Here is a 57671-nt window from a genome sequence, read left to right on the forward strand (position 1 = left end):
TCCGCCCGGGCGAGCGCCTCCCGGCGGCTCGCCGGATCCCCGTAGGCCCCTTGCAATTCCGCCACCGCGCCAGCATAGCGGCGCTGGCGCTCGGCGCCCGCCAGGTACTCCAACAGGGCTTGACGGACCAACTGGGACCGCGTCCGGCCGCTTCGCCGGGCCTCCGCCTCCAACTCGCCCTCCAGGGCCTCGCCCAAGCGCAGACTGATCATCACACCACCTGCAAGTCATATCGTAATGCGTATTGCGGGCGGATTGTACTACTCCCCGCAAGACACGTCAAGCCGGCGCTGGCGGGAGCCTCCTGCACGGCCGCTCATCCGCTCCCGACCTTGCGCCAGGCCGTGGCCGCGTCCCAGTCATCCCGGATCAGTCGCACGAGTTGCCGGTCTGCCCAGGCCCCTGCCGAGGTGGGTGCCACCGTCTTCGGCGGTGCGGAGTTGCGCGCCCCACGGCCGCCCATCCACCCGTTTCCGCTGCGCGAGGACCTGGGCGCCTTGTGGGAAAGCTACCTGGTGGTGGAGCGCCACAAGGGCCTGGATATGGCGGGCCGGCACGTCAATCGCCGGTTCTGGCGCACCCACGACCGGCAGGAGATCGACCTGGTGGAGGAAGAGGGCGGCCGCCTGTCCGGCTGAGAATTCAAGTGGAGCGCCCCGCGCCGTGACAGCGTGCCCAGCGCCTGGCGCATGGGCTATCCCGACGCCGGGCACCAAGTGATCCACCGCGACAACTACCTGCCCTTCATCATCCCGAGCAATTCTGCGGTTTGAGCCAATGGGCTGTCGGGACCAGGTCCGACGGCCCATCGTTGCCATCATCGGCGGGCGGGACGATCAGCGGGACCCAGTTGGATTACGTGGTAAAGCGCGTGGCTGTATCTTGAAACGTCAGGATGCCTTCCCGACAAGACCAGCATCCACCTTCGGTCGCCCGAGGTGGAGGATCGTGCTGTTCCCGGCCACTTGGAAGGCGACCCCATCAAGGGCGCGGGGAACTGGTTCGCCGTCGGCACAATGGTGGCTCGTACCAGCCGGATCATCCTATCTGTTAAGGTCATGAGCGCCACAGCGGAAACTGCACTGGAAAGTTTCCGTGAGGCCTTCGCCCGAATGCCCAGCCGCTCCGCCAGACTCTCACCTATGACCAGGGCAAGGAAATGGCTTGCCATAAGGCGCTGGCCGAGGCCACAGAGCTGAATATCTTCGCTGCAGTTCCGCATAGCCCCTGGCATCGGGCTTCAGACGAGAACAGCCATGGCCTGATCCGCCGGTTCCTCCCCAGGGGCACCGACTTGTCGCAGTACAGCCAGGAGCAATTGGACGCCTTCGAGTCGATGTTCAACACCCTGCAATGAGAAGTCCATGGTTTCAAACATCCATTGAAGGTCTACTCCTCATACGAGAAAGTCATCACCCGAATCCGAAATGCAAGCTACGCCACCGCTGTTGCACTTGCTCCTCGAGGTCGAGGAGCTTTGCCCTAGTTCGAGAAATTGAAATGTGGCATGCTGCCTCAGGGCGCAGGGTGGCCTGCACCGTCCCCCAGATAGCCATAAACCGATGTCCGATCCACCCCCAGCCGCTGCGCCGCCTTGGTCACGTTGCCGCCGCATAGCCGGATGGCGTGTTGCACATAGGCGCGCTGTACCTCGTGGCGAAAAACCTTCAGGTGTCGAATTTCAGCGACAGTGCGTGGAAAATCCGGAACAGCTTCCGGCCACGCTTCGGGTCCGCGGGATGATGACGCAGACGACGTGCCAACCGGAAGCGCCGTGCCCTGCGGCAAGGACGGCGAAGGATGGGTGGGCAGTGGCAGGGCGACCGGAGCCTCGCGCTCCACGTCGTGCACGGTGATCTCCCCGCCGTCGCAGAGGGCCGCCAAGCGGCCCATCAGGTTCCTCAGCTCGCGGATGTTGCCCGGCCAGTCGTGGGTGGCCAGGGCGGTGTGCGAGTTCTCCGCCAGGCGGCGCGCCGGCAGACCGTTCTGGCGGGCTGCCTCCCGCAGGAAATGGTCGGCCAGGAGGGGCAGGTCCTCCGGTCGCTCGCGCAGGGTCGGCAGGACCAGGGGCAACACGTTGAGGCGGTAGAAGAGGTCCTCGCGGAAGTGGCCCCGGCGCACGGCCTCGCCCAGGTCCCGGTGGGTGGCGGCCACCACGCGGGTGCACACCCGTTCCTCCCGCGTGTCGCCCACGCTCCGCACCAGGCCGTCCTCCAGGAAGCGCAACAGGCGCTGCTGGGCGGCGGGGCTCAGCTCCCCCACCTCGTCGAGGAAGAGCGTGCTGCCGGCGGCCTGGCGGATGAGCCCGGCGGCGTCCTGCACGGCACCGGTGAAGGAGCCGCGCTTGTGCCCGAAGAGGTGGCTCTCGATCAGGGTCTCGGGGATGGCGCCGCAATTGACCACCGTCAGCGGGCGTCCGCACCGCTCCGGGGCGCACTCGTGGAGGGCGTGGGCGGCCAGTTCCTTGCCCGTGCCCGTGGCGCCGCTGATGAGGACGGGCATGTCCAGGGGGGCGAAGCGGCGGATCTGGGCCTTGAGGCGGCGCATGGACCGGCTTTGGCCCAGCATGCGCTCCAGGGCGGAGCCGGGGGCGTCGGGCGCGCCGCCGTTTTCGAAGCGGCGCAAGGCCTCCTCCACGGCGGCCAGCAACTCCGCCTCGCCGAAGGAGCCCTTGGAGAGAAAGGCCTGCGCGCCCAGACGGCCGGCCTCGAAGACATTGTCCCGCGTGTCCCGTCCGCTCACCACCAGGGCTGGCAAGCCCGGATCGAAGGCGCGCACGGCGCGCAGGAAGTCCAGCCCTCCCCGGTCCGCCGCCGCCAACTGGATGTCCACCACCAGCAGATCCACCGGCCGGTGGCGCAGCGCCTCCCGCGCCCCCTCCGCCTCGGCGTGGGTCTCCACCCGGTAGCCCGCGCTCTGCAGACTGTCGGCCAGGGAGGCGCGCACCTGCTCCTGGTCTTCAAGAATGAGGATGCGCTCAGCCGCCATGCTGTCCCCCCGTCCTGCCGGGTAGGTCCGGGCATGGCCCGTCCGCCCCGTCCCCACTGACGTCCGCTAGCGCCGGCCAGTCCACCAGGGCCAGCGTGCCGCCCTCCACCACCCTCTCCAGGCGCAGCGCGGCGCCATTCTGGCGCAGCACCTTGCGCGCGAAGAAGAGACCATAGCCATAGCCATCGGGTTTGGTGCTGAAGCCCGGTTCCCAGATCCGCTCGCGCAGCTCGTCGGGGATGCCCGGCCCGCTGTCCTGGATGGCCAGGCGCCAGCCGGGCGAGCCGTCCTCGCGCCGCGTCTCGTGCAGATCCACCACCAGCGGGCCGGCGCGCTCCATGGCTTCCAGCGCATTGGTAAGCAGGCCGCCCAGAGCCAGGGCCAGACCCTCCCCGTCGCCGCGGATCCAGGCCGGCCCGGCCGGCAGGCGGAGGGCAAGATCCACCTGCGGCAGGTGGCTGGCGCCGCAATGGATCAGGGCCTGGGGCACCGTCCCGCGCAGATCCAGGCGCCCTTCCGGCTGCCGCTCACCGGCCAGCCGCATGAACTGGCGCACCAGCTGGTGCATGTGCTCCAGCTCCTCGCGCATGCGCGTCAGCACGCGCTCAAGGCCCGGCGTGCCGCCCGGGTGGACCGCCTCCACCTCGCGGCGCAGCTGGTCCAGCCCCAAGCGCAGCGGCGTCATGGGCGACTTCAGTTCGTGGGTGATCATGCCCGCCAGGCTGCGGAACTTGCGTCCCTCGCTCGCTTCGCGTTCGGAGGTCTCGTCGAACCCGATCCAGACGCTGCCCAGCGGGCGGGGTCCGCGCTCCAGGGGCCGCCGGAACCAGCGCAACCAACGCCCGCCCGTCTCCAGCGTGCGGCTGTCCTCGGGCGCCAGGCCGTCCAGCAGGGCGGCCAGCCGGCGGCGCGTGCCCTCGTCCGCCCACAGGGCGTGGAACTCGCGGTTGGCGTAGAGCACCTTGCCGCGGGAGTCGACCAGGGCCACGGGCTGTGCGTTGTCGTCCACGATGCCGCGCAGGAGGCGTTCCTGGCGGTGGATGCGGACTCCCAGCAGCATGAACAAAGCCAGGAGTCCGCCACCGCCGGCCCACCAGGTAGCAGGTTGCCGACCGAGGCGCCGCCAGACCGGAACCGGCAGCAGGGCGAAGGACTCCAGCCAGTCGTCGTGCAGCACGTGCACGACGAGCCGGCCCATGCCCGGACCCTGGCAGTGCAGCAGCTCGCCCCGGGGCTGGGCCACATGGATGCGTCCGCGCGAGCGCCCATCGCGGCTCAGGATCCAGAGTTCGTCGCGCGGGGCGCGCATGGTCACATGGCCTTCCACCAAGCGGGGCCGGTGGCCATCGGCGGGCAAGGCAAGGGTCCCCGTCACGCGCAGCGGATGGATGCGACAGCGGCTGAGGCGCTCCGCATCCAGCACCAGCACCTCCGGGAACTCGGCGCCAGGCGACGTCCCGCCCCAGTCGGCGGAGATCAGGCCCGGCCAATGGTGCTTCCACAACAAGCGCTGGGTCCAGCCGTCCACCAGGGCCAGGTTGAAGGTGTCCCCCGCCTGGGGGGCGAAACGCATGGAGGTGTGGAGCAGGAGGTGGCGCTTGTCCGGCGCGACCACCACCCCGTAGCTGTTGTGGGCGACGCCCAGGTTCAGGCCCGGGCGGAAGCCGGAGTCGGGATCGAAGGAGAGCAGCCCTCCCCAGCTGTCGTCCAGGCCGCCCAGCCTGTTGCCGTTCCTGGCGATCAGGCCTTCGCTGTAGAGGCGCGGCCGCCCGTGGACGTCCAGGGCCAGGTCCTCCGCCCGGCGGTTCTGGCTGGCGCCACAGGGGAAGAACTGGAAGCCGGGCTCAGACCCGCCCAGATCCGCCATGACCACTCCGCGCCACCCCAGGAAGTGCGCGGTCACAGAGATCAGGGCGCGCTCGCCCGCGGCGGTGGGGACGAAGAGGAAGCAGCTCAGCTCCGGCGCGTTCTGCCAGGAATGCGGATGGGTGGCCGGGGTGAAGAGCGGGTTCTGCCAGTAGATCTGGTAGTCGGATTCATGGGGCCGCCGGCGGCACAGGTTCAGGAAGATGGTGGTGGTGTCGGCCGAGGCCGTGAGCGCCGCCAGCCAGGAGCTGCCGTCGGCGCTGGATGCGGCAAAGAGCTCCGGCAGCAAATGGCGTCCGGCGAGGAAGGGTTGCAGGTTGGGCAGCGGGGTGTCCGGCTGCTGCCGGTTGATCTTGATGGAGGGCGGCAGGGATGAATGTGGGCGCGGGATCACCAGGCGCTCCTGTCGGCCGTCCCCGTCCAGGTCCGCCAGCGTGGCGCAGCCGGCGGTCCCTTCCATCATATAGGAACGGCCCTCCCAGCCCACGCCGGGCGCCAGCCAGAACTCAGCCAGCAGCCCGGCGCCGGCCGCGAAGGACAGCACGGCCAGCAGACCCAGGGCCAGGGTGCGGGGCAGGCTTTCCAGGAAGAAGCGCTGGGGACGCTGGGGCGGCATGGCTCGCTCTGTTTTCATCGATCACAATGCAATCCGCATGCCGGGAGGACACCCTGTCTCACGTCGGTAGGGGCCTTCAGACCAATTGCGTCACTCATGCGAGGGTGCAGCCGCCTTCCCATTGGTCAAGTGCCTGGCACCAACTTGGCACCGACCTGGCACCGGCCTGGCACCAACCTGGCATTGAAAAAGTGACGGGGGCTATTCCTTCACCGGCATGACATGCACGGCCTTCACCAGGAGGGTGACGCGATCGCCCACCTGAAGGGCCAGCTCGTCGACGGACTCGCTGGTGAGGACGGAGGCCATGGCGGCGGGCGCCTCCGCCTCGAACTTGACCAGGGACATGACCTCGCCGCGCGTCACGGAGGTGACCTTGGCGCGAATCTGGTTGCGGGCTCCAGGCTTCATGTGAGTCTCCTTTGCGTTGGGTTGTCCGGGTTCCGCCAGGCCTTGGGTGGCCGGCAGGTCAGGCGCCACGCGGCGCAAACATGATGATGGCCATGCCAGCCAGCGCAACGGCCGCCCCCACAAGATCCCACATGGTGGGGCGCAAACCGTCCACGGCCCACAACCAGAGGAGGGCGACGCCCACGTAGACCCCACCGTAGGCGGCGTAGACGCGTCCCGCCGCCGTGGGGTGCAGGGAGAGCAGCCAGGCGAAGAGGGCCAGGCTGAGGGCCGCCGGCAGCAGCAACCAGGCGCTCCTTCCCTCCCGCAACCAGAGGTAGGGCAGATAGCAGCCGAGAATCTCCGCCACCGCGGTGAGAAGGAAGAGACCGAGAGTCTTCAGGGCCATGACTGGATCCTTGCTCCTTCACCCGCCACCGGGTCAGGCTCCCGGCGCCGTTGGTGGAAGGCCGCGCGCCCCTCCGGCGGGCCCCAGCCAGACAGGAAGCCCAGCTGCTCGTCACAGGCCCAGGCGTGAAGCAGGTCAAGATCCTCCGGCTCCAGGGGCCGCAGCCGCACCCCGTCACATTCCATCATGGCCATCTCCTTTCCCGCGGCGGGTCCGCCCGGCCGGCCGCCGCCTCGGGCGGCCGCGCTCCCTGAACGCGACAGCTCTCATGTGAAGCGGAAAACGAGGGGCAGGATCAGGCACACGATCGCGGCCCAGAGCCCGTAGGCCGGCAGGAAGCCGGTCGCGGCCCGGCGACAGGCGTCGACCCCCGTGCCGCCGCGCACGAAGCCAAGCTGGGCGCGGAAGAGCAGGGCCAAATGGGCCAGGATGAAGAGATTGGCCCCCAGCACGACCACCCGGTTGGGCGTGAAGCCGAAGGAGGCGAGCCTGAACACGATGGCCGAGAGCGCCAGCAGGTCGATCAGGAGCGTCACCGCCAGCAGGGCCAGGTTGATGTGGTCGACCCAGCCCACCGCGTCGTCCCCGCCGCGCTCCGCGGTGGAGAGCAGGGCCATGCCCAGCACCACCACCAGCAGCCCGTTCACCGTGATGAGGAAGGTGCGGTCGACGAAGGGGTTCTGACCGCCCACGAGGGCCGTCACGAGGTAGGTGCAGGTCATGGCGAGGAAGAGCGGCGCGAAGATGCGGGCGAGCATGGAGGCGATCCCGGTGTGACGGTGGAAGACCTTGTCGTAGAGGATGGTCGCGGCCAGGGGCACCGCCGCGGCGCCCACCACCCCGATGTTCCTGGCGTACCACTCCGCGCTGCCCGGCGTGGTCAGCTCGAAGAGCGCGATGGTGATGGCGCTGAAGACGCCGCCGCCCAGCGCGACCAGGCTGCCCAGGATGAGCAGTTCGCCGTTGTAGCGAAGGAAGCGGAGGCGCGCCTCCGTCCCACGCCAGGCCGGGCCGGTGAAGACGAAGCCCAGGAAAACCCAGTAGAGGATCGGCAGGTGGATCAGTGCCATGGCCACCGAGTCGCCGTCGCCGGGCAGCAGGCCGGCCAGGGCGCCGGCCAGCGCGGCCAGCGGCAGGCCGGCCGTCAGCCGGCCCCGCTCGCGCCCCTCCCGCCAGAAGTAGAGCGCCAGGCCAAGGATGACCCACAGGGGCGCAAAGCGCGGGTAGTACCACTCCAAGTCGAGCCAGAAGGCGGGAACGCGCACCAGCAGACCGCCCCCCAGCGCGATGGCGAGGGCCGGGACCAGCTCCCGCAGCCCCGGGGCCTTGGTCTGGCCGGGGGCGAGCCGCGCCTCCCAGACACGCAGGACGATCTCGTCGGGCCGAATGGCGCGCGCCGCAGCCAGGGCGCGGCGGAAGTCCTTGGGCGACTGCCGGTGCAGCGCCTCCAGCGCGGTCGGATCTTCCAATCGATCGAGGATCTGCTCCGCGTCCATGGTTTCCCCGCCTTGATGCGACCCCTGCTTCATTCCGCCCCACCTGCCCCAGGCTCACACCACCACCCGGCCACGGAAGCCCCTGGCCGCGAAGTAGGACTCCGCGCCGTTGTGGTAGACAAAGACGCGCCCATATCGCCGATCGCAGAAAAGGGCGCCCCCCCGGACTCTGATCTCGTCCGGGGTCCTGATCCAGCTTGAGGTCTTCCTGTCAAACTCCCCAAGCTCCTGCAGCGCCCGATAGTGCTGCTCCGTGAGCAGCTCAAGGCCCATGTCCGAGGCCGTTTCCAACGCGCATCCCTTGGGCTTGTTTTCCTTTCGCGCGTCCAGGGCGTCGCGATCATAGCAAAGCGGCGGCGGCCCATGGGGCTTTCCGGCGAGCAATCGCAGAAGACGACCCCGCCGCTCTCCTGGTCCCTTCCCACCACATCCGGCTCCCCGCCCGTGGTCTCCATCCCTTGCAGCACCGCGACTTTTGCGGGATGGGCTTCCAGCCTGGCCAGGACCAGACTCCAGTCCATCCCGCCATGACGAATCATGTGCTGCCGGAAGCGCTCTTCCAGCGTGTTGATCAACTCCTGATGTTGGGCCGCCTTCACTCCTCACTCTCCTTCAACCTGTTGTCCTGGCCGACTTCGCACTTCGTTCAGGGCGGAGCCGCCGGCTCCACGACGATTGTTGTGGAGGCTCGATGACGTTGGCCACGCCCGTGGCGCCAACTGACGGCCCACCCGGATAAGGGCGCGCAAGCCTTCCACCCTGTCATTCCACATGGGATCTCCGGTTCGTGCGGCAGGTCGTGGGCCAAGGTGCCCATTCAGCGAAGGATTGGCAAGCAGAAGATGGCCGGGCACACCAAAGTGGGATCCAGCGGAATAAGCGAATCATCTTCAGTTTCACAACGAGGCTGCCGATGTATGTGGCAGGTCACATGGGCTGACGGTTGCACGTCAAGGGACGCCGCCACCCTGAATCAGACCCCCGGAGGGTTGATGGAGTCCTTGACCAATGTGCTCGGCCTGCGGGCCATCCTGGACGCCCTGCCCGCCTTGGTGCTGGTGGTGGACGAGGATGTGCGTGTATTGGACAACAATCGGGCGGCCACCCAGATCCTGCTCGGTGGGCAGGATTCCCAGCTTGTGGGGCTGCGGCGGGCCGGCGACGCCATGCTCTGCATCCATGCCACCGAGACGCCGGCCGGCTGCGGGCACTCGCCCCATTGCCGCCAATGCGTCATCCGTGGCTCGGTGGGAGAGGCCGCCCGCGGCCGCATCGTGGTGCGTCGCCGGGCGCGCATGGAGCTGCACCGCGCCGACGTGGTCGAGGAGATCTGCGCCCTGGTCACCGCCACGCCGCTCCAGTACATGGACCAGGCGCGCGTCCTGCTCGTCATTGACAACATCAGCGAGCTGACCGACATCCAGTCCTTCCTCCCCATCTGCTCCGTCTGCAAGAAGATCCGGCCGGACGAGCAGACCTGGCTGCCGCTCGAGAGCTACTTCAAGACCTACTGGGACGTGGACTTCTCCCACAGCTACTGCCCGGCCTGCCTGGAGGAGGAGCGGGGCCGCATGCTGGCGGACCATGCCGCGGGTCAATCCTCTCCATGAGGTGGAGGATCCAAGGCCGATCCCGCGCTGATCCCACACCGCGGGAGTCATGCCCAGCCCTTCCACCTGGCCGCCGGGGAGGCCTACTCCTCCGCCTGCGCCATCCAGCGGCGCAGCAGGGCCTGCCCCACTGCCAGGATGGGCGGCCCGATGAAGATGCCGATGAAGCCGAAGGCGGCCACGCCGCCGAAGACCCCCAACACGATGAGCAGGAGCGAATGTCGGCTGCCGCGGCTGATGAGGTAGGGGCGCACCAGGTTGTCGATGCTGCTGATCGCCGCCAGGCCCCACACCGCCAGGAAAAGGGCGCGGCCCCAGGATCCCTCATGCAGTAGCCAGAGGCTGGCCCCGCCCCAGAGCAGGGGCGGCCCGATGGGGATGAAGGAGAGCAGGAAGGTGCCCGAGGCCAGCAGGAAGGCGCCCGGCACGCCGGCGATGAGAAAACCGATGAGGGCGACGAGGGCCTGGGCCAGCGCCGCGCCGAAGAGTCCCTGGACAATGCTGGCCACCGTGCCGTGGGTGGTGTCCAGCAGCTCGCCGCCCAGGGGGCCGGCCAGCTTCTCCAGCCAGGCGCGGAGCTGGGCGGCCAGGACATTGCCATCGCGGTAGAGGAAGAATCCGATGAAGACGGCGAAGCCCATCTGCACCAGGCCGCGTCCCACGGCGCGACCGGCCATGAGCAGCAGATCCCCGGCGGGGTCCAGGAGTCTCCTGGCCATGACAGCCGCTTCCTGGCCGCCGCTGGCCAAGTCCCGCCATTGAGCGTCCAACCAAGGTCCAAAGACGGGTGCCTCCCCCAGCCAAGCCGGTGGCTCAGCGCTGCCGCCGTCCACCAGGCTGCGCATGGTGTCCAGCATGTTGCGCGTGGCGCTCACGGCGGAGGTGACACTGTCCGCCAAGCTGGAGGCCAGCAGCGCGGTGGGGCCAAGGAATAGCACGATCATGAACACCACCATGAGCAGGGCCGCTGGTGTGGAACGACCCCGCAGGAGGCGACGCAGACCCTCGAAGATCGGCCAGCTGGAGGCGCAGGTCACCAGGGCGAAGAGGAAGGCGGGAATGAAGAAACTCAGCACCTGGTAACAGGCGATGATGACCAGCGCGATGCCGGCCAGCTGCAGCAGTTGAAGCAGTCGTTGATCCAGGTTCATCCCTCCTCCCGGGCTGACGGCCCAATCTCCCAAGGAAAGACCGGGTCTGCAACGGCGGCCACTCCCATTCCCCGTCGCGCCCTACCTTGCTGCGGGCGGGCCGGGGTGGTCCGCCGGAGAGGGAGTGGACCATGACCCCTGAAATCGGCACCGTCCTCATCACCGGGGCGAACTCGGGCATCGGGCGCGAGATCGCCTTTCAACTGGCCGCCCGCGGCGCCCGTCTCATCCTGGCCTGCCGTGACGGCGAGGCCGGTGCCCGCGCCGTGGAGGATATCCGCTGGGAGCACGAGCACGCCTCCGTCGAGCTGCGCCAGGTGGACGTGGCCAGCCGCGAGAGCATCCGCACCCTGGCCTTCCGTCTGCGCCGGGAGGGCCGGCCGCTGGACGTGCTGGTCAACAACGCGGGCGTGCACGTGCCGGGCCGCCGTCCCAGCCCGGACGGCGTCGAGCTGACCTTCGCCACCAACGTGCTGGGCTACTTCCTGACCAGCCTCGAACTGCTCGACCTGCTGGAGGCGGGCGCCGAGGGGCGCGGCGGGCGGCCGGCGCGCATCGTCAATGTGGCCTCCACTTTCGCCCTGGCCCCCGACCTGGAGGACCTGCAGTTCGAGCACCACCCCTTCGACGGCAGTCGCGCCTACGCCCAGTCCAAGGCCTGCAACCGCATGTTGACCCGCGCCCTGGCCCGCCGTGTCGTCGCCCGCGGCGTGACCGTGAACGCCATGGCCCCCGGCCTGGTGCAGACCGGGCTCTTCCGCGAAGTGGGTCCGCTGACCCGCCTGGCCCTGCGCGCCGCCGGCCTCTTCCGGGGGCGCACCGTGCAGCAGGGGGCCGACACCGCCGTCTGGCTGGCGACGGATCCCGGCCTCGATGGCGCCACCGGTGGCTTCTACCAGCGGCGGCAGGAAGTCTCCTGCCAGTTCCGCGACGAGGAGCGTGAAGAACGGTTGTGGAGTCTGTGCGAGGAGCTGACGGGGTCCCGGCTTGCCCCGGCATGAAGGGATCAGGGCGCCAGGGTGAGGACAAGGCCGCGCGCGCCGCGGGCGTCGCGCAGCAGCAGGGTGCCTGTCGCGGCGGGGGGCAGCTCCAGCCGGAAGGGTCCGGGACCGGGGCCGGGGGGGCTCCACCCGCCCACCCGCTGCCCCAGCAAATTGAAGCACTCCAGCGGAAAGGCCCCGCCCGCGAACTCAATCCATCGGTGGTGGCCTCCGGGATTGGGCCAGACGCGGAACCCGGCCCGCCAGGCAGCCTCCCACTCCACCCATTGCAGTCCGCCCGCCGCAGCCGTTGACGCATTCACCAGCAGCAGCCAATCAGGCGATTGCACGTGCAAGCGGGCGGAGTCGGCCAAGGCCTCGGGCGCGTCGCCCGCCTCCCGCAGCAGCCAGGCGCCACGCCCCGCCAACCGCAGGACACCGCTGTCCTCGAGGGGCAACGCGCGCCAGGATAGGCCGGGCAGCAGATCCATCCCCGCCGGCACGCCGCCCTCCCTCGTCAGGGCGGGCAGCCCACCGCGCGCCACCGGCGGCATGGCCGCCAGCTCCGGCACGCGCCAAGCCCGACTCTCCGCCCCGTCCCCGGCGCGCAGCAGCTCGCCCAGGGCACCGGCCAGCTCCGTGGCGGGATCCGCCTCCAGGAAATGGAGCGCCAGCGGCCAGCAGCGCTGCAGGGGGCCCGCCAGTTCGAGCGCCAAGCGGCAGGGCCGCCAGCTTCCTTCGCCGTGCAGCAGATACTTGAGCACGGCTCCGGCCCCGTATTCGCGCCAAGCGCCGGTCTGGTCCAGGGGCCGGTGCAGGTCGGCGAGGAGGGCGGGCAGGTAGCGCTCCGACCAATCGTCGTGGTCGGGGAAGACCTGGTCCTCCGCCCACACGGCGCTTGCCTCGTAAAAGGCCAGATCCCGCGTGTCGGCCCCCTGGGCGAACTGCAGGGCGTGGAACAGCTCATGGGCGCAGGTGGCCTCCAGCAACCGGTCGGGATCGCCACCCCAGCGGCTGAAGTCGTGGTCCAGCTGGATCCAGGTCAGACCCACGACCCCGCCATCGCTGAAGGGGAGCGTGGTGGCGCCGGGAATGGGCTGGCGCAGGACAAGGACGGGATAGGCCGGGCGCGGACCCAGGGGGATCTCCCAGACCTCAGGCAGCGCCTGGTAGTGGGCATGGGCCGCCTCCAGCGCCGCCAGGATCCGCGGCACCCGGTCGGGGGCGAGAGCGCTGTCGCCCGTGGAGTTCCAGTGGAGGTGGAAGAAGCCGTCCGCGCTGGCCGTGACATGCTGGAAGTTCTCGTCGATGCGGGCGCCCTTGTCGACGGGCCGGGGCAGGAGGCAAGTCCCGGCCAGGGCCGCGGCGGGAAGGACCAGCAAGGCCAACCCCAGCAGCGGTCTTGGTGGGCGCCACCAGCTCATTCCTGGCCCACTCCTTCCCGCTCGAGGGCGTGCCGCCCATCCCATTCCGCGGGGTAACATCCCAGGTCGACCCAGGTGGCGAAGGAGCTGAAGGGCCAATCGCGGGGGGCGCGGACCTGGCCGTGCTTGACGGGGTCGGCGTGGATGAAGTCCAGGTGTGCCCGCCAATCCTGCTCATCGCGGATGCTGTGCTCCCAGAAACGCCGCTGCCAGATGCCGCGCTCCCCCTTCTTGATGCGCGACGCGTTGAGCACGCCGCCGGGCAGGCCCTCCGAGAAACGGCGCTTGATCCAGAGCCAGCGGGACGAGTAGTCCGTGTCGCCCGGGGGCAGAGTCCACATGGTGTGGAGGTGGTCGGGCAGGACGACGAAGGCGTCCAACTCGAAAGGACGGCGCTGTTGTGTCCAGGCGATGGAGCGCAGCAGGCGCTCGTAAAAGTGAAGGAGAAGGGGGCGGCGGTCCTGCGTCACCACCGTGAAGAAATAGGTCCCGCCCGGGATGCGCCAGCGGCGGTAGTTCACGTCGTGTCCAGCATGGTTGTGCGCCTGGTCGCCATGGTTCTCCATTCGCCTGCTTGGTCCTGGAAGCACGTAGGATGGGCACGGGCGATGAGGTCGGGTTGCTCCGGCGGGAGACGTGCCCATCCTACAAGCGCACCTCCTACTTGAGGAAGGTCACCCGCCGCAGGTGCTGCTCCATCCTTCCCCCCGCATCCGTGCTGACCAGGCGCACCAGATAGACGCCGCTGGCCAGCTGCCCGAAATCGAGGGCAAAGGTGTTGTCCCCGGGCCGCAGCAGGTAGGGTCCGCGACTCATCACCTGCTGTCCCAGGAGATTGTGCACGCGAATCTCCAGCCGCCCCGCCTCCCGTGCCTCGTAGCGGACCTGGGTCACCGGATTGAAGGGATTGGGCGCAATGGCCACCTGGGCCGTCGGCAGAGGTGGTGGGGGTTCGGGCGCTGCCAACCCCGGCAGCAGTTCGGAGACGGGCAGCAGCACCACGTTGTCCACCGCCGCCCCATAGGACCAGGCGCCGCGGAAGCGGAAAGCCAGGCGCAGGCTGTCCGCACCCGCCAGGCGCGACAGGTCGAGGTCGCGGCTGGTCCAGACGGTGGAGCTCGTCGCCTGTCCCGCCAGACGCCAGCCTGTGCCGGCGCTGTCCGCCCACAGCTCCAGACAACCGCCGGCCCGGCTGTCATACACCTGGTCCCAGCCCAGCAGCAGTCCCCGGGCCGGGTCTCCCTCCGCCGTGCGCGAGACGTCCAGCCATGGCGTGATCAGCCAGGCGTCCTGGGTCAGGGGCAGGCCCGCCGGCGTGAAGCGGCCTCGTCCGTCGCTGTTGATGTAGGCGAAACGGCTGCCCAGCGGCACGGTGAAGTTGGCCGAGCTGGCATGGGATCCGAACTGCCAGCCCAGCGGATCGGAGGCGCCCTCGCCCACCACGCTGTCCCAGCCGGCGGCCAGGGTGTCGGACTCGAAGGTCTCGTGAAGGAGCAGGTCCTCCAGGGAGTCCGCCTCCCAGATGGCCGCCGTGAAAGGAATGACCAGGCGGGCCAATTCGCCGGCGTGGTGGAACAGGTCAAGCACGAGGGAGTCGCTGAAGCTGCCCTGATAGCGGATCGTGTCGGCGCCGTCGACCATGACGGGGAAGACGCCGGCGACCGCCCCCAGGCTGTCCTCCGGCGTGACATCAAGCGTGCCGCCCTCGCTCCAGGTGCTCGACATGACGAAGGGCGCCCGCGGCCGGTGGCTGATCGTCACCTCCAGCAGCGAATCCTCGTGCATGTTCCAGAGGCGGAAGGGACGCGTGCGCCGCTCCTCCTGCCGCAGCAGTCCGAAGTCCATCCGCTCGTAGGCCGGTTCGAGCACCCAGTTGCTGAGGGATTGCGTCCAGAAGCCGCTGGCGTCATCCACAAGCAGCACAAAGCGGTTGGGCGACACGCAGCGCACGGCGAAGTACCAGACGCCGCCGTCCTCGGGCTCCACCACGTGCTGGAACTGCTGCCATTCGGTGGGGATGTTCTCCTGGTGGCGGATGAGGGTGAAGTCCCCGCGCCGGGAGGCCAGGATGCCCACCGCCAGCGGCACCGCCGTATGCAGCGAGAGGAACTCCACATTCTCCGGCCAGTCCGGATCCTGGCTGCGATAGTAGATGGTGAAGGTGCGGTTGGCGCTGTCGGCCCTCATGGGCGGCGTGATGAGCCAGTCGTCGCTGGGCGGGCCATCCTCGTTGAAACGCGAGCCGAGGGACCAGGAGCCGCCGCGCGGCCGGTAATGCTGGTCGACGCCGAGGCGCCCCCAGGTGGTGCCGCCGCCGTCCCCGTCCACCACCGTCCAGCCGATGCGCCACGCCTCGCTCTCAAAGCCCTCCACCAGCCGCACGTCCGTGCCGCGGGGTGTTCCCTTGCCCGCCACCTGGGCCCCGGCGGGCGGCAGGGCGAACCAGACCGCCCCCAGCAGCAGAATCGACAGCAGCGCGACAGGTCTTCTCATGGTGTGCATGTCTCCACCAGCAGCGAGCAGTCGAAGACCCGACAACTGTGCGTCAGGGCGCCCACGGACACAAGATCGATGCCGGCCCGGCTGTAGTCCTGGATCGTTCCGGCATGGATGCCGCCACTCACTTCAAGCGGGACTCGTCCGGCGGTCAGCGCCACGGCGGCCGCCAGCCGGTCCGGCGTGAAATTGTCCAGCATGATCAGGTCCGCGCCGGCGGCGAGGGCCTGCTCCAGCTCGGCCAGGTTCTCCACCTCGACTTCGATGGGCGGGCCGGCATGCTCCCCGCCGCGATGCCGGCGCGCCGCCGCCACCGCCGCGGGAATGCCCCCCGCCGCCCGAATGTGGTTCTCCTTGATCAGGTACATGTCGTGCAGGCCCATGCGGTGGTTGTGGCCGCCGCCCGTGCGAACGGCCAGCTTCTCCAGGACCCGCCAGCCGGGAGTCGTCTTGCGCGTGTCCAGCACCCGGGGCCGGCCCCCGGTGAGGGAGGACAACTCCGCCGCGGCCGTGGCGATGCCGGACAAACGCTGCAGGAAGTTGAGGGCCGTCCGCTCGCCGGCCAGGATGGCGTGCAGCGATCCCTCCAGCTCCACGATGCGCTCCCCCGCCGTCACATGATCGCCGTCCGCCTTGCGGGCTTGGCAGGACAGGGGAGAGTCGTCGCGCACCTGGGCGAAGACCTCCGCCACCAGGGGCAGGCCGCAGAGGACGCCCGCTTGGCGGGCCTCGATCCAGGCCCGGCCCAGGACCCCGGCGGGCACGCAGGCGGCACCGGTGATGTCGCCGGGCAGCCAGGGCGGTCCCGTCCGTCCCAGGTCCTCCTCCAGGGCCAACCGGATGAGCGGCGCGGCCGCCGCCAGCATGTCAGTCACGGTCCCTGTCCCTTTCCCCGGCACCTTCATGCCGTTCCAGCTCCTGACGCAGATCCTCCAGCTCGGCCAGGGCCCGGCGGCCGTGGCCCGACGGCTCGCCCTCCCGGCGCAGGATCTCCCGCAAGCTTTGCTCCGCCTGGCCCAGACGACCCATCCCGCGCCAGCAGCGCGTCGCCTCGAAGAGGGCGCTTGCTCCCCAATCCAGACCCCCCGGTCCATCCAGGTGCGGCACCTTCTGGTACTCAAGCGCCGCCCCGGCCGGGTCGTCCTCGGCCTCCGCCACCTCGCCCAACCTAAACTGGATCTCGGCGGCCTCCTCCTCCGATGCCTCCGCCTGCAGGGCGCGCAGGGCGGAGCGTGCCGCGGCCGTCTCGCCGCTCCTTGCCAGCAGACGCGCCTCCTCGACCCGGCGGGCCAGGATGTCAGGCGCGTCGGGGTAGTCAACACGATAACGCTCCAGCGCCCGCCGGTGGGCCGCCGGCCGCTGCAGCCGGCTGGCCAAATCCGCCAGGCGACCCAGGGCCTCGCGGCGATCCCGCCCCTGCGTCCTCTCCACGGCGGCCTCCGCCGCGGCCAGAGCGCCTGCCGTGTCGCCCGCCTCGGCCAGCAGGACAGCCCGCTCGCCAGCGGCCCGACCGGCCACGGGCTGGCCCGCCCAGCGCTTCTCCACCTCGGTGAAGGTCTTGACGGCGCGGCTGGCCTTGCCCTGGGCCTTCTGGGCGAGACCCACCCCCAGGTGCGCGGCCGGGGCCTGCGGCATGCGGCCGAGGTCGGTGACAACCAGCGAAAAGGATTTCTCCGCCTGGGCCCCATCGCCGGTCTCCAGCAATTGCAGTCCGCGGGCCAGGTTGGCGGAGGCCTTGATGCTGTCGCCCATGGCCCGGGGCGCCTGCTTCAGCAGACGCTGGAACTCCACCCGCCCCTGATCCGCTCGTCCGGCCCGGTAGAGGGCGGATACCCACTGGGCGCGCAGACCCAGGTCGGGGGAGGCGGCGGGGGCGAGCGGCTCCAGCTCCACCAGGGCCTCGCCATGACGTCCTTCCTCCACGCACAGCTCCGCCAACAGGCGGCGGGCGGGGCGGGCCGGCGGACAGGTGGCGCAAACCGCGAGCAGTGCCCGACAGGCGCCGCGGGCGTCCTCCGTCCGCTCATCGGCCTGGAAACTGCGGGCCACGCGAAGCAGAAGGCGGGCGGCGACGAGGGAGTCCGGCCCGGCGGCCGCCACCCCGCGCAGCCAGCGGCGGCGGGATTCGGCCCGGTCCCCCAGTGCCTCCAGGCTGAGCGCACTCTCCTCCAGAGCCCCCGCCAGGCCCAGTCGCATGATCGGCAGGGGCGCCGGCCACTGCTCATGTCCCGCAAGGAGACTGTCGCAGATGGCCAGACTGACGGCGGGCCTACCGTCGCGGCGCTCAGCGGCGGCCAGTTCAAGGCGGATGGAATCGGCCGCCGGGTGCCAGGCCCAGTCCCGACCCAGCCGCTCGGCCAGCCTGGCCCGCTGCGTGCCATCGCTGTCCGGCTGGGGCGCCAGCCGGCGGACCGCTACGGCGGCGGCGGCTTCCTCACCATGGCCGTCCAGGACGCCCTGCCACTGCCGGCGCGCCGCGGCCGGATCCCCCAGCGCCTCGTGAGCCGCGGCCCTGGCCAGCAGGTGGACGCCCGCCGGCCGGCGCAGGCTGTCCGTCCAGGCGATGGTCCGCCGGGCGCAGTCGGCCTGGACGCCGCTGTCGCGTCCTTGGGCCGCCAGGGCCTTGCGATAATGATTCCAGTGGAGGACCAGTTCGCCGGCCAGCTCCTCCCGGTCGCTCCGGCCTTCCCGCCGCAGGGTCTCCAACTCCAGGATGCGCGCCCGCAGATCCTCGGGGCCGGGCCGCGCCTGTCGCGCCCAGGCCTCGCGCCGCCGGTCCAGCTCATCCTGCGGCCGACCGGCCCGGCTGGGATCGGGTGAGAGGCGATCCACCTCCTCCCGCAGGGGCGATCCCGGCCAACGGTCGCGGAAGATGCGGGCCAAGTCCTGGGCGCGGCCCCCTTGCCCCAGCGCCAGGGCTGTCTGCAGCCGCAGCAGCCCGCGATGGTCGGCCAGGCGGGGCAAGTCCTCACTGCCCGCCAGCAGTCGCTTTGCCGCCGACGCCAATCCGTGGCGGAGCAGGGCGGCGGCAAGGGGCGTCGCCTCGGGGGCGCCCGGCGGCACCTGGCTCGCCATCTCCGCCAGCCGCTCCCAGGGGAGGGCGCTCATTCCGCTGGCCTCCTGGCAAAGGGCAAGCTGCTCCAGGCTGGTGGCCAGCAGGCGGGATTCCTGTTCATCCAGGCGGGAGCGCGTCATCAGCGACTCCGCCGCCGCGGCCCAGCGCAGGGCGGCACGGCTGGAGTCGCCATCCAGCGCCAGGCACCAACCCAGCCGGGCCTGGACCCAGGCGTCCTGGCGGCGGCCGGCCAGCAGCGTCTCCATCGCTTCGGAGTGCCTCGCCTGGAAGGCGAGGGCGTCCGCCAGCAGCAGACGAAGACTGTCCGTCATAGTGGGCCGGTCAAGCCGGGGATCGGCCATGGCCAGCGCGGCCCGCAGGCCGCGCTCCGCCTCGGGATAGCGGCCCTGATCCAGCCGGCCCATGGCCAGCTCAAGCCAAAGTCCGCCCCGCCAGGGTGTGTCGTCGTAGTCGTCGAGCGGCCGCTGCAAGGTCAGCAGCGCCTCCTCCCGCCGCTGGGCACGGGCGTGAAGAGCCGCCAGCTCGCGCAAGGCCGACCGGTGCAGGGGGCCGGGCGCCGCCTCCCGCACCACGCGCTCCAACAGGTGGCGGGCGGCCTCCTCGCGCCCCTCCTCGAGGAGCAGGACGGCCCAGCGCCGCCTGGCCTCCAGGCCGGCTTCGCTGTCCGGATCCAGCTCCAGGGCTCGCCGCAGCAGATCCTGGCGGGCGGGACGATCGCTGCGGGACAGGTGCTCCTCCGCCCGCAGCAATCCGGTCAAGGCCAGGGGTGAGGCGGGGTAGCGCTCGGCGATGCGCTGCCAGGACGCCTGGGCGTCGCGGGCGCGGCCCAGCCGATGATGGCAATCACCCACGGCCAATTGCGCGGCGGGAGCCAGGGGGGAGTCGCCATGACGCACAAGCAGGCCCTGGAAGGCGGCGAGCGCTTCCGCCGTCCGTCCCTGGGCCAGCCAGGCCTGGCCCTCCATCTGCAGCACCTCGTCGCCCAGGGAGGAGGCGGGGAAGCGGTCGAGGAACTGCCGGCACTGGGCCACGGCCAGATCCGGCCGGTCATCCGCAAGGAAGAGGCGGGCGTGCCTGGCTTCGCGCTGCTCCGCCAGCGAGGCGGCCGCCCACAGCTCGCCGGCGGCCAAGAGCAGCAGGACGGCGAGCAAGAGGCCGCGGGAAGATAGGTGGGGGCGTCGTGTCATGTCCATCCGAATCCGACCCTTGATTCCACTCGTCACCGGCACAAGATGAGGTCCCGCCGCCACTTCTTCACCCGATCAGGCGCAGCCTGGCCAGACGGGCCAGCAGTTTCTTCACCCCCACCGACTCGAAGCGCACGCTCACCCGTGTTTCGCCGCCGAGGCCGGTCAAATGGATGATGACGCCGCGCCCATAGGTCTCGTGCAGCACTGTCGCCCCGGGAAAGAGGTCCTCCGGATCCGCCAGTTCGGCCACCTGGGAGGAGGGATCCCGCACCGGCACGGCCTTGCGGAAGGGACTGTACTGGTTGAGCAAGGCCTCCCGCTCCCGGTCCAGACCCAGGCGCGGACGGCCGGCGCGGCGCCCGCCGGGGGTCGGCGCGGGCCCGGCCGGACGGGCGGGCAGACCATGCTCCTCGGGCTGGTCCAGTTCCAGCTCCCCGCCGGCGAAGCCGGGACGGATGGGCGGCGGGGGGGAGGGCGGAGGCGGAACCGGTCGTCGTTCCGGTCGTCCCGGCACGCCGCGCCCGCCGATGGGACGCAGTTGGCTCTCGCCGTCCCAGCGGGTCTGCTCGTCCCGCCAGCTGAAGCGGCTGGCCGGGGCGGCCAAGCGGCTGCCGGCGGCGGAGCGGTCCACCAGCTCCGCCGGGATGAGATCGAGGAAGGTGCTGGGCAGGGCCCCCCCCGCCTGCCCGTAGCGGCGCCTCATGCGGGCGTGGCAGAGGAAGAGGCGACGCTTGGCCCGGGTGGCGGCCACGTAGAAGAGGCGGCGCTCCTCCTCCAACTGCTCGGGCTCGTCCAAGGCCCCGGCCAGCGGGAAAAGGCCCTCCTCCAGTCCGGTGACGAAGACGACGGGAAACTCCAGGCCCTTGGCGCTGTGCACGGTCATCAGGGTGACGTGGTCCTCCTTGTCGTCCCAGGCGTCCACGTCGGCCACCAGCGCCACCTCTTCGAGAAAGCCGGCCAATCCCAGCTCGCTGTTCTCCTCGTAATGCTGGAGGGCGGCCTGCAGCTCGCGCACGTTCTCGACCCGGGGCTTGCCCTCGGGACCCTCCGCCTCCAGGTGCTCGATGTAGCGCGTCTGTTCCAGCAGCAGTTCGAGCACCTCGCTGGGCTTGCCGCTCTCCTGGAGGGCGCTCAGGTCGCCCAGGAGACGCCCGAACTCGTGCAGACGGGCCGGGGCGCCCCGTCCCAGCTCGTGCAGCAGCTCCGGCCGTTGCAGGCCCGCCACCACCTCCACCCCGGCGGCGGCGCAGATCTGGCGCAGCTGGGCCACGGTGGCTTCGCCAATGCCCCGCCGCGGCGTGTTGATCACCCGCAGCAGGCTCACCATGTCCCGCGGATTGATCAGCAGGCGCAGGTAGGCGAGCAGGTCCTTGATCTCCCGCCGCTCGTAGAAGCGCGTTCCGCCCACGATCTGGTAGCGCAGACCGTGGCGCATGAAGGCCTCCTCCAGGGCGCGGGACTGGGCGTTGGTCCGGTAGAGGATGGCCACGTCGCGGCAGGCGCCGCCCTGTTCGCGGTGCTCCACGATCCGCCGGCAGACGAGGGCCGCCTCCATCGTCTCATCCTCGCCCAGCAGCAGCGCAATGGGCTCGCCCCGCCCGTTCTGCGTCCACAGCTTCTTGGGATGGCGCGAAGCGTTGCGTGACACAACGGCGTGGGCCGCCTCGAGGATGGTCTCGGTGGAGCGGTAGTTCTGCTCCAGCTTGAAGACGCGGGTCTCGGGCCAGGTCCGCTCGAAATCGAGGATGTTGTGCAGGTCGGCGCCCCGCCAGCCGTAGATGGACTGGTCGTCGTCGCCCACCACGCAGATGTTGCGGCTGTGTTGCGCGATGAGGCGGCTGACTTCGAACTGGGCCTGGTTGGTGTCCTGGTACTCGTCGATGAGGAGGAAGCGGAAGCGCTGCTGGTACAGGTCCAGCCGCTCCGGGTGGTCGCGGAAGAGGTCGATGGGCTTGAGCAGCAGGTCGTCGAAGTCCATCGCATTGGCCTTGCGCAGCTGCAGGGCGTATTCCCGGTAGATCTCGCTCAACCGTTCGTGGATGAATCCACTGTCGGAGGCGGCGAAGCTCTCCGGGTCCTGCATTGAGTTCTTGGCGCTGGAGATGACGGAATGCGCCCGCTTGGGATTGAGCTGGCCGCTCTTGAGGGAGAGGCGCTCCATGCAATCCTGCACGACCTTGAGCTGGTCGTCGGCGTCATAGATGGTGAAGTTGCGGCCATAGCCGATGAACTCCGCCTCGCGCCGCAGGATGCGGGCGAAGATGCTGTGGAAGGTGCCCACCCACATGTCCGCCACGCTGCCGCCCACCAGCGCGCCGATCCGCTCCTTCATCTCGCGGGCGGCCTTGTTGGTGAAGGTGAGGGCCAGGATTTCCCAGGGCTTTGCCTGGCGCTGGTCGAGGAGCCAGGCGATGCGGCTGGTGAGCACGCGGGTCTTGCCGCTGCCGGCGCCGGCCAGGATGAGCACCGGGCCCTCCATGGCACGCACGGCGGCCTGCTGGGCGGGATTCAGGTCGGATAGGTTCATCGTGGAGAGTCGTTCCTGCGGCTGGGCCGCGCTTGGTTGATGTCATTGTTTCAGGGCACGATGGCCGTCGCTACCGGCCGGCCGTGGGCCAGGGCGGATGGCCGGAACGGGCCAGGCTGTCCTGCTCCTCCCGCAGGGCAAGCTGGGCGGCCCGCTCCAACTGGCTGGGTTCATCCTCCAGCTCACCTTCCTCCAGCTGCCGGCGCAGGGCGTCCAATATCCGGCGCGCCACCAGGTGATCCTGGTAGGAGCGGGAGAAGGCGTGGCGGCCGTTGCCCAGCGATACGAAGTAGAGATAGTCACAGGCAGCCGGCTGCAGCACAGCTTGGAGCGCCACCCGGCCGGGATTGCCGATGGGTCCCGGCGGCAGACCGGGGTGCAGATAGGTGTTGTAGGGGGAGTCCAGTGAGAGGTCCCGCACATAGAGGCGGCGCCAAGCGGGCAGGAGGAACTGGACGGTGGGGTCGGCCTGCAGCTTCATGCCGATGGCGAGGCGATTCAAGTAGACCGCGGCGATGGTGTCCGCCTCGTCCGCCACCTGGTACTCCGCCTGGACAATAGAAGCCAGCGTGCAAAGGCGGCGCAGGTCCAGGCTGTCCAACGGCCCGGGCGTGGCCAGTCCGTCCAGCACGTGCTGGAAGCGCGCCACCGCCTTGAAGAGGATCGCCCGCTCATCGTCGGCGGTGGAGAAGAAATAGGTGTCGGGGAAGAGGAGGCCGTCCAGGTCGGGAGTGCGCAGCCCCAGCAGGCGGACGAAGGAGGAGTCGCGCGTCAGTTGCATCATGAGCAGGCTGTCCCGGCCCGTCTCGCGGGCCAGCAACCCCACCGCATCGGTTGTGCGGGCGCCTTCCGGGATGCGCACCTTGATCATGGGAACGGAGAAGACCAGCAGCTGGCGCAGCATGGCGGTGGGCGACATGTCGCTGTCCAGGATGAAAGCGCCCACCTGGATGGCACGGTCGCCGCCCAGCAGCCGGGCGGCCAGCAGCAGCCGGCGTGGTTCGTCCAAGAGCCGCAGGCGGTTCAACTCGGCGGCCACTTGGCGCAAGGTCATGCCGGGGACAACCATCACCTTGGCCACGTTTTGCTGCCCCGCCCAGGCTGGGTCGTGGGCCAGCCAGGACCAGAGCCGGACGCCCAGCAGGACCACCACCACCACGATGGCCGTGACCACCAGCACGCGTCGCCTGAGTCGCAGGCGGCCGCGTGAAGGGGCGGGCGCCAGGGCGACGGGCGCGGCCCCTCCCATGGGCTGTCGGGACTCCTCTTCCCATTGCTGGCGCTGTGCGCGGCTGCGGGCGGTGGGCCGGGCATCCGGACGGTCTCCCGGCTGGGGAGCAGTCGACCGCCCGCCCGGGATGGGCTTCCCTTCCTGCTTGCGGGGACCGGACCGATCCCGACGGCGGTCTTTGGCGCCATCCTGGCGCGGCGTGCGGGCCGACCCTTCGCCATCGGCCTGCCGGGCATCACCGGGCCGCAGATGGCGGGCGCGGGCACCCGGCGCGCCACTGGGATCCTGGCCCGCCGGTCTGCCCCGACCCTCCCCCTCGCGATTCGGCCGGCGTCTCCGTGGCCGACGCCGATGGGGTCGCGGGGCCTCGCTGTGCTCGTCTTCGCTCAATAGATCCGCTTGATATTCATGGACTTTGTCGAAACAAAGGTAGCTAAGGCGCTTCTGTCAGTCAAACCAAAATCGTCCCCCTCACCGCGTCTGTCGGTTGGGTGATCGACGGATTGGACGCTGGCTAGAGGTGCGCCAGGGCAACACCAGGGCAACACCAGGGCAACACCAGGGCAACACCAGGGCAACACCAGGGCGACACCAGGGCACAAAAAGAGCCCCGACCAAGTCGGGGCCAAGTCCGGAACGATTCGAGCCGGCGTTGGGGATGCCGACTTGTGGACACCAGACGAAAACCAGGGGGATCGGCTCGCCCGATGCCCAGCCCAACCATTGAAGGAGAAAGTGTGAGAACAGTCAAACGACGCTCCAACATGTGCAAGGGGCGGGCCATTTGCTGCAAGATTTAACATGGAATGTCCATCAAGGGCTTGCTCTTTCCTGACCAGTTGCTCACTTGATAAATGACAAAAAATGTCCGTTTCGATGGACAAATTCTGTCCTTTGTCGCCACGGGCGCATGGGTGCATGTGGACCGATTCTCGTGAAGTGTCGTGTGATGAAGCGATCATGGTGCTCAGCGCAAGGCGCAGGCCCGCAGGCGTTGTGGGGCTACGTCAAGGGGCTGCAACGATGCGATGAGCGCCAGGCTCGCTTCCCGAAGGGGTTGCATCACGTCCCACTTCGCATATCATTCCGAGTATTCTGCAAACAGCACCGACAATCACGGGAATTGGTCCACGAGGTCATGGCTTCAACAGGCATGTCCACAAGCTTAAGCCACCCAAGGACCGGCTTGCTACATTGGCGCCATGAATACACGCCGTTCCGGAGTCCTGCTCCACCCCCTCTCCCTGCCCGGCCCCGCCGGCTGCGGCGATCTGGGCAGCACCACCGAGAAATTCCTTGACTTCCTGGCCAGTGCCGGACAAAGCTTGTGGCAGATGTTGCCGCTGGGTCCCACCGGCTACGCCGATTCGCCCTATCAGTGCCTCTCCTCCATGGCGGGCAATCCGCTCCTGGTCAGCCTGGAGTGCCTGCGCGAAGCTGGCCTGCTCAGCGAGGGCGAGAGCAGGGAGCCGGCCCTGGGGCGGCAGAACATCGCCTACGAGCAGGTGCGACCATTCCGCCTGGCCTGCCTGAACAGGGCCTGCCACAACCTGCAGCGGCAGGCTCGCCATCCCTGGCGGGACGAATTCGAGGACTTCTTCACGCGCGAGGGCTGGTGGCTGCACGACTACGCCCTCTTCATGGCCCTGCGCGACCTGCACAACGGGGCCGGCTGGAGCAGCTGGCCGGCCGAGCACGCCCGCCGCAGGCCGGAGGCCATGCAGCGGCTCAACCAGGACTGCCAGGAGCAGATCCTGGAGCACAAATTCCACCAGTTCCTCTTCTTCCGCGAGTTGGAGAGAGTGCGGCGCCTGGCCCGGGAGCGGGGCATCCTGCTGGTGGGGGACATGCCCATCTTCGTGGCTTTCGACAGCGCCGACGTCTGGGCCTGGCGGCACTATTTCCGCGTGGACGAGCTGGGCAAACCCGTGGTGGTGGCCGGCGTGCCGCCTGATTACTTCAGCGCCACGGGGCAGCGCTGGGGCAATCCGCTTTACAACTGGGACACGATGCGCATGGACCAATGGTGGTGGTGGCGCAGCCGCTTCCACATGCAGATGCGCCAGAGCGACGTCATCCGCGTGGACCACTTCCGCGGCTTCGAGGCTTGCTGGGAGATCCCGGGCGACTTGCCCACGGCCGAACACGGCCGCTGGGTGCAGGTGCCGGGGCGGGAACTCTTCGCGGCATTGAAGACGCACTTGCCCCACCTCCAGCTCATCGCCGAGGACCTGGGCCTCATCACGCCGGAAGTGGAGGCCCTGCGCCGGGACCTGGGCCTGCCCGGCATGAAGGTCCTGCAGTTCGCCTTCTTCACCGACGCACGCGATCCCTTCCTGCCCCACAACTACGAGAAGGCGTGCGTGGCCTACACGGGCACCCACGACAACAACACCCTGGTCGGCTTCTTCCAGCGGGAGGCCAATGAGGCCCAGCAGGCCTGGATGCGCCGCTACCTGGGGCTGGCCACGGATGAGGAGTTGGTGGCGAAGTCCCTCGAAGCCCTCTGGCGCAGCAGCGCGGACTGGGTGGTGGCACCCATGCAGGACCTGTTGGAACTGGACGCCGAGGCCCGCATGAACCTGCCCGGCACCACGGGCGGCAACTGGGTCTGGCGCATGCCCGGCCGCTGGCCGCAGGTCAGCCTGGCCCGCGGGCTGAAGGATCTGGGAGAGCGCTTCGGGCGCAACCAGACCGCGCCCGGCAGCCGTTAGCCGCCGTCGGGCTTGGGCGATTCGCGCCCTTCATCGCCCAAGCCCGCCCGACCCCAGCCCTATTCCACCACCTGCTTGCCGATGCTGGCCGTCACACAATAGAAGCAGATGGGCTGATAGTGCGGATCCCGCCATCGGGTCAACGAGGTGGTGGCCGCCAGGTTCTCCAGCCGGACGAGGCCGTAAGGCTGGCTGCTGCGATAGATGCGATACTCCACGCTGATGGGGATGCCCCCCACGCTGATGTCCACCGGGTCCCACTCCAGCGGCTCGTCCCCGTCCACCATCGGACCCGTGCTGATGGCGAAAACCGGACGGGGGATGATCAAGGGCTTGACGGGCTGGGCTCGATCCGATTCCCGGATGACCGGACCTTCGGTGGGGCACTGCAGATTCCAATGGCAGGCCGTGGCCGTCACGCTGGACGAGGAGTGGTTCAGCAGGCCCACGTCGTGGCTCTCCACGAAGTCGCAATTCTGCAACGTCAGATCGCCGTGATCGGTCGCCAGGATCAGGTCGCGGCGATTGCCCTGGAAATGGACGGAATCCAGCACCATCACCGCGCCGGCCTCGGCCACCAGGCCATCCTCGCAGGTGAGCACCTGGCAGCCGCGCAGTTCCAGCCGGGAAGCCCTGTTCACCACGGCCACCCCCGTGCCGCTGGTGATCACACAATCCTCCAGCAACACATCGCTGGCATCCTGGAAGCGCAGGCCTTGCGTCCCGGGCTGAAAGAGGCAATCGCGGGCCCGCAGCGTCACGCCCCGGGTCCACAGGCCCCGGGTGCCGGCCAGCAACCAGCTATGCTCGATGGAAAGGGTGCAGGCCTGCACGGCCAGGGGCTCCGGCAGTGCGTGCAGCAGGCATTGGCGGAAGCTGAGGTGTGCCCCCCGCCCCACCGTAAGTTGCAGCGTGCTGAGCAGGTTGTTGGCGGGCGTCTGGATGCCGGGCTGGGGCATCTGCGCCACCACCCCAGTGCCCCGCAATTCGAAGCGTCCTTCCACGGCCAGGGGCAGGCGCCCGCAGCAGGCCGGCTGGCAGCGGTCGTCCAGGGACAAGCTGCCCAGCGGCCCCACCCAGATGCCACCCTGGGACAGAAGTTCGCCGCTCAAGCGGAGGCTGCCCCGGACCAGTTCCAGGTCCATCAGCTCGACGTCGGCCAAATCCAGGCCGCTCTCCGGCAGGGCCACGGCCCCTCCCAGCAGGTCCGGCGTGGTGCCCGGCGGCAGCGGCTGCAAGGTGAGAGCCCCGCGCCGGCGATCCCCCAGCGGATGGGGCGGCCGCAAGTCCTGCCAGCCGGTGGGCCAAGCCACCCACCGACCGAGGCGATCCCCTGCCACCAGGTCCAGGCTGCCGTCGCCGTCCAGGTCGGTCAGGCGGGGCGGGCCGTTGGGCGCCTCGGGCAGCCACCAGTCGCGCTCCTCCACGTGGCCTGCCAGATCCACCGCCATCAACCGGGTGGCCCAGGCGTCCTCGGCGGGATCGATTGTCAACAGCAGCCGGGGACCCAGAACGGCATCCCGCACCAATTGCGGCGGCTGGACCGCCTTGCCTTCGGTCGCCACCACGAATCCCGCCAGCGGCAGAAAGGCGCCCGAGGCGTTCAAGACCTGCAGGCGCACTGCGCCGTCGTCATGCCGGCAGAGCAGGGCCACTTCCTGGGCGCCGTCGCCGTCCAGGTCGGCCAGGGTGAACTGGCCCAGGGTGGCGGCGGGGATGGCAGCGCTCCATTTCAGGCCGTCCAGGTCCAGAGCCAGCACGGGACCGCGCCGGGCGGCCAGCACCAGGTCCGGCACAAGATCGCCGTCCAGGTCGCCACTGGCGATGGAGACGATCTCCATGTCCGGCAAAACATGGAGCAGATCAAGCTCCCCGCTCGCACCATCCAACATGTGCAGTTGCAGGCCCCCACCCTGGCGGAGCAGCATCAGCACGTCCAGGCGGCCATCTCCGTTGTAATCACCCAGGACCGGGCGGGGCCAGGCCGGCTGACCCGGAAGCGGCACGCCGGCCACGTGCTGCAGGCTGGCGTCGAACTGGAGCAGGCTGGCCTGCTCCTGCTGCTGGACGTAGATCAGGCAATGGACACCCGCTCCGGCAATGGGCAGCAGCACGGGCGGGCCCAGGGGCAGGCCGTTGCAGGATGCCTGGGAGCACAACTGACCCGTGCGATCAAGCTCCACCAGATGTGTCTTGGTGGCGGCGAGCACGTGCTGCTCCGCGCCGCGCCGGACCAGGAGCGGCTCCGAGCGATGGGAGATGGCCTGCATCAAGTCGACGAAAGCGACGGGCCAACCGGGCAGGGTCTGGCCCTGGGCATCCAACCAGAGCAGCTCCCCCAGGTTCTGCGCTTCCCGCGCGACCCCGGCGATGCGCGCCGCCACGATCTCGCCTTGTCCGCATTCCGCCATCAGGCCCTGGCTGAAAGGCGCGGCGGCCAAGCCATCCGCGTAGGGCCAGCCGGGCAGGGCGGGGGCGGTGACGACCAGCTCGACCTCATGGCGGACGACGCCGTGGGCACCCGTCTGCGCCAGTTCCAGGCGATGGAGTCCGGCCGGCAGACCGCCGGAAAAGATCCGCGTGCCGGAGGCCACGTTGCCCACACCCTCGGCCAGCAGGGTGGGCCAACCGTCGTTGTGGTCCCACAGGATCCAGCTGCCCGTCGCGTCATCCACCTGGATGCGCACCTCCAGGTCGCCGGCGGCCAGGTGACGCGGTGGCGGCCATTCGATCCAGGTCGTCGCCCGGACCGTGCCGGCCAGGATCAGGGCCGCGACGGCGCAGCCGGCCAGGATGCGAGTCCTCATGGCGACGTCTCCTGCTCAAGTCCGGCCGGGCCATCCCCCAGGCGCAGCTTGCGTGAATGGATGCCGTGCTTGGCGATCTTGTACTTCAGGGCCCGGGCGCTCAGGCCCAGGTCCTCTGCCGCGCGGTCGCGGTTCCCGGCGCGGCACTCGAGGGCGTGCAGGATGAGCCGTTTCTCCAGTCCCTGCAGCGCCTCCTCCAGGTTGAGGGTGGAGTCACCCCGGATGCGCCCCAGCAGATCGGTCAGCCAGGCCTCCTGACACCCGCTCCCCTGCTGCGCCGGCGTGGCCTTCGTCCGCGGCGCGGGCAGGCCCAGGTCCTCCGCCTCGATCTCCCGGCGCGCGGTTTGGTAGCCCCGTGTCACGGCATTGCGCAGCTCGCGCACATTGCCGGGGAAGGCGTGCTCGTTCAAGGCCTGCATGGCGTCCGTGGACAGGCACTTGTCCGTGCCATGCTGGCGGTTGAGCCGCTCCAGCATGCTTGAGGCGATGAAGTAGACATCCTCCCGCCTGTCCCGCAGCGCCGGCAGCTCCACGCGGAAGGCGCTGATGCGCATGATGAGGTCGTCTCGGAACTGGCGCTGCGCCGTCAACTCACCCAGGTCGCGGTTGGTGGCGGAGATGATCCGCGCATTGGAGTAATGCACCTGGCCGCTTCCCATGCGCTGATACTCGCCGCTCTCCAGGAAGCGCAGGAGCTTGGGCTGGATGGAGAGCGGCAGGTCGCCGATCTCGTCCAGGAAGATGCTCCCCTCCCCCGCCAGCTCGACCAGCCCCTTGCGGTCCTGGTCGGCTCCGGTGAAGGCGCCCCGCACGTGGCCGAAGAGGGTGCTCTCGAAGAGGGTCTCGGGTATGGCCGGGCAGTTGACCGGCACGAAGGGCGCGGCGCGGCGCGGTCCGGCGTTGTGGAGGGCCCGTGCCACCAGCTCCTTGCCCGTCCCCGTCTCGCCCAGGACCAACACGGGCAGATCGGAGGCGGCCAGGGCCTGCACGTCGTGCAGGATGCGGCGCATGATCGCCGACACGGCCACGATGCCGTGCTGGGTGATGAGGGCCTCCACCAGCCCGAAGTCGTCCTTGGCCTGCTCCTCCTGGGTCTGCAGGATCTCCTGGCAGGCCTCGCGCACCCAATCGTCCTGCTGTTCCAGGCGTCGGCCGATCTCGAGAGCCTCGCCCGCCAGGAGGCGGGCCTCGCCGGGCATGCCGTCGCCCTGCCGGATGCGGGCCAGGTTGGCCAGGATCAAGGGCAGGTAGCGGTCCAGGCGATGCCGCCGCGCCAGATCCTGGGCCTTGTCGAAGAAGACCCAGGCCTTGTCGGGTAGATTGGCGTCCACCATCAGCGTGCCCACGTTCAGTTCCACGCGCAGCTGCCGCTCGGGATCCGGGCCGGCCAGCTCCCGCGACCGTTCGATGTGGCCCGTGGCGGCCACGGGATCACCCAGCACGTGCCGGAGCACGCCCAGGTTCAGCTCGATGTCCGCCTCGAGCGTGCTCTCGCCCCCGGCGCGGGCCAGCTCCAGGGCCTGGGCCAGCTGGCTCTCCGCCTCTCCCAGCTCGCCGCAGCGTGTGCAGAGCGAACCCAGCAGGTTGCGGATCTGCATCTCCTCCTGGGGCCGGGTGAGGACTTCGCTGGCGAGGACGGCCCGATAGAACTGCAGGGCCGTGCCCGTCTCCCCCAGGTTCTTCGTCGCCAAGCCTGCGTTCATGAGGGCCTTGAAGCCGATCGCCCGCCACTCGGGCCGATGCCGATGCTGGCGCACGTCGCGGTACAGGTCGAAGTAGTGGTCGCGGGCCTGCCGGTTGCGACCGCTGCGCAGCAGGGCGTTCCCCCACAGGAGGCGCAGCTGCAGCCGGTCGCCCGGATCCGGCAGGCGCTCCAGGTCCCGCGGGAAGGCGTCCAGGGCATCCTGGAAACGACGTTCACGCAAGGCCGCCACGGAGGACAACCGGGATATGTTCTTCCGTTGACTCACCACTCGACTGCTGTCACACTCTGGTTGGTTGGTGCGGGAATATGGAGCAATGGACGGGAGTGGTCAAGCGGAATTGTGAGGTATCTCAAGCCGACCGGCGCGGATCCCGCCGCAAGGGCGGATGGAGCGGGGCGGCGCCCAGCCAGAGCAGGTTGGTGTTGGCCGTGCAGCGCTCCAGGGCGGCGCGCGCCACCGGTCGCAGACCCTCTTCGGCAAAGGTCCACGCCTCGTAGCCGGCTCCATACAGCAGGTCCAGGTATAGGGCGGGGTCCAGCCCGCCGCGCCGCATGTAGCGGGGCGAGTACTCGGAGAGGATGAGCGGGACGCGGCCCAGCAGCTCGCCCATGCCGCGCAGGACCATCGGCTCGTAGCCTTCCACGTCCACCTTGAGAAAGCGGATGCGGACGGGGTCCAGGCCCTCGCGGCGGATCGTCTCGTCCAGGCGCGCCGCCTCGATCTCCACCTGCCCGTGCGTGTTGATGGGCAGCAGGGAATTGCGCCCCGTGTTCTTGTCGGCATAGCGGTAGAGCGTGCGCCGGCCGGCTTCATCGGAAAGGGCCAGGCGCTTTGCCGCCACCGCCACCGCCCCGTTGCCGCGCAGATTCTCCTCGAGCAGGGCGAAGGTGTCCGGGTCCGGTTCGAAGGCCAGGCCGCGCACGCCGGCGGGCAGGTGCCGGGCCAGCAGCAGGGAGTACCAGCCGATGTTGGCGCCGGCGTCGATGAAGCAGTCGCCGGGCTCCAACGTCAGGTTGGCCAGGAGGAAGCGGCTGATCCCTTCCTCGTAGACGCCGTACTTGTAGATATGGCGGCCCATCACGTCGGCGGTCTTGAAGCGGAGGACGAGGCCGAACTCATCGGCGCGGGCGCTCAGCCGGGGGCGGCGCAGCAGGTGCCGCTGGGCCAGGTAGGCGAGGGAGCGCACGCACTTGCCCATGGGATCCCGCTTCCCCTCCACCGTGGATCAGTGTGTCGGGCGAAAGCCCCGGACGCGGTGGCCGCGTCCGGGGCGCCAGGTCGGGTCAGGGCAGGAAGTCGTTGACGACGTCCAGCAGTTCGGGACTCTTGTCCTGCTTGAACGCCTCCCGCAGGCGGGCGTAACGCAGGCCGAAACTTTCCGTGTGGACGTGCCAGATGATCCCCAGCTGATAGGCGTCCCCGCTGTTGGCCACGGCCAGGGCGGACTGGAAGTCCTCATGGTTGTGCCCCACCTGGTCCAGGTAGGTCACGCCGTCGCCCTGGTAGTCCTTGTACTGGGTCTTGCCGCGGAAGGTGACGCAGGGGCTGAGCACCTGGACGAAGGAGAAGCCGCTGTGGCGGATGGCCCGCGTGAACATCTCCGTCATGTGCTTGATGTTGGTGGACACGGTGCGGGCGATGAAGGTCACGCCCGTGGCCAACGCCATCGCCACCGGATCGATGGGACGCTCGATGTTGCCCATCGTGCTCGTCTTGGTGATGATGTCCGGCTCGCTGGTGGGCGAGAGCTGGCCCTTGGTCAGGCCATAGATGCGGTTGTCCATCAGGATGTAGGTCATGTCCAGGTTGCGGCGCGCCGCGTGCGGGAAATGGCCCATGCCGATGGCGAAGCCGTCGCCGTCGCCGCCCGCCACGATGGTGGTCACCTTGGAATTGGCCAGTTTGGTGCCGGTGGCCAGCGTGAGGGCGCGGCCGTGCAGGGCGTTGAAGCCGTAGGCCGCCACGTAGCCCGGCAAGCGGCTGGAGCAGCCGATGCCCGAGACGAGGGCCGTGTTGTGCCGCTCCAGCCCCAGGTCGGACAGGGTCTTGTAAAGGGCGTTGACCACGCCGAAATCCCCGCAGCCGGGGCACCAGACGGGCTTGAGGTCGCGTTTGTAGTCCTTGGGCGCCAGGGCGGGCCTGGGCGCCGCGCTCTCAGGCAAGCTCATGGTGCACCTCCTTGATTTTCGCCTTCAGCTCCCGCACCGGGAGAGGCATGCCGTCCACGTAATGCAGGTCCACCAGCTTGTCGGTCGGAATGACGACCTGGGTGCGCAGATAAGTGAGGAACTGCGCGCTGTAGCTGGAATCCGACACGATCACCTTGTCGCAGGAGTCGATGAAGGCCTGCACCGTCTCGCCGTGCAGGGGCATCAGACAGCTGGGGATGAGCATGCGCGTGGCGATGCCCTCCTCCTCGGCCTGGAGCATGGCCTGGCGGGCCGGTCCCTTGGAGCTGCCCCAGACGAGCAGGCCGATGCGCGCCTTGGGATCCCCGTAGTGGCGCATGAAGCGCATTTCTTCCTTGATGAAGTCCAGCTTGCGATAGCGCTTGGCGTGCATGGTGCGGTGGATGTCCACGTCGGAGACGGGGTAGCCCAGTTCGTTGTGCTCGATGCCGCTGGCGATGTAGTCGGCGTTCTCGATGCCCGGGAAGCTCATGGGCGAGACGCCGTTCTCGGTCAGCTGGTAGCGCAGGTAGCGGGATTCGGCCAGCGCGGCGGGATCCGGGGCCAGCCGGTCGCACTTGCGGATCCAGCCCTCCTCGATCCCCTTCTCCAGCAGGTCGCGCCGGGGCACGGACTCCATGCGCTGCCCCACGAACTGGTCGAGCAGCACGATGACGGGGATCTGGTACTTCTCGCTGATGTAGAAGGCCTGGGTCGTGATGAAGGCGCAGTCCTTCACATCCACGGCGGCCAGGACCACGTGCGGGGCGTCGCCGTGCGTGCAGTAGCAGGCCTGCAGGAGGTCGCTCTGGCTTGTCTTGGTGGGGATGCCCGTGGAGGGGCCGCCCCGCTGCACGTTGACCACCACCAGCGGAATCTCCGCCATGCTGGCCAGGCCGATCATCTCGCTCATGAGGGCGATGCCGGGGCCTGAGGTGGCGGTCATCGCCTTGACGCCGGCGAAGGAGGCGCCGATGGCCATGCCGGCGGAGGCGATCTCATCCTCGGCCTGGATCATGGTGCCGTCAAAGCGGGGCAGGCGGCGCTCCAGCCATTCCATGATGTCCGAGGCCGGCGTGATGGGATAGCCGGCGAAAAACTTGACGCCGCTCCAGAGGGCGCCCATGGAGCAGGCCTCGTTGCCCGTGAGGACCAGGTTGGCCTCGCTGGGGGTGAAGGGCGCGAAGTGGGGCAGTTCCTGGGGGAACTGCTCGAGGTAGTCCTCGGCCCACTTGCGGCCCACCGCGATGGCGCCCAGGTTTAGGTCGATCAGGTCCTGCTTCTTCTTGGAGAATCGTTTGGTGATCTGGCCGGCGATGCCCTTCTCCGGCAAGCGGAAGAAACCCTCCAGCACACCCAGGGAGACGATGTTCTTGGTCAGCGCGTTGCCGATCCCGACGCTGGCCAGCCGGTTGAGGGGACACTTGATCCAGGTCTGGCTGCCCAGGATCTTGATGGGCAGATCCTCGCCCGCCTTGTCGTCGGTATCGGAGATGAGCACGGCGTCGGGGGCCAGGCGGATCTCCTCGCGGAAGCGCTTGAAGTCCGCCCAACTGTAGCAGAGCAGGATCTGGGTCAGCTCGCCGATGCTGAGCAGGGGATCCATCGCCAGACGGATCTTGCAGGACGACTCGCCGCCCCGGATCTGCGGTCCGAAGCTCTTGAGCAGGAAACAATGCAGACCCTCGGCCGCCGCCGCCTTCACGATGATCTCGCCGGCGCTGATCACGCCGTCGCCACCGGAGCCGACGATCGCCAGGGTCAGGTCACGGCATTCCACAGCCGCATCCTCCTATAGTGGAAGCGTCAGCCGCCTGAGCCGCCGACGCCGTATGACAGGGTTGTCAGATCAACCGGGCGATAGAGGCGTCCGCCAGATCCACCAGCGGTTGCCAGTATACACCGAAGAACAGGGTCAGGGCACACAACCCGGCGATGAGGCCGGCATGGAGGGCGGGCAGGGGCCCCCGTTCAGCCGTCTGGGCGCCGTCCTCGAACCACATCGCCTTGACCACGCTGAAATAGTAGTAAAGCGACACAACCGAGTTGAGCACGGCCAGCGTGACCAGCCAGTACCAGCCGCCGCGCACCACCTCGCCGAAGAGGACCAGCTTGCCGATGAAGCCCGCCACCGGGGGCAGCCCCACCAGGCTGACGAGGAAGACGGTCATGGCGAAGGCCAGGGCCGGGTGGCGGCGCCCCAGTCCGGCGAAGGCGGCCAGGTCCTCGCCGCCCCGCATCTGGCCCACGGCGTCCACCAGGAGGAAGGCCCCGTAGTTCATGAAGAGGTAGACGACGAGGTAGAACATGACGGCGGAGAGGCCCTCGGGCGTGGCCAGCACCACGCCCGTCAGCAGGTAGCCGGCGTGGGCGATGGAACTGTAGGCGAGCAGGCGCTTGACACGCGTCTGGCCGATGGCCGCCAGGTTGCCCAGGGTCATGGTGAAGGCGGCGAGGATGGCCACCAGGAAGAGCGGGTCGAAGCCGCCGGCCAGGGTGGCGGTCAGCGGCGCGCCGCCCGCGAGCGAGGGGAAGAGGAAACGGATGAGAAGGACGATGCCCGCCGCCTTGGGGCCCACGCTGAAAAAAGTGGTCACCGGCGTGGGGGCGCCGTCGTAGACGTCGGGACACCAGAAGTGGACGGGCACCATGGCGATCTTGTAGCCGATGCCGGCCAGCACGAGGAGGGCGGCCAGCAACAAGGTGAGGGCGTCGGCCCCGCCGTGGGCCAGCGCCTGCTGGATGCCCAGCAGATCCAGCGTGCCGGTCAGGCCGAAGAGCCAGCTGGCGCCGAAGACGAGGGCGCCCGAGGCCATGCTGCCGAAGACCATGTACTTCAGCGCCGCCTCGCCGCTGCGCGGATCGTTGCGATCGAAGCCGGCCAGCACGTAGCTCATGATGGAGACCATTTCGAGGGCGACCACCACCATCAGAAGGTTGCGGCTGCCGGCCAGCAGGTCCATGCCCAGCACGGCGGCCAGCAGCAGGACGAGCAGCTCCCCCTGGTGCCGCAGGCGGAAGGAGGCGAGCACGATGAGGGCGGTGGACAGCGCGAAGAGCAGCTTGAGGAAGGCGGCCAGGGAGTCCGCCGCCAGCATGTCGAAGAAGATGAGGCGAGGCTCCTGGCCCAGCTGGCACCAGGCCGCCCCCGCCGAGACGAGCAGGCCGGCCACGGCGACCAGGCCGGGCAGGCGGCCGGCGGGATGGTCCCCGCTGAGGGCGCGGCCGCGGCCGACGAGCAGGTCCGCCAGCAGCACGAGGAGCAAGGTAGCCGTCAGCGCCAGCTCGGGGATGAAGGCGCCCAGGCTGTCGATGGCATGGGCGGTGGCCTGGGTGAAGTCCATGCCCGTCTCCTTAGAAGGTCGTGACCAGCTCGACCAGGCGCACGGTGGCGTCGTCCATCAGGTCGATGACCGGATTGGGGTTGATGCCCAGGTAGAGCACGATGAGGCCGATGGGCACCAGGGTGAAGAGTTCGCGCCCGTTGATCTCCGGCAGGTCGCGGTACTTCTCGTTCAAGGCTCCCAGGAAGACCCGCTTGATCATCCACAACAGGTAGCCGGCGGTGAGGATGATGCCGAGGGCGGCCAGGACGGTGAGCAGCTTCCAGGTCTGGAAGGCGCCCAGGAAGACCATCAGCTCCGAGATGAAGCCCGAGAGCCCGGGCAGGCCCATGGAGGCGAAGAAGGCGAACATGGCCACGCCCGTGTAGATGGGCATGACGACGCCGATGCCGCCGAAGCCGGTGATCTGGCGATGGTGGGCGCGATCGTAGATGACGCCCACCAGGAGGAACATCATGGCCGTGATCGTGCCGTGGTTGAACATCTGCAGGGCGGCGCCCGTCATGCCCTGGTGGGTCAGGGCGGCCAGGCCCAGCATGACGAAGCCCATGTGGGAGACGGAGCTGTAGGCCACCAGCTTCTTGAGGTCGTCCTGCGCCATGGCGCAGAAGGCGCCGTAGAGGATGTTGACCACGCCCAGGATGCCGATGGCCAGGGCGAAGTGCTGCATGGCGCCGGGGAAGATGGGCAGGCTGATCCGCATGAGGCCGTAGGTGCCCATCTTGAGCAGCACGCCGGCCAGGATGACGGAGACGGCGGTGGGGGCCTCCACGTGGGCGTCGGGCAGCCAGGTGTGGAAGGGCCAGACCGGCACCTTGATGGCGAAGCCGATGAAGAAGGCGACGAAGATCACCTTGGCGAAGTTCAGGCCGAAAATGGTGAGGGCCGGGTTGGCGAAGTCCCGCGCCTGGGCCATCAGCTGCAGGAGGTCGAAGGTGTGGCCGCCCTGGAAGTAGAGGGCCAGGATGCCCACCAGCATCAGGACGGAGCCGGCCAGGGTGTAGAGGAAGAACTTGATGGCGGCGTACTCGCGCCGCGGCCCCCCCCAGATGCCGATGAGGAAGTACATGGGCAGCAGCATGACTTCCCAGAAGACGTAGAAGAGGATGAAATCCAGGCTGACGAAGGTGCCCATCATCCCCGTCTCCAGCAGGAGGAAGAGGGCGAAGTAGCCCTTCACCTGCTTGGTGATCCCCCACGAGGCGAAGATGCAGAGGAAGGAGAGCAGCGCCGTGAGCAGGACCATGGGCGCCGAGAGGCCGTCCACGCCCATGAAGTATTGGATGTTGTAGCCGGGGATCCAGTCCAGGCGCACCACGTACTGGAAGCCGGCCAGGTTGTCCACCCCCACCGCGCCGCGGTCGAAGGTCTGCCAGATCCACCCCGCCAGCACCAGCGGCACCAGGGCGAAGGCCGCGGCCGTCCAGCGGATCAGGTCGTGCCGATCCTTGGGCAGGAAGGTGATGACGGCCGCACCCAGCAGCGGCACGAAGGTCATCAGCGTCAGGACCCACTGTTCCATCATCGCTCTCCTCTTGGCGCCGGAACCACGCTCCGCCGCATGCTACAAGACCTGCCAGATCAAGACCAGCACCACGCCGACCAGGGCCTTGACCAGGTAGCCCTGGATGTCGCCGCCTTGCATCAGGCGCAAGCCGGCGCCGGCGCTGCGCGTCATCCAGCCGGCGCCGTTCACGGCGCCGTCCACCACCGAGTCGTCGAAGCGGCGCACCAGGCGGCTTTTCAGCTCCGTCACGGCGGCCGTGCCGTCCACCAGGCCGTCGATCACCACCCGGTCGAACCAGGCGCAGACCTGGGCCAGCCAGAGGGTGAGGACGATGACGGTGGCGTCGTAGAGTTCGTCGAAGTACCACTTGTTGAAGAGGAATCGGTGCGTGCCGGGGAGGGCCGCCGCCACCCGCTCCGCCGAGATGCGCCGCTTGAGGTAGGTCAGCCAGGCGGCCGTGATGGAGAAGGCCACGATCAGCACGCTGATGATCATGGCCCGCACGTGGGCCGTGTGCTCGATGTGGGCCAGATGGGCCTCGTGCTCCGCGTGGCCGGCCAGGCCGTGCCCGGCGGTGGCCGGCTCGCTGGCCGCGACAGCGGGGGCTTCAGGCGGCACGGCTTCATCGACCGCCGCTTCTTGGACAGCCGGACCCGCCGCCACGGGTCCAGGCAGCGCCTCGCCGACCATCAGGCTGTCCGGCAGCAGCAGCGCGGCGATGGCCAGACTGTCGGCGCGCGCCTGCTCCAGGGCCAGCCCGGCCTCCAGGCGGCGCGTCGCCTGCCAGGTCTCGGCGGCCTGGGCCGCGGCCGGGATCGGCGCGAGGATGGGCTGCGCCGGCTCGGGCACCAGGCGGAAGAACCAGCCGCGCCCCGCGTCGGTGGGGTTGGGCGAGTAGAAGAAGAAGAGCGACAGCACGGAGAGCACGACGAGGGGTCCTGTGATGTTCAGCTTGTTCTCGTGGAAGCGCTCCAGTTCGCCGGGCCGGCCCTGATGTTCGCCGTGGAAGGTGAGGAAGACGAGGCGGAACATGTAGAAAGCGGTGAGCAGGGCTGCGGCGAAGCCGAAGACGGCCAGGGGCCAGTGGGCGGGATGCTCCATGGCGAAGGCGAGGCTGCCCGCCAGGATGGCGTCCTTGCTGATGAAGCCGCTGGTTAGCGGCACGCCGGCCAGGGCGAGGGTGGCGAGCAGGAAAGTCCCGTAGGTGATGGGCAGCCTGCCTTTGAGGCCGCCCATGTTGCGCATGTCCTGCGGGTCCCGCTGATGGTCGTGCACCTGGTGGTAGACATGGTGCATGGCGTGGATGATGGAGCCGGAGCCGAGGAAGAGGCAGGCCTTGAAGAAGGCGTGCGTCATCAGGTGGAGGAAGCCGGCGCTGTAGGCTCCCACGCCCACGGCCATCACCATGTAGCCCAGCTGGCTGATGGTGGAGTAGGCCAGCACGCGCTTGATGTCCCACTGGGTGAGGGCGATGGTGGCGCTCATGAGCGCCGTGAAGCCGCCCACGTAGGCCACCACCAGGCTGGCGTCGAAGGTGAGCAGGAAGAAGACGCGCACCAGCAGGTAGACGCCGGCCGCCACCATGGTGGCGGCGTGGATCAGCGCGCTGACCGGGGTGGGGCCCTCCATCGCGTCGGGCAGCCAGACGTGGAGCGGGAACTGGGCGCTCTTGCCCACGGCGCCGCAGAAGAGGCCGATCCCGGCCAGGGTCATCCAGAGGGAGAGGTCGGCGGGCAGGCCGTGCTCGCCGAAACCGGCCACGATGGCCTCCAGCTCGGCCAGGTTGAAGGTGCCGAACTGCCACATGATGACCATCAGCGCGAAGAGGAAACCCAGGTCGCCCACCCGGTTGACGACGAAGGCCTTCATGCCGGCCTCGGGCGGTCCCTTGCGCTCGAACCAGAAGCCGATGAGCAGGTAGCTGGAAAGGCCGACCAGCTCCCAGCCCATGAAGATGCCGGCCAGGTTGTCGCTGAGCACCAGCCAGAGCATGGAGAAGCTGAAGAGGCCCAGGTAGCCGAAGAAGCGGCCCTTGCGCGGGTCGTCCTCCATGTAGCCCGTGCTGAAGATGTGCACGAGGCCGCTCACCACCGTGACGACGATGAGCATGATCACGGCGATGTTGTCCAGGCGGATGCCCAGCGGCAGGGAGAAGTCCTTCACGCGGATGAAGTCCCACTGCAGCGTGTGGCTCCAGGACGGGTCGCCCGCGGGCAGCATGTGGCCCAGGAAGAGCCAGAGCGAGAGGCCGAGCGAGGCCAGGATGGCGGCGGTGGGCACGTACCAGCCCTGCCGCGGCAGGCGGCTGCCGCCGAAGACCTGGATGGCGAAGGCGGCCAGGGGCAGCAGCAGGACGAGGAGGGCGATGGTGATCGGGGTCATGGCTCAGCCCTGCAGTTCGTGCGCCTCATCCACCTGGATGCTGCGCTGCTGGCGGTAAAGGTTCATGACGATGGCCAGGGCCACGACGGCCTCGGCGGCGGCCAGGATGATGACGAAGATGCTCATCACCTGGCCCTCGATCGGTTTCGCCTGGGTGAAGCGGGAGAAGGCCACGAAGTTGAGGTTGGCGCTGTTGAGGACCAGCTCCACGCCCATGAGCAGGGCGATGGCGTTGCGCCGCGTCACCATGCAGACGATCCCCAGGACGAAGAGGATGGCGCCGATGGCCAAGTAGAAATGCAGGCTCATCGCTCCTCCCCTCCCCGGCGGGCCAGGTGCAGGGCGCCCAGCATGGCTCCCAGCAGCAGGATGGAGGCCACTTCGAAGGGCAGCAGCCAGCTGGTCATGAAGCCCCGCCCGATCTGGGCGGCGGTGGTCTCCGGCAGCGGCGGATAGGAGAGGGGCCAGTTGGCCCGGAAGATGGCCGCCAGCAGTAAAACGAGGAGCAGGGCGCCCAGGGCCAGCCCCTTGCCGCGCCGCGCCGCGCGGCCGGTCAGCTCGGCCGTGGGCAGGGCGGTGGTGAGCAGGATGCCGAAGAGAAGCAGCACGAGCACGCCGCCGATGTAGACCAGCACCTGGGTGGCGGCCAGGAAATCCGCCCCCAGCATGACATAGAGGCCGGCCACGCCGAAGAAGGTGAAGAGCAGGCTGAAGCCGGCGTGCAGCAGCTTGGGCGAGAAGGCCACCCAGGCCGCCGAGGCCACCGTCAACAGCCCGAACATCAGCTCCAGCAGGATTTTAAGATCCATCCGTCCTCCCGGTTCAGGCCGCGGGGCCTTCGCTGCCGCCCGCCTCCGGCGCCGGCGGGGCCTCCGGCGCCGCCTTCGCCTCCGCCTCCGCCCGTGCCTTGGCTTCCGCCGCCGCGGCGGCGGCCTGGGCGGCCTGGCGCTTCTCCTCCTCAAGCGCCTCGCGGGCCTGGCGGATCTCCCCCTCGTCCATGCGGGCGAAGGAGTAGTGCAGGCCCGTCACCTCGGCGCAGCTGTAGTCGAACTTCTCCGTCATGATGAGGCACTCCGTGGGGCAGACATCCACACAGAGCCCGCAGTAGCAGCACTTGGCCATGTCGATGTCGAACCTGGCCAGGTGCAGGGTCTTCTTCTTGCCGTTGGAGGTCCGCCCCAGATCCACCGCCTTGGTGCTCTTCACCGTCTCGATCTCGATGCAGTCCACGGGGCAGGCCTTGGCGCAGTTCAGGCAGCCGATGCAGTCGTCGATGTTGTTGAAAAGCTCGGAGCGCGTGCGCGGCTTGGTGGTGGCCGGCTGGTGCGGCCACTGCACGGTGTTGGGCTTCTCCACCACGCGGGTGATGGTCACGCCCATGCCCTTGACCGCCGTCAGCAGGCTCTCCGCGATGTCGCCGAAGTATCCCATGTCACACGCCTTTCCGGGCCGCCGGGCGGCCGCTAAGCAATCACCAGTTCCCACAAGGCGCCCAGCACCAGGATGCACAAGGCCGCCGGCACCAGGACCTTCCAGCAGACGTGCATGAGCTGGTCCACGCGCAGGCGGGGCAGCGTCATGCGGATCCAGATCTGCAACAGCACGAAGAGATAGGCCTTGCCGAAGAGCCAGAGCGGCCCGGGGATGAAGTCGAGGAAGGGCAGGGCCGGCTGCCAGCCGCCCAGGAAGAGGACGGTGGCCAGCACGCCCACCGCCAGCATGTTGGCGTACTCCGCCAGGAAGAAGAGGGCGAAACGCATCCCCGAATACTCGGTGTGGTAGCCGCCCACCAGCTCGCTCTCGGCCTCGGGCAGGTCGAAGGGCGTGCGGTTCACCTCCGCCAGGCTGGCCACGAAGTAGACAAGGAAGCCGGCCACGAGGAAGGGATTGCGGTGAAGGGCCAGCCCGTTCCAGTTCCAGAAGCCCCCCTCCTGGGCCGCGCAGATGGTCTGCAGGGACATGGAGCCGGCCGCCATCACGACAGCCAGCACGGCCAGGGAGAGGGGGATCTCGTAGCTGACGGCCTGGGCCACGCCGCGCATGGCGCCGTAGAGCGACCACTTGTTGTTGCTGGACCAGCCGGCCATCATGATGCCGGCCACGACGAAGGAGGAGACGGCGAGCACGTAGAAGGCGCCCACGTCCAGGTCGGCGGGGCTGATGCCGCGGGCCAGCGGCACCACGGCGAAGACGGCGAAACTGGCGGCGAAGACGATGTAGGGGGCCAGCTTGAAGAGCGGGCGGTCGATGCCGCGGGCGATGATGTCCTCTTTGAGGAGGAGCTTGACGGCGTCGATGGCCGTCTGGAAGATGCCCTGGGGGCCGTTCTCCATGGGACCGAGGCGGTTCTGCATCCAGGCCGAGACCTTGCGCTCCAGGTAGACCGAGACCAGCGCGTTGGCGGTGATCACGATGGCGATCAGCACGGCGCTGGCGGGAGCCCAGAACCAGAAGATCTGCGTCAGGTCCGTCATGGTGTCTCCTAGCGGTCGATCTCGCCCAGCACGATGTCCAGCGAACCAAGGATCGCCACCACGTCGCCGATGAGGGCGCCGCGGGAGATCTCGTCGATGATGGAGAGGTTGCAGAAGGCCGGGGCCCGCACCTTGACGCGTTCCGGCAGGTTGCCGCCCGTCGAGACGATGTAATAGCCCAGCTCGCCGCGCGGCGTCTCCGTGCGGCAGTAGATCTCCCCGGCCGGCAGCTTGACGCGGCTGGGCGTCTTCTCCCGCACGTCGCCCTCGTGGGGACGCCGCTCGATCGCCTGCCGGATGATGGAGAGCGACTCCTTCATCTCGAGCACCTTCACCCAGTAGCGGTCCCAGCAGTCGCCCACCGTCCCCATCAGGCCCTCGCCCACGCAGACCTTCCACTGGAAGCGGTCGTAGATGGAGTAGGGGTCGTCCCGCCGCAGGTCGAAGTCCACGCCGCTGCCGCGCAGGCTGGGACCGCTCAGGCCCCAAGCCCAGGCCTCCTCCGGCGTGATGACGCCGATCTTGGCCGAGCGGTTGAGGAAGATCTTGTTGAAGGAGAGGAGCGGGTTCAGCTCGTGGTCGATGCGCCGCTCGAACTCGTCGCAGAAGCGCCGGATGCGGTCGTCCATCCCCTCCGGGAAGTCGTGGCTGAGGCCTCCCACCCAGATGTAGTTGTAGAGCAGGCGCGCCCCGCAGATCTCCTCGAAGAAGTCGAGGATGATCTCCCGGTCGCGGAAGCAATAGAAATAGGGGGTGAGGGCGCCCAGGTCGAGACCGAAGGTGCCGATCGCCACCAGGTGGCTGGCGATGCGGTTCAGCTCGGCCACGATGACGCGCATGTACTCGACCTTCTCCGGCACCTCCAGGCCCAGCATCCGCTCGCAGGCGATGGCGAAGCCCAGGTTGTTGTTCATGGAGGCCAGGTAGTCCATGCGGTCGGTGAAGGGCAGGATCTGGGGCGGGGTCAGTTTCTCGCAGTGCTTCTCGAAGCAGCGGTGCAGGTAGCCGATGTGGGGCCTGATCCCCGCCACCTCCTCGCCGTCCGTCTTCAGCTCCAGGCGCAGCACGCCGTGGGTGGAGGGATGCTGCGGCCCCATGTTGAGGATCATCAGCTCGCCGTCGGGGCCGTGGTCGGGCACCCGGCTGCCATGGATGAACAGGTCGCGTGATTCCATGAAGGGGCCTCTAGTCCAGCGGCATGCCGTTGTAGGTGGCGGGGGTGACGTAGTCCTTGCGCAGGGGATGTCCCTCCCAGTCGTCCGGGCAGAGGATGCGGCGCAGGTCGGGGTGGCCCCGGTAGATGAGACCCACCATGTCGAAGGCCTCGCGCTCGTGCCAGTCGGCCGTGGGCCACACCGCCGCCACGCTGGGCAGCACCGGGTCGGCGGCGTCGACGACCACTTTCACCCCCAGCTTGTGGCGGTGCCGCATGCTGAAGACGTGGATCACGCTCCACAGCTTGTCGCCCTCGGGGCCGGGGGCGTGGACACCGGAGAGGCACATCAGCTCGTTGCAGGCGAGGGCCGGATCGTCCCGCAGGAGCAGGGCGAGGGCGGGCAGGCTCTCCCGCTCCACCAGCACCCAGGGGCTGAAGGCGTCGGCGTGCTCTTCGAGGACGGCCTCGGGCAGGGCGGTCCGGATCTGCCGGACCAGCTCGGCGAATTCCATGGGTTCCTCAGGCATTGCGGGCGTCGGCGCCCTGGCGGGGTTTCTTGCCCCGAATGATGTCGCGCAGCAGCTCCATCCCTTCCAGCAGGGCCTCGGGCCGGGGCGGGCAGCCCGGGATGTAGACGTCCACCGGGATGATGCGGTCCACGCCCTTGAGCACGTGGTAGCCGTGCTGCCAGTAGGGGCCGCCGCAGTTGGCGCAGCTGCCCATGCTGATGACGAACTTGGGCTCCGCCATCTGCTCGTAGAGCAGTTTGACGCGGCTGGCCATTTTCATCGTCACCGTGCCCGCCACGATCATGCAGTCCGCCTGGCGGGGGGTGGGACGGAAGACCTCGCTGCCAAAGCGGGCCAGGTCGAAGCGCCCGGCGCCGGCGGCCATCATCTCGATGGCGCAGCAGGCCAGGCCGAAGGTCATGGGCCACAGGCTGCGGGCAATCGCCTCGTTGACCAGCCACTCGGCGCTGGTGAGCAGGATGTTGCCGTCCTCGTGGCGTTCGATGGGCAGGTTCACGCCGTCCGTCCTTTCTCCGCGGCCGCGGCCCTGAGGAAGCGCCGGCTACGCACCCACTCAAGATCCCCCTTCGCCCAGGCGTAGACCAGTCCGGCGGCGAGGATGCCCACGAAGACCAGCATCTCGAGGAAGGCGAAGGCGCCCAGCTCCTTGAAGACGACGGCCCAGGGGAAGAGGAAGACCACCTCCACGTCGAAAATGATGAAGACAAGAGCCACCGTGTAGAAGCGGTTGTTGAACTGCATCCAGGGCGAGCCCACCGGCGTCTCGCCGCACTCGTAGATCTGAAGCTTGAGTTCGGTGGGATTGTGCGGGCGGATGAAGGAGGACAGGGCGAGGGCGACGACGCCGATGAGCAGGCCCATCACCATGAAGACCAGCACCACCCCGAAGGCGAATTGCATGCCCGCTCCTCTCCCTATGCGGCGGCCCGGACGCCCAGGAGCCGCAGGATCTCCCCCTGCTCCCGGGCCGCCAGACCGACCAGCATGAACTCCTCGTCGAACTCGGTGGCGGCCGGCAGGGCGCGGCATTGGTCCGCCACAATCAGCAGGGCGATCCGGCCCTGCTCCAGATCCGCCAGCAGGCGCCGCCGCCGCTCCCGGACGCTCCAGCCCCTCACCGCCGGGACGGGCGGAGCCGCCTCGGCCAGGCCGGACAACTCCAGCAGGGCCAGCAGCGCAGGCTCTTGGCTGGGAGCGGGATCAGCGCCGGCCAGGATGGCCCGCAGGCGCCAGAGCAGCTCCTCCACGTCCCTGAGCCGCTCCGTCACAGGCGCAGCTTGAACGCTGTCCAGGAGGCGCCCCAGGCTGGACAAGCGCTCCCTTTGCCCGCGCAGCAGCAGGGCCAGCAGATAGATGCCTTCCAGGGGGGAACAAGCGGCAGGAACGCGAATGCGTTGGGGGTCGATCACCGGCTTGCCTTTCCTGCCGCCGCAGCGGCGAACCCTTCATATCGAGGTGCGCGGCCCGACAGTCTGCCGAACCGGTTCGGGATGAAGGTAGCGCAGCCGCCTCCGACAGTCAAGAAGTTAACAACATGAACTGTTCGCTACCTGAAGAAGTCTCCCCCGGCAAGGCCCCACAGTGGCCGGATGGATCGGCCGATGGCCCCGGATCGACTGCCAGATGCGCCCGGGTGCAGGTGCGCCGGCACTATCCCTCATTGGGGAAGGCCGTCGTTCCGGCCCTGATCCATGGACACAGCAAGTGGAGGAAGCCATGATTCGACGCGCCTCGGCCCATTGGCAGGGCGATCTCAAGACGGGCAAGGGCACGGTCTCGGCGGCGGGCGGTGCCCTGGACCAGACGCCTTACTCCTTCCACAGCCGTTTCGAGGACGGCCCCGGCACCAATCCGGAGGAACTCATCGCCGCGGCCCACGCCGGTTGTTTCTCCATGGCGCTATCCGGCCAGCTGGCCAGCGCCGGCCTGAGCGCGGACCACATCCGCACCAGCGCCGAATTGACGCTGGAACGCCTGGAGGCCGGCTTCACCATCACGCGGGTCCACCTGGTCGTGCGCGCCACGGTGCCCGGGGCCAGCGCGGAGGCCTTCCACACCGCGGCGGCCAACGCCAGGAACGGATGTCCCGTCTCGCGCCTGCTCAAGGCCGAGATCACGATGGATGCCGTGCTGGAGTAAGTGGCGGAGCGCAGCGGCTCAGGCGGAGGGAGTCAGGGTGCCGGGACGCCCCCCCAGCTCCGCGTAGCGGCGCTGCAAGGCCTGCAAGTCTTCCCAGGCCGGACGTTTCCACTGCTGGTTGCGCAGCAGGGCGGCCGGATGGTAGCTGGCGCGCAGGGGCCGGCCGTTGAAGACATGCTCGCGGCCGCGCATGGCGGCCAGGGTCGCCTCGCCGCCCAACAGGGCCCGGGCGGCCACCCGACCCAGGGCGAGCATGAGCTTCGGTTGCAGGAAGTGCAACTGGTGGTCGAGCAAGGTGCGGCAGGCTGCCAGTTCCCCGGGCAGGGGATCCCGGTTGATCGGCGGCCGGCATTTCAGCGTGTTGCAGATGTAGACATCCTGACGGGCGAAGCCGATGGCCGCCAGCATCTTGTCCAGCAGCTGCCCGGCCGCGCCGACAAAGGGCTCGCCTCTCAAATCCTCCTGCTCCCCGGGCGCCTCGCCCACGATGACAAGATCGGCCGTGGGCGAACCCACGCCGAACACACTGCATGTGCGGCTCTTGCCCAGCTCGCAGCGCCGGCAGACGGTGGCGGCCAGGCGCACCTCCTCCAGGCTCTTCCAGCTTGGCAGGAAGACGGCCGGGACCGGTGGCGGGGGTGGCGCGGGCGAGGGGCCGGACGCCGTGGCGGCGGGTCGTGCCAGGGACAGGGGCGCGGATTCCGGCTGGCCGACCACTGATGGGGCCGCCTTGGCGCGCGCCATGGCCAGCAGGCCGGCGTGGCGGAAGAGACGCGGGTCCACCCCGGGCGGCAGAGGCAGGGGTCCGAAGGGGGCCTGCTCCTCCAGCAGCTCCAACAGGCGGTCCTTGACGCGCCCGCTCATGGCCGGGCCGGCAGAAGGCGGGCGGCCTGGAGCAGGATCTCCCGCGCGGCGTCAAGTTTGTCCAGCAAGGGCAGCTCGGCGCAGGTGCCGTCCCGCGCCAGGATCGTCACCTCATTGGTGGTGGAGCCGAAGGCGGAGCCGGGACGCCGGGGATTGTTCAGGCAGATGAGGTCCAGATCCTTGCGGCGCAGCTTGTCCAGGGCCAGGGCGCGGGCCTGGGCGGAATCCTCCTCCACCTCCAGGGCGAAGCCCACATGGACGCGCCCTTGGCGGCCGGGCAGCCCGGCCAGCGAGGCGAGGATGTCCTCGGTGGGATGGAGAACAAGTTCCCAGGCGGCTCCGTCCTTCTTGCGCTTGCCCGGATGCGATTCCGGCCGGTAGTCGGCCACCGCCGCGCACATCACCACCAGATCCGCCGTGGCGGACAGCTCCTTCATGGCCTCGGCCATGGCGGCGGCGCTGCGCACGTCGGTGCGGCAGACGCCCAGCGGCGTGGGCCAGGGGACCGGCCCGGCCACCAGGCTCACCTCGGCGCCCATGCGCTGGGCCATCCGCGCCAGGGCGAAGCCCATCCTGCCGCTGGAGCGGTTGCTGAGGACGCGCACCTCGTCGATCTCCTCCACCGTCGGGCCGGCGCTGACCAGCACGCGCCGACCGCTCAGCTCCCCGCTGCGGAGGGCGAGCCAATCCAGCCATTCAAGAATCGTCTCCGGCTCGGCCATGCGGCCGGCGCCGGTCTCTCCGCAGGCCAGCCAGCCGGATCCGGGCGGCACCAGCTGGTGCCCGTCCGCCTCCAATTGGGCGCAGGCCCGGCGGATGGCCGGATTGTCCCACATGCGGTGGTTCATGGCCGGCGCGAAGAGGATGGGCCGGTCGAAGGCGCAGAGCAGGGTGGAAAGGAAGTCGTCGGCGATGCCGGCGGCGGCCTTGGCCAGGATGTTGGCCGTGGCCGGGGCCACCACCACATGGTCGGCCCAGGCCGACAGGTCGATGTGCTCGGCGCCGTCGACCCGGTACTCGGCGAAGGGGTCCGCCGCCACCGGGTGTCCCGACAGGGTGGAGAAGGTCAACGGGCCCACGAACTGGGCCGCATGACGGGTCATCACCACCCGCACATCGCAACCAGCGTCCACCAGCCGCCTCAGCAGCAGGCAGGACTTGTAGGCCGCGATCCCGCCGGTGACGCCCAGCAGGACCTTGCGGCTAGCGGCTCTCTCCATCGACCGGGTCCAGGTAATCGAAAGCGGTTTTGCCATCCAGCATCTCCCGCATGGCCTGAACGGTGGGCTTGGTGAAGGCGGGCAGCTCGATCTCCTCCGGTTCCTCAGGAGCGTCCTCGCTCAGGTTGAGCGTGGCCTGATACTCCTCGTGGATGCGGGAGAGGATGGACTTCTGGTGTTCGTTCACCTGGCGCGCGCGCAGGCCCATCACGAGGATGGCCTCGTAGACGTTCTGGTTGCGCTGCTCCAGGTCTTCCTTGGTCGTGTCATGCATGATGCGCATGCCGTTCCTCCAGGTTGTTCGCGGCCGGCAGGAAGGCCTCCAGGCAGCCGCGCAGGGCATGATAGCTTGTCTCCAAATCATCGTTGACCACCAGGCGGTCGAAGCGCGAGGCCAGCGCCAGCTCCTCGCGGCTGCGCTGCAGGCGAATGCGGATCTGCTCCTCGCTCTCGCTGCGCCGCAGGCGGAGGCGCTCCTCCAGGGCGGCCAGGGAGGGCGGGGCGATGAAAACGAGCAGGGCCTCGGGATAGAGATGCTTGAGGGTGAGCGCCCCCTTCACATCCACGTCGAAAAGGACGTGCCGGCCGGCCTGGCGCAGACGCTCGATCTCCTCCTTCATGGTGCCGTATCGATGGGCGTGGAGGGCCTCCCACTCGGCGAAGTCGCCCCTCTCCACCCGCCGCGTGAATTCAGCCTCGTCCAGGAAGTAATACTCCCGCCCCTCCACCTCGCCCGGCCGGGGGGGGCGGGTGGTGCAGGAAACGGCGAAAGCGAAGACGGGATGTTCCTTCAGCAGGCGCTTGAGCAGAGTGCTCTTGCCCGCGCCGGAAGGCCCCGCCACGACCACAAGGCCGCCCGTCTCCCGTCCGGCGCCAGCCGGCTTCCTGTTCATCCCGGGTTGACTCATCACTCGACGTTCTGCACCTGCTCGCGGATGCGCTCCACCTCTTCCTTGATCTGCACGACCAAGTGGGTGATCGTCGTGTCCGGCGATTTGGAGCTGACCGTGTTGGCCTCGCGCACCAGCTCCTGCAGAATGAAGCCCAATTTGGAGCCGGCCGGCTGCCCGCTGGCCAAGGTCTGGCGGAACAGGTCCACATGGCTGCGGAAGCGCGTGATCTCCTCCGAGATGTCCTGCTTGTCCAGCATGAGGGCGACTTCCATCTCAAAGCGCTCGGGGCGAAGCTCGGAACCCTCCAGCAGGCGGGCCAGCCGTTCCTGCAACTGGCGGCGGATCTCAGGCCGGTTCCGCTCCCAGGCCTGCGCCACGCCGGCGAACAACGCCTCGATGCGCGCCAGGCGCTGGATGAAATCCTCGTGGAGGGCGGCCCCCTCCCGGCGGCGCGTCTCCTGGAAAGCCGCCAGGGACTGGGCCAAGGCCTCGCGGGCCACCGCCCACAGCTCCTCGTTCTCCCCCGATCCCTCGTTGGAAGCCAGGACGCCGTCCAGCCCCAGCAGCTCGCGGCTGCCCAGGTTGTCCGGCACTTGCAGGCGCTCGGACAATTGGCGGGCGGCGTCGCGGTAGGCGCGGGCCAGCCCCTCGTCCACCTCGACCCGGATCTGGGCCGCCGCCGTGCGTGTCACGCTCATGTAGAGACTGAGCTTGCCGCGGCTGATCGCCTGCTTGAGCAGTTCGCGGAGCGGATGCTGATAGGACAGCAGGGTCCGCGGCAGCTTGAGCCCGACTTCCAGGTAGCGGTTGTTCAGGCTGGACAACTCGGCCTGGACCAGATAGCCGGTCCCGTTGACGGCCGCCCGGCCGAAGCCGGTCATGGATTGGATCATGTCTCCCCTGACGTGAACCCGTCCCCCCGCCGAGACAGGAGGACGGGCGTGCCTCATGCGAATCATCCTCTACCCGAGATAGGCCTTCAAGTTCTTGCTGCGGCTGGCGTGCCGCAGCCGGCGCAGGGCCTTCTCCTTGATCTGCCGCACACGCTCCCGGGTCAGGCTGAACTTCTCCCCGATCTCCTCCAGGGTCATGGGGTGCTCGCGGTGCAGGCCGAAGTAAAGCCGCACCACTTCCGCCTCGCGATCCGAGAGGGTGGCCAGGGCGCGCTGCACCTCCGTGCGGAGGGATTCGCCCATCAGGTTGGAGTCGGGCGCCGGCTGGGACTCGTTGTGCAGGATGTCCAGCAGGCGGTTCTCCTCCCCCATGTTGAAGGGCGCGTCCATGGAGAGATGGCGACCGGAGCGCTTCATGGTGTCGGTCACCTCGAAGGCCGACATCTCCAGCTCGTGGGCGATCTCGTCAGGCGTCGGCTCGCGCTCCATCTGCTGTTCCAGATGGTTGTAGGTCTTGCCGATCTTGTTGAGGGCCCCCACCCGGTTGAGGGGCAGGCGCACCACGCGACTCTGCTCGGCCAGGGCCTGCAGGATGGACTGGCGGATCCACCACACCGCATAGGAGATGAACTTGAAGCCGCGGGTCTCGTCGAAGCGCTTGGCCGCCTTGATCAGGCCCAGATTGCCCTCGTTGATCAAGTCGCACAGGTCCAGACCCTGGTTCTGGTACTGCTTGGCCACGGACACGACAAAGCGCAGGTTGGCCTTGGTCAGCGTCTCAAGCGCGGTCTGGTCGCCCTTCTTGATCCGCTTGGCCAGCTCGATCTCCTGGTCCGCGGTGAGCAGCTCCACCTCGCCGATCTCCTGGAGGTATCGCTCCAAGGTCTGGTTCGCTCGCACGGCAAACTCCGTTATTCCCCGAGGTCGATCGCCTCGATCGTTTTGCGGTTCCCGCGGATGATGTGCACGAGAATCGCCGCTTGCTTCTTGGTCAGTTCCTTTTCCGCACTGACAAAGTCTTTGACCGTGCGGATGGGGGTCCGATCCAGGCGGGTGATCACATCGCCCACCCGCAGCTGGCGCCGGGCCGGAGAATCACGCCGGATGGCCGTGATCACCACGCCCCGGTTCTGGCGGACCAGGGTCTCGTCCAGGTTGTAGCGACGGATTTGATTGTCATCCGCTTCCGCCACGTCCAGCCCCAACCTGTCCGGTTCCGCCACGGGACTTGGGGGAGTGGCCGGCCGTTCCTCCTTGAGGGCGGCGGCCCGGTCGGCCAGGACGAAGGTCAGGCTGCGCTCCTTGCCGTCCCGCAAAATCCGGGCCTTCACCTTCTGGCCGGGCGAAGTCTGGGCGACCTGCATGCGGAAATCGCTGACATTGACCACCGTTTTGCCGTTCCAGTCGAGGACGACGTCACCCGCCGCCAGATCGCCCGCGGCCGCGGGACCATCGTCCTGCACGGAGTCCACGAAAATGCCCTGGGTGTCCTCGTCCAGCCGGAGGGCTTTCTTCAACTCGGCGGTCAACTCGCGGGGAACCATGCCCAGGTAGCCGCGCACCACGGCGCCGTGATCCCGCAGGTCCAGATAGACCTTGCGCGCCATATTGATGGGAATGGCGAAACCGATGCCCTGGGCGCGCGTGTTGATGGCCGTGTTGATGGCCATCACCTGGCCATGGATGTTGACCAGGGGCCCGCCCGAGTTGCCGAAGTTGATGGAGGCGTCCGTCTGCAGGAAGTTTTGGAAGACGGGTCCGCCACCCGAGATATTGAGGTTGGCGCGGCCCGTGGCGCTGATCACGCCCACCGTCACCGACTGCTCCAGGCCATAGGGATTGCCGATGGCGATGGCCCAGTCCCCGATACGGATGGCGTCCGAGTCCCCCAACGGCGCGGCGCGCCCGGCGGCATGGCGGGCGTCGATCTTGACGACGGCCACGTCCGTCTCCGGATCGGAGCCGATCACCTTGCCGCTCACTTCCTTCTTGTTGGAGAGGACCACGGTCAGCTCGCTGGCGTTCTCGATGACATGGTTGTTGGTCAGGATGTACCCGTCCTCGTCGATGATGAAGCCTGTGCCCGAGCTGCTGCGCTCCTCCGGCAGATCTTGATGGAAGCGGTCGTTGGGCATGCCGAACCATTCCGGACCGAAGCCGAACCAGCCCTCGCCGCCACCGCGTCGGGCGGTCGTCACTTTGATGTGGACAACCGAAGGCAGCAAACGATCGGCCACGGCCACGAAGGGTGAACTGCCGCGCTCGTCCACCGTCAGGGGCAGCGAGGCCGGCATGATCAGCCCGTGTTGGGCCGGGTAGCTCGGGGTGGAACGCCACAGGCCGGCCAGGCCCGACGAGGACCAGCCTCTTCCCGATGCAAAAATTACGCCGAGAATCAGCAGAACCGTTGCCAGGATGCCGGTGAGAATGCTAGTTTTGATCAGCTTCAAGTGTTCGGTTTTCATTGCGATTTTTCCCCAGAATGACTAAGGTAGCGTTCCCCTTTTGTTCGGGCAACGCGGTTCGGAAATTTCCCTGGACACCTCAGCCATGCCCGCATGCTCGGCGGACCATCGTGTCCACGTGGCCGCACACAACCGCTTGACAGCGTGAATTGTTCCATGACGGAGCTGTGATGGCGCGGATCCATGTCGCTGAGGCGGATCCGAGGCGCTGATCGACCTTGTTGCCGCCCGTGCAGGCTGGCGGCCGTGCTAGTCGGGATACAGCAAGTATGGGCGCCGCAAGTCGCGCCACGCCTTGTCATCCAGCCCCAGCTTGCGGCGCAGCAACTCCATTCCCCCGCCGCCCTCCAGCGCCAGGCGGACCTGATCGGTGCCCATCGCCTTGTCGAACATGCGGCGCTGGTTGACCGACCCGCGGGAGGCCAGGGAGTCCAGCTCCTGGCTCAGAATTTCCAGCAAGGCCAATTGGGCCCCGCCTGGATCGACCACGGACCAATCCGTGACCAGGAGGCGGATGCCCCGGCATGTTCTGCCGTTCCAGCTTCCACTGCTGGGTGTCCAGGTCCAGGGCTGGGCCCGCAGGCCGGGCAACTGCGCATCATTGAAGCGCTCCGCCAGGTGGTTGCCGTCCAGTTGGTCGCTCCCTGCCACCCAAAAGGGGGAGGCCGTGCCGATGCCAATGGAGACGGCCCCCAACTCACCCAGGGGACCGGTGATGCTCATGGCGAGGGGCGTGTCCCAGGTGGGCACGTTGGGCGAGGTGGGCACCCAGGGCAGACCCGTGTCCACAAAGGTCATGGCGCGGGACCAGCCGCTCATGGGAATGACCTTGAGTCGGCAGCCGATGCCGAAAGCCTCGTTGAAGAGGCGGGCCAGTTCGCCCACCGTCATGCCGGGCAGATAGGGAACGGGGTAGGGCCCGATGAAGCTGGCAAAGGCCGGATCCAGGGTCAGGCCGGCCACGCGCCAGCCTCCCAGCGGATTGGGACGGTCAAGCACGATCACCTCGACATCCGCCCGGCGGGCCCCCTTCATCACCTCGGCCAAGGTGGACGTGTAGGTGTAGGGACGCAGGCCGATGTCCTGGATATCGAACAAGACCACGTCCAGCCCGGCCAGGAGGGTGGGCTCCACCGCCCGGCTGCCTTGATAGAGGCTGCTTACGGGCAGACCGGTCGGGCCGTGGATCTCGTCACGCACCGTCTCGCCGGCCGGCCGGCTGCCGTCCAGCCCGTGTTCGGGGGAAAAGAGGCGCAGGAGACGGAGATCGCGCCGCTCATGAAGGCGGCGGATGGTGGAGCGGCCCTCCCCATCGATGCCGGTCTGGTTGGTCACCAGGCCCAGACGACGCCCCATGACGCAAGCGAGGGAATCCTCCAGCAACACCTCGATGCCCGGACGCACGCGGGCGGAGCTGATCGTGACGCAGCACGCCAGGAGGCCGGCGAGCACGGCCAGGACGAGCAGCATCCATGTTCGCACCATGTCGGATCCTCAGTTGGGGTTGGAGGCCAGCCAGGCGGCCAGGCGGACCAGGATCTCATTGCGGACGCGCAGGGCCTGTGCGGCTGACTGCTGGCCCGTGATGATCAGGCAGAAGGCGACGCGGGGCGGGCCGCCCGTCCCCAGGTAGCCCGCCAGACTGCTTACGCCGCGCAGCGTGCCCGTCTTGGCGGCCAGGTCCACCCCTGCCGGCAGCAGCGGCGGCGAGACGCGCATGGTGCCCTCCCCCGGCCGGGGAAGCAGGGCCGCCAATTGTCCCGGATGGCGCCGCTCCATGCCGGCCAGAAGCTGCACGAACTGCCGGGGGGCCACGGCATTGTAGCGGGAGAGGCCGGAGCCGTCCACCTGACGCAGCCAATCGGTCACGCCCAGGCTGTCCCTCATCACCTCCTGGGCCAGGAGCGCCGCCCGCTCCCAGCCTCCCTTGCCCGGCTGTGGTCGCTCGGCCGCCACGCCCTGGAAGAGGCACTCGGCGCCCAGGTTCCAGCTCTCCGTCAGCATGCTGTCCAGCACCTGGACAAGGGGGGGACCGGCATGGCGGAACCAGGCCATGCCACGGGGGAGGGCGCCGGTCCAGTTCAGACGGGGCGGGCGGGTGGTCCCGAAGACCTCCTGGGCCGCCTCGTGGCAGACGGAGCGGAAGAGGGAATCCGGGTACTCCACGTTGCAGGCCGGCTCGGGAGGCCGCACCCACCAGCGGCCCGAACGAGGCTTGAGATCGGCCGGGAGCAGGGGTGACAGGAAGACGAAGCGGTCGCGGGCGGCGGGCCAATCCCGTTCCAGGCTGGCCGGGACGTTCCGGGCGGCCGGCTCCTGGCGCAAGTCCAGCAAGGCGGAGCCGGGGATATCCCAGGCCACCGGACCGGGCTCGGCGACCAGGCTGTTGCCCTGCACCGTGAGCAGGCTGGGCCGCGCTGTGAAGGGGTCGCTGCCGTCGTCCCACATCCAGCCGGGACCCAGACGAAGCGGATCAAAGGAGTTGGGCATGATGCGCAGCTCGCCCACCTCATCCACTCCGTCCTGCCACACGTGTTGGAAGAGGCGGACAAGATCCCGGCGCTTCAAGGTCGGGTCCCCGGCCGGTTGCACGTAAAGGGCCCCGGCCCGCCGGCGTCCCGTGTGCGGGTTCACGACGAGGGCGGCCGGATCATAGCCGGCGCGGGTGAGCAGGCGATGGCGCGGCCCCTGCAACTCATAGGCGAGGGCGGCGGTGCAGAGCTTGATGAGCGAGGCCGGCGTCTGCCGCTGCTCCGCCTGGCGGCCGTAGAGCAGGGCCCCCGTCGTGTCGGCCAGATCCAGGATGGCCAGTTGGACCAGCAGGGCCTGGCCGCCCTGGCGGTCCAACCATTGCACCAGGGAGTCGGGCAGCGCCGGCAGGGGCGCGGCGGCCATGGCGGCGGCCTGGGGCGAGGATGGGTGGTCCAGGCGCCCTCCCGCCGCCATCAACAGGCCCGGCAGCAGCCACCACCAATGGCGCATCAGACGCGGCCCTCCGCCCGCAGTCGGCGGTTCAGCACCCGCCGTCGGACGATCGCCTCGTGCCGGATGCGCGTCTTGTTGCCGATCTTCATGTCCGCGCTGCGCTTGACGTCGGTGTTGTCCGGGTGTCGACGATAGCGGTAAAGCACCTCGTGGAGCTTGCCCGCCTCGTACTTTTCCACCACGCGGGCCACCAGGTCGTAGTCCTCGGCGAAGTCGCCGTAGCGCTCCTCGTCGAAGCCGCCCATCTCCTCGATCACGGCGCGGTGCCAGACGCGCACGGCGCCGGCGCCATCCACCCGCAGGTGGTTGTTGGGATCGTACTCGAGATGCTTGATGATCCCCAGCTCAGGGATCGGCTCGCCTTCCTCCGTGATCAACTCGTAGTAGGAGATGGCCAGGCCCCAGGTCGGGTTGGCCTCCAGGCCCCCCACGGCGGCGGCCAGGGTGCGCGGCATATACTCGTCGTCGGAGTCCAGCTGGGCCACGTAGCGGCCCGTGGCGTGGCGCACGCCCAGGTTGAGGGCGCGGGCGATGACGTTGCGGTCGTTCACCAGCAGGCGGACCCGCGGGTCGCGCGCCGCCCAGGCCTGCACCACCTCCGCGCCATCATCGGTGGAGCAGTTGTCCACGCAGAGGATCTCGACTTGGGGCCAGCCGCCCGCCAGCACGGAGGCGATGGCCCGGTCCAGGAAGCGCCCGCGGTTGTGGAAGGGGATGACCACGCTGACGCTGCCCGGCTCGCCCACGGGCGACACGGCGGCGGGCGGATGGCTCAGGTAGGCCTCGTGGCGGCGCAAATGGTTCTTGAAGGCCGTCTCGAATTCCATTTCCTCGGCCGGGCCGTAGAAGAGATAGGTGAACCCGCCCTGGGGACCCTCTCCCGGTGAAAAGACCTTGGAGGCGCCCAGTTGCCGGGCGGCCACGCTGTCTCCCTGGCGCGGGCGGATGGCGCAGAGCACGGCGCCCAGGCTTTCCCAGGGAGACTCGTCCTGCATGCGCAGGCGCAGGTCGTACTCCTGGGCCGTGTTGAAGGCCTGATCGTAGCCGCCCGCCTGGAGCAGCGCCTCACGGACGAGGAAGACCAGGGGGCCGACGTTGATCCGCTCCGTGAGGTCGCCCGGCCAGAGGCGCGGCTCCACGACCCGTTCCCCCTCCGCCGTGATCTCGCGGTAGTGCCCGTAAAAGGCGCCGGCCCGCGGCGAGGTCTTGCGTCCCAACAGGGCGCGCTCCAGGGCCTCGCGCTCCAACTCCAGGCCCTCCGGCAACTCGGCCACAAGCGGAGCCGGCCAGCGCTGGATGAGGGCGGCCTTCATCGAGGACAGGTTGCGGAACTCGTCTGTGACGAGGCGGAAACGTGGATCGCCCGCGGGCAAGGTGTCCGTGAACGGTCGGCCGTTGCTGCAGACCAGAGCCTGGAAGTCGCCCAGGCTTTGCCCAAGCAGGCTGTCGATGGTGCGGCCCAGGGCGGCGCCGCCCTCCAGCACGGGAAGGACGAGAAGGATCTGGGGCATGGGACTCCTCTGGCCTGAGGGGCTGTCATGAAAGGGGGCGCCGTGGCGCCCCCTTTCCATCAAATGCGGAAGGACCCTACTTGACCAGGATCATCTTCTTCAAGTCGCTGAAGCTCGGAGTCTCCAGCTTGTAGAAGTAGACACCGCTGGCCAGGCTGGCCCCGTCGAAACTGACCGTGTAGCGGCCCGCGGCTTTCTGGCCGTTGACCAGGGTGGCCACCTTGGCGCCCAGCATGTTGTAGACGCTCAGGTTGACCTGGCCCGCCACCGGCAGCGCGAACTCGATGCTGGTGGTGGGGTTGAAGGGGTTCGGGTAGTTCTGGCCCAGGCTGTAGGCGGTGGGCAGGCGGTTCTCGACGCTGGTGTAGAACTGCACATAGTTGGCCGGATCGCTGCGGTTCTCGTGGTAGTCCACGGCCACGGCCCAGAAATACACGGGCTGGTTCTCCACCAGCTGGCCGAA

At 68.8% G+C, this 57671-nt stretch carries 48 protein-coding genes and 1 pseudogene (1 of these 49 running past the window's edge); 5 read left to right on the forward strand and 44 right to left on the reverse strand.

Going from position 1 to position 57671, the window contains the following annotated elements:
- Positions 1-212 (reverse strand): ribbon-helix-helix protein, CopG family (locus Q8O14_11060; GenBank protein MDP2361270.1); only part of this gene is annotated, 212 nt, incomplete at its 3' end.
- A gap of 228 nt (positions 213-440) precedes the next feature.
- On the opposite strand from Q8O14_11060, the gene Q8O14_11065 reads away from it, so the two are divergent.
- On the forward strand, positions 441-638 hold the full coding sequence (locus Q8O14_11065; GenBank protein ID MDP2361271.1) for a hypothetical protein: 198 nt from the start codon (positions 441-443) through the stop codon (positions 636-638).
- Between the two features lie 877 nt (positions 639-1515).
- Here Q8O14_11065 and Q8O14_11070 read toward each other — a convergent pair.
- The 7 genes and pseudogenes from Q8O14_11070 to Q8O14_11100 all read right to left on the reverse strand — a co-directional run bounded on the left by Q8O14_11070 (position 1516) and on the right by Q8O14_11100 (position 8304).
- A complete protein-coding gene (locus Q8O14_11070; protein MDP2361272.1) occupies positions 1516-2988 on the reverse strand; it encodes a sigma-54 dependent transcriptional regulator in 1473 nt (490 codons plus the stop codon).
- The gene (locus Q8O14_11075) at positions 2978-5488 is read right to left on the reverse strand and encodes a HAMP domain-containing sensor histidine kinase (GenBank protein ID MDP2361273.1); all 2511 of its coding nucleotides are present in this window, start codon (positions 5486-5488) and stop codon (positions 2978-2980) included. The genes Q8O14_11070 and Q8O14_11075 overlap by 11 nt, the downstream gene beginning before the upstream one ends.
- A 183-nt stretch (positions 5489-5671) precedes the next feature.
- Entirely contained in the window at positions 5672-5881 is a 210-nt protein-coding gene (locus Q8O14_11080; protein ID MDP2361274.1) for a TOBE domain-containing protein, read from the reverse strand.
- A 58-nt stretch (positions 5882-5939) separates the two neighbouring features.
- Positions 5940-6269, reverse strand: a complete 330-nt coding sequence (locus tag Q8O14_11085; protein MDP2361275.1) for a YnfA family protein — start codon at positions 6267-6269, stop codon at positions 5940-5942.
- Complete coding sequence (locus Q8O14_11090) at positions 6260-6457, reverse strand: hypothetical protein (protein MDP2361276.1); 198 nt, start codon at positions 6455-6457, stop codon at positions 6260-6262. The genes Q8O14_11085 and Q8O14_11090 overlap by 10 nt, the downstream gene beginning before the upstream one ends.
- A 78-nt stretch (positions 6458-6535) precedes the next feature.
- Positions 6536-7765, reverse strand: coding sequence for a hypothetical protein (locus Q8O14_11095; GenBank protein MDP2361277.1), 1230 nt, complete (start codon positions 7763-7765; stop codon positions 6536-6538).
- 54 nt (positions 7766-7819) lie between these two features.
- Positions 7820-8304 (reverse strand): annotated as a pseudogene (locus Q8O14_11100) (DUF4256 domain-containing protein).
- 453 nt (positions 8305-8757) lie between these two features.
- Here Q8O14_11100 and Q8O14_11105 point away from each other — a divergent pair.
- Positions 8758-9375 (forward strand): hypothetical protein, encoded by a 618-nt coding sequence (locus Q8O14_11105; GenBank protein MDP2361278.1) that lies wholly within the window; start codon positions 8758-8760, stop codon positions 9373-9375.
- Positions 9376-9458: 83 nt separating this feature from the next.
- On the opposite strand, the gene Q8O14_11110 is transcribed toward Q8O14_11105, so the two are convergent.
- Entirely contained in the window at positions 9459-10526 is a 1068-nt protein-coding gene (locus Q8O14_11110; protein MDP2361279.1) for an AI-2E family transporter, read from the reverse strand.
- Positions 10527-10657: 131 nt separating this feature from the next.
- Between Q8O14_11110 and Q8O14_11115 the strand changes: the two genes are divergently transcribed.
- Positions 10658-11527, forward strand: a complete 870-nt coding sequence (locus Q8O14_11115; GenBank protein MDP2361280.1) for an SDR family NAD(P)-dependent oxidoreductase — start codon at positions 10658-10660, stop codon at positions 11525-11527.
- A 5-nt stretch (positions 11528-11532) separates the two neighbouring features.
- Here Q8O14_11115 and Q8O14_11120 read toward each other — a convergent pair whose 3' ends face one another.
- From Q8O14_11120 to mltG, 7 genes are all read right to left on the reverse strand, one after another.
- Complete coding sequence (locus tag Q8O14_11120; protein ID MDP2361281.1) at positions 11533-12930, reverse strand: hypothetical protein; 1398 nt, start codon at positions 12928-12930, stop codon at positions 11533-11535.
- Complete coding sequence (locus Q8O14_11125; protein ID MDP2361282.1) at positions 12927-13496, reverse strand: transposase; 570 nt, start codon at positions 13494-13496, stop codon at positions 12927-12929. The genes Q8O14_11120 and Q8O14_11125 overlap by 4 nt, the downstream gene beginning before the upstream one ends.
- A 94-nt stretch (positions 13497-13590) precedes the next feature.
- A complete protein-coding gene (locus Q8O14_11130) occupies positions 13591-15423 on the reverse strand; it encodes a choice-of-anchor J domain-containing protein (protein MDP2361283.1) in 1833 nt (610 codons plus the stop codon).
- Positions 15420-16292 carry a carboxylating nicotinate-nucleotide diphosphorylase gene (gene nadC, locus Q8O14_11135; protein MDP2361284.1) on the reverse strand — a complete coding sequence of 291 codons (873 nt, stop codon included), beginning with the start codon at positions 16290-16292 and terminating at the stop codon, positions 15420-15422. Before nadC ends, Q8O14_11130 begins: the two co-directional genes overlap by 4 nt.
- Before the next feature lies 1 nt (position 16293).
- Complete coding sequence (locus tag Q8O14_11140; protein ID MDP2361285.1) at positions 16294-19689, reverse strand: tetratricopeptide repeat protein; 3396 nt, start codon at positions 19687-19689, stop codon at positions 16294-16296.
- Positions 19690-19756: 67 nt separating this feature from the next.
- Entirely contained in the window at positions 19757-22219 is a 2463-nt protein-coding gene (locus Q8O14_11145; protein ID MDP2361286.1) for a UvrD-helicase domain-containing protein, read from the reverse strand.
- A gap of 70 nt (positions 22220-22289) precedes the next feature.
- A complete protein-coding gene (gene mltG, locus Q8O14_11150) occupies positions 22290-23468 on the reverse strand; it encodes an endolytic transglycosylase MltG (protein ID MDP2361287.1) in 1179 nt (392 codons plus the stop codon).
- Between the two features lie 1184 nt (positions 23469-24652).
- Between mltG and malQ the strand changes: the two genes are divergently transcribed.
- Complete coding sequence (gene malQ / locus Q8O14_11155; protein ID MDP2361288.1) at positions 24653-26164, forward strand: 4-alpha-glucanotransferase; 1512 nt, start codon at positions 24653-24655, stop codon at positions 26162-26164.
- 59 nt (positions 26165-26223) lie between these two features.
- Here the strand turns inward: malQ and Q8O14_11160 are convergent, their stop codons facing one another.
- The 17 genes from Q8O14_11160 to Q8O14_11240 form a co-directional block, all read right to left on the reverse strand.
- On the reverse strand, positions 26224-28971 hold the full coding sequence (locus Q8O14_11160) for a hypothetical protein (GenBank protein MDP2361289.1): 2748 nt from the start codon (positions 28969-28971) through the stop codon (positions 26224-26226).
- Positions 28968-30941 carry a sigma 54-interacting transcriptional regulator gene (locus Q8O14_11165; protein ID MDP2361290.1) on the reverse strand — a complete coding sequence of 658 codons (1974 nt, stop codon included), beginning with the start codon at positions 30939-30941 and terminating at the stop codon, positions 28968-28970. Before Q8O14_11165 ends, Q8O14_11160 begins: the two co-directional genes overlap by 4 nt.
- Positions 30942-31026: 85 nt before the next feature.
- A complete protein-coding gene (locus tag Q8O14_11170) occupies positions 31027-31875 on the reverse strand; it encodes an FkbM family methyltransferase (GenBank protein MDP2361291.1) in 849 nt (282 codons plus the stop codon).
- Between the two features lie 85 nt (positions 31876-31960).
- On the reverse strand, positions 31961-32845 hold the full coding sequence (locus Q8O14_11175; protein MDP2361292.1) for a 2-oxoacid:ferredoxin oxidoreductase subunit beta: 885 nt from the start codon (positions 32843-32845) through the stop codon (positions 31961-31963).
- A complete protein-coding gene (locus Q8O14_11180; protein ID MDP2361293.1) occupies positions 32832-34625 on the reverse strand; it encodes a 2-oxoacid:acceptor oxidoreductase subunit alpha in 1794 nt (597 codons plus the stop codon). Before Q8O14_11180 ends, Q8O14_11175 begins: the two co-directional genes overlap by 14 nt.
- A 64-nt stretch (positions 34626-34689) precedes the next feature.
- Positions 34690-36189 (reverse strand): NADH-quinone oxidoreductase subunit N, encoded by a 1500-nt coding sequence (locus Q8O14_11185; GenBank protein ID MDP2361294.1) that lies wholly within the window; start codon positions 36187-36189, stop codon positions 34690-34692.
- A gap of 10 nt (positions 36190-36199) precedes the next feature.
- Entirely contained in the window at positions 36200-37714 is a 1515-nt protein-coding gene (locus tag Q8O14_11190) for an NADH-quinone oxidoreductase subunit M (protein ID MDP2361295.1), read from the reverse strand.
- Positions 37715-37753: 39 nt separating this feature from the next.
- Entirely contained in the window at positions 37754-40078 is a 2325-nt protein-coding gene (gene nuoL, locus Q8O14_11195; protein ID MDP2361296.1) for an NADH-quinone oxidoreductase subunit L, read from the reverse strand.
- Positions 40079-40081: 3 nt separating this feature from the next.
- Positions 40082-40387 (reverse strand): NADH-quinone oxidoreductase subunit NuoK, encoded by a 306-nt coding sequence (gene nuoK / locus Q8O14_11200; GenBank protein MDP2361297.1) that lies wholly within the window; start codon positions 40385-40387, stop codon positions 40082-40084.
- Complete coding sequence (locus Q8O14_11205) at positions 40384-40887, reverse strand: NADH-quinone oxidoreductase subunit J (protein MDP2361298.1); 504 nt, start codon at positions 40885-40887, stop codon at positions 40384-40386. The genes nuoK and Q8O14_11205 overlap by 4 nt, the downstream gene beginning before the upstream one ends.
- 13 nt (positions 40888-40900) lie before the next feature.
- On the reverse strand, positions 40901-41509 hold the full coding sequence (locus Q8O14_11210) for a 4Fe-4S binding protein (protein MDP2361299.1): 609 nt from the start codon (positions 41507-41509) through the stop codon (positions 40901-40903).
- A 32-nt stretch (positions 41510-41541) separates the two neighbouring features.
- Positions 41542-42552 carry an NADH-quinone oxidoreductase subunit NuoH gene (gene nuoH / locus Q8O14_11215; GenBank protein MDP2361300.1) on the reverse strand — a complete coding sequence of 337 codons (1011 nt, stop codon included), beginning with the start codon at positions 42550-42552 and terminating at the stop codon, positions 41542-41544.
- Positions 42553-42560: 8 nt separating this feature from the next.
- The gene (locus Q8O14_11220; protein MDP2361301.1) at positions 42561-43727 is read right to left on the reverse strand and encodes an NADH-quinone oxidoreductase subunit D; all 1167 of its coding nucleotides are present in this window, start codon (positions 43725-43727) and stop codon (positions 42561-42563) included.
- A 10-nt stretch (positions 43728-43737) separates the two neighbouring features.
- On the reverse strand, positions 43738-44220 hold the full coding sequence (locus Q8O14_11225) for an NADH-quinone oxidoreductase subunit C (GenBank protein ID MDP2361302.1): 483 nt from the start codon (positions 44218-44220) through the stop codon (positions 43738-43740).
- Positions 44221-44227: 7 nt separating this feature from the next.
- Positions 44228-44734: an NADH-quinone oxidoreductase subunit B family protein gene (locus Q8O14_11230; GenBank protein MDP2361303.1), complete on the reverse strand. Its 507-nt coding sequence runs from the start codon at positions 44732-44734 to the stop codon at positions 44228-44230.
- The gene (locus Q8O14_11235) at positions 44731-45138 is read right to left on the reverse strand and encodes an NADH-quinone oxidoreductase subunit A (protein ID MDP2361304.1); all 408 of its coding nucleotides are present in this window, start codon (positions 45136-45138) and stop codon (positions 44731-44733) included. Before Q8O14_11235 ends, Q8O14_11230 begins: the two co-directional genes overlap by 4 nt.
- Before the next feature lie 14 nt (positions 45139-45152).
- Complete coding sequence (locus Q8O14_11240) at positions 45153-45647, reverse strand: hypothetical protein (protein MDP2361305.1); 495 nt, start codon at positions 45645-45647, stop codon at positions 45153-45155.
- Between the two features lie 307 nt (positions 45648-45954).
- Between Q8O14_11240 and Q8O14_11245 the strand changes: the two genes are divergently transcribed.
- Positions 45955-46377: an OsmC family protein gene (locus tag Q8O14_11245; protein MDP2361306.1), complete on the forward strand. Its 423-nt coding sequence runs from the start codon at positions 45955-45957 to the stop codon at positions 46375-46377.
- Between the two features lie 18 nt (positions 46378-46395).
- On the opposite strand, the gene Q8O14_11250 is transcribed toward Q8O14_11245, so the two are convergent.
- From Q8O14_11250 to Q8O14_11300, 11 genes are all read right to left on the reverse strand, one after another.
- The gene (locus Q8O14_11250) at positions 46396-47241 is read right to left on the reverse strand and encodes a uracil-DNA glycosylase (GenBank protein ID MDP2361307.1); all 846 of its coding nucleotides are present in this window, start codon (positions 47239-47241) and stop codon (positions 46396-46398) included.
- Positions 47238-48461 carry a bifunctional phosphopantothenoylcysteine decarboxylase/phosphopantothenate--cysteine ligase CoaBC gene (gene coaBC, locus Q8O14_11255; GenBank protein MDP2361308.1) on the reverse strand — a complete coding sequence of 408 codons (1224 nt, stop codon included), beginning with the start codon at positions 48459-48461 and terminating at the stop codon, positions 47238-47240. The genes Q8O14_11250 and coaBC overlap by 4 nt, the downstream gene beginning before the upstream one ends.
- Positions 48445-48744, reverse strand: coding sequence for a DNA-directed RNA polymerase subunit omega (locus Q8O14_11260; protein ID MDP2361309.1), 300 nt, complete (start codon positions 48742-48744; stop codon positions 48445-48447). Before Q8O14_11260 ends, coaBC begins: the two co-directional genes overlap by 17 nt.
- Positions 48728-49354, reverse strand: coding sequence for a guanylate kinase (gmk, locus tag Q8O14_11265; GenBank protein ID MDP2361310.1), 627 nt, complete (start codon positions 49352-49354; stop codon positions 48728-48730). Before gmk ends, Q8O14_11260 begins: the two co-directional genes overlap by 17 nt.
- Before the next feature lie 14 nt (positions 49355-49368).
- A complete protein-coding gene (locus tag Q8O14_11270; GenBank protein ID MDP2361311.1) occupies positions 49369-50247 on the reverse strand; it encodes a YicC/YloC family endoribonuclease in 879 nt (292 codons plus the stop codon).
- A 69-nt stretch (positions 50248-50316) separates the two neighbouring features.
- Positions 50317-51147, reverse strand: a complete 831-nt coding sequence (locus Q8O14_11275) for a sigma-70 family RNA polymerase sigma factor (GenBank protein ID MDP2361312.1) — start codon at positions 51145-51147, stop codon at positions 50317-50319.
- A gap of 11 nt (positions 51148-51158) precedes the next feature.
- The gene (locus tag Q8O14_11280; protein ID MDP2361313.1) at positions 51159-52712 is read right to left on the reverse strand and encodes a trypsin-like peptidase domain-containing protein; all 1554 of its coding nucleotides are present in this window, start codon (positions 52710-52712) and stop codon (positions 51159-51161) included.
- Between the two features lie 249 nt (positions 52713-52961).
- Positions 52962-54197 carry a DUF1343 domain-containing protein gene (locus Q8O14_11285; protein ID MDP2361314.1) on the reverse strand — a complete coding sequence of 412 codons (1236 nt, stop codon included), beginning with the start codon at positions 54195-54197 and terminating at the stop codon, positions 52962-52964.
- A 9-nt stretch (positions 54198-54206) separates the two neighbouring features.
- Positions 54207-55694: a D-alanyl-D-alanine carboxypeptidase gene (locus Q8O14_11290; protein MDP2361315.1), complete on the reverse strand. Its 1488-nt coding sequence runs from the start codon at positions 55692-55694 to the stop codon at positions 54207-54209.
- Positions 55694-57208: a glycosyltransferase gene (locus tag Q8O14_11295; protein MDP2361316.1), complete on the reverse strand. Its 1515-nt coding sequence runs from the start codon at positions 57206-57208 to the stop codon at positions 55694-55696. The genes Q8O14_11290 and Q8O14_11295 overlap by 1 nt, the downstream gene beginning before the upstream one ends.
- A 76-nt stretch (positions 57209-57284) precedes the next feature.
- On the reverse strand, positions 57285-57671 hold the 3' end of the coding sequence (locus Q8O14_11300; GenBank protein MDP2361317.1) for a T9SS type A sorting domain-containing protein. The gene runs 1788 nt beyond the window's last position; 387 of the gene's 2175 nt are visible here — the last part of the coding sequence; its start codon lies beyond the right edge, outside the window; it ends in the stop codon at positions 57285-57287.

The sequence above is a fragment of the bacterium genome (assembly GCA_030685015.1).
Classification (GTDB): Bacteria; CAIWAD01; CAIWAD01; order CAIWAD01; family CAIWAD01; genus CAIWAD01.

Bases quoted from the DNA above. Each gene is read 5' to 3' on its own strand.
- Q8O14_11070 (MDP2361272.1), bottom strand. From the start codon at position 2,988: ATGGCGGCTGAGCGCATCCTCATTCTTGAAGACCAGGAGCAGGTGCGC.
- Q8O14_11075 (MDP2361273.1), bottom strand. From the start codon at position 5,488: ATGAAAACAGAGCGAGCCATGCCGCCCCAGCGTCCCCAGCGCTTCTTC.
- Q8O14_11080 (MDP2361274.1), bottom strand. From the start codon at position 5,881: ATGAAGCCTGGAGCCCGCAACCAGATTCGCGCCAAGGTCACCTCCGTG.
- Q8O14_11085 (MDP2361275.1), bottom strand. From the start codon at position 6,269: ATGGCCCTGAAGACTCTCGGTCTCTTCCTTCTCACCGCGGTGGCGGAG.
- Q8O14_11090 (MDP2361276.1), bottom strand. From the start codon at position 6,457: ATGATGGAATGTGACGGGGTGCGGCTGCGGCCCCTGGAGCCGGAGGAT.
- Q8O14_11095 (MDP2361277.1), bottom strand. From the start codon at position 7,765: ATGGACGCGGAGCAGATCCTCGATCGATTGGAAGATCCGACCGCGCTG.
- Q8O14_11105 (MDP2361278.1), top strand. From the start codon at position 8,758: ATGGAGTCCTTGACCAATGTGCTCGGCCTGCGGGCCATCCTGGACGCC.
- Q8O14_11110 (MDP2361279.1), bottom strand. From the start codon at position 10,526: ATGAACCTGGATCAACGACTGCTTCAACTGCTGCAGCTGGCCGGCATC.
- Q8O14_11115 (MDP2361280.1), top strand. From the start codon at position 10,658: ATGACCCCTGAAATCGGCACCGTCCTCATCACCGGGGCGAACTCGGGC.
- Q8O14_11120 (MDP2361281.1), bottom strand. From the start codon at position 12,930: ATGAGCTGGTGGCGCCCACCAAGACCGCTGCTGGGGTTGGCCTTGCTG.
- Q8O14_11125 (MDP2361282.1), bottom strand. From the start codon at position 13,496: ATGGAGAACCATGGCGACCAGGCGCACAACCATGCTGGACACGACGTG.
- Q8O14_11130 (MDP2361283.1), bottom strand. From the start codon at position 15,423: ATGAGAAGACCTGTCGCGCTGCTGTCGATTCTGCTGCTGGGGGCGGTC.
- nadC (MDP2361284.1), bottom strand. From the start codon at position 16,292: ATGCTGGCGGCGGCCGCGCCGCTCATCCGGTTGGCCCTGGAGGAGGAC.
- Q8O14_11140 (MDP2361285.1), bottom strand. From the start codon at position 19,689: ATGACACGACGCCCCCACCTATCTTCCCGCGGCCTCTTGCTCGCCGTC.
- Q8O14_11145 (MDP2361286.1), bottom strand. From the start codon at position 22,219: ATGAACCTATCCGACCTGAATCCCGCCCAGCAGGCCGCCGTGCGTGCC.
- mltG (MDP2361287.1), bottom strand. From the start codon at position 23,468: ATGGGAGGGGCCGCGCCCGTCGCCCTGGCGCCCGCCCCTTCACGCGGC.
- malQ (MDP2361288.1), top strand. From the start codon at position 24,653: ATGAATACACGCCGTTCCGGAGTCCTGCTCCACCCCCTCTCCCTGCCC.
- Q8O14_11160 (MDP2361289.1), bottom strand. From the start codon at position 28,971: ATGAGGACTCGCATCCTGGCCGGCTGCGCCGTCGCGGCCCTGATCCTG.
- Q8O14_11170 (MDP2361291.1), bottom strand. From the start codon at position 31,875: ATGGGCAAGTGCGTGCGCTCCCTCGCCTACCTGGCCCAGCGGCACCTG.
- Q8O14_11175 (MDP2361292.1), bottom strand. From the start codon at position 32,845: ATGAGCTTGCCTGAGAGCGCGGCGCCCAGGCCCGCCCTGGCGCCCAAG.
- Q8O14_11185 (MDP2361294.1), bottom strand. From the start codon at position 36,189: ATGGACTTCACCCAGGCCACCGCCCATGCCATCGACAGCCTGGGCGCC.
- Q8O14_11190 (MDP2361295.1), bottom strand. From the start codon at position 37,714: ATGATGGAACAGTGGGTCCTGACGCTGATGACCTTCGTGCCGCTGCTG.
- nuoL (MDP2361296.1), bottom strand. From the start codon at position 40,078: ATGACCCCGATCACCATCGCCCTCCTCGTCCTGCTGCTGCCCCTGGCC.
- nuoK (MDP2361297.1), bottom strand. From the start codon at position 40,387: ATGAGCCTGCATTTCTACTTGGCCATCGGCGCCATCCTCTTCGTCCTG.
- Q8O14_11205 (MDP2361298.1), bottom strand. From the start codon at position 40,887: ATGGATCTTAAAATCCTGCTGGAGCTGATGTTCGGGCTGTTGACGGTG.
- Q8O14_11210 (MDP2361299.1), bottom strand. From the start codon at position 41,509: ATGGGATACTTCGGCGACATCGCGGAGAGCCTGCTGACGGCGGTCAAG.
- nuoH (MDP2361300.1), bottom strand. From the start codon at position 42,552: ATGACGGACCTGACGCAGATCTTCTGGTTCTGGGCTCCCGCCAGCGCC.
- Q8O14_11220 (MDP2361301.1), bottom strand. From the start codon at position 43,727: ATGGAATCACGCGACCTGTTCATCCATGGCAGCCGGGTGCCCGACCAC.
- Q8O14_11225 (MDP2361302.1), bottom strand. From the start codon at position 44,220: ATGGAATTCGCCGAGCTGGTCCGGCAGATCCGGACCGCCCTGCCCGAG.
- Q8O14_11235 (MDP2361304.1), bottom strand. From the start codon at position 45,138: ATGCAATTCGCCTTCGGGGTGGTGCTGGTCTTCATGGTGATGGGCCTG.
- Q8O14_11245 (MDP2361306.1), top strand. From the start codon at position 45,955: ATGATTCGACGCGCCTCGGCCCATTGGCAGGGCGATCTCAAGACGGGC.
- Q8O14_11250 (MDP2361307.1), bottom strand. From the start codon at position 47,241: ATGAGCGGGCGCGTCAAGGACCGCCTGTTGGAGCTGCTGGAGGAGCAG.
- coaBC (MDP2361308.1), bottom strand. From the start codon at position 48,461: ATGGAGAGAGCCGCTAGCCGCAAGGTCCTGCTGGGCGTCACCGGCGGG.
- Q8O14_11260 (MDP2361309.1), bottom strand. From the start codon at position 48,744: ATGCGCATCATGCATGACACGACCAAGGAAGACCTGGAGCAGCGCAAC.
- gmk (MDP2361310.1), bottom strand. From the start codon at position 49,354: ATGAACAGGAAGCCGGCTGGCGCCGGACGGGAGACGGGCGGCCTTGTG.
- Q8O14_11270 (MDP2361311.1), bottom strand. From the start codon at position 50,247: ATGATCCAATCCATGACCGGCTTCGGCCGGGCGGCCGTCAACGGGACC.
- Q8O14_11280 (MDP2361313.1), bottom strand. From the start codon at position 52,712: ATGAAAACCGAACACTTGAAGCTGATCAAAACTAGCATTCTCACCGGC.
- Q8O14_11285 (MDP2361314.1), bottom strand. From the start codon at position 54,197: ATGGTGCGAACATGGATGCTGCTCGTCCTGGCCGTGCTCGCCGGCCTC.
- Q8O14_11290 (MDP2361315.1), bottom strand. From the start codon at position 55,694: ATGCGCCATTGGTGGTGGCTGCTGCCGGGCCTGTTGATGGCGGCGGGA.
- Q8O14_11295 (MDP2361316.1), bottom strand. From the start codon at position 57,208: ATGCCCCAGATCCTTCTCGTCCTTCCCGTGCTGGAGGGCGGCGCCGCC.